Raw genomic sequence first — 56099 nt, forward strand, 5'->3', positions numbered from 1 at the left:
GGCACTTCCTGCGCCACCACGAACTCGCCGACCTTGTTGTCGAGCGTCGTGATCTGCGGCGTCGAGAGCAGGTTCGACTTGGACGAGGTGCCGAGCGCCTGGACCAGGATCGAGAAGTCGTTGCCGATGCCGATATTGGCGGTGAGCCCCGGCCCGAGCGCCGCCGCCATCGGCACGCCGAGCGCGTCGAGGATCGCGCCCAGGGACGGCCCCGCGGTGCCGAACGAGGTCGCCGCGCCTTCGACCTGAGTCAGCGCCGCGCCACTGGTGCCGAGCTGGATGGCGAGCTGTTCGGCCTCTTCGCCGGTGATCTCCGCGATCGCGGCTTCGATCAGCACCTGTGGGCGGCGCACGTCGAGGTCGGCGATCAGCGCCTCGATCGCGGCGACCGCGCTCGGCGTGCCGCGCACCACGACCGCGTTGATGTCGGGCGAGGGCTGGACTGTCACGTCGGGGGTGGAGAATCCCTGCGGCGTCCCTTGCTGGGCGCCGCCCAGTTGTGCCGATTGCTGTTGCGAAGCCGCAGCCGCCGCTGCGGCGGTCTGCGCCGGATTGCTGCCGCCCTGCGCGATCAGCCCGCCGAGCATACCGGTCGGGCTGCGCGGGTTACGCTGTCCCGACAGGCTGCGCGCCACGGGATTGTTGGTCGTCGCCTCCTGTCCGAGCACGCCGCGCAGCACCTCGGTCACCGCCTCGGCATCGGCATAGTTCAGCCGGAACACGCGCGTCATCGGCGCGGCGCCGCCCGGCGCATCTAGCGAGGCGATCATGCGCCGCGCATCGGCCACCGCGCCCGGCGTGCCGCGCACGATGATCGTGTTGCTGCGCGCGTCGCCGGCGACCTTCGCGCCGCCCGCCGCATCGCCCAGCACCGCCTGAAGCGCCTGCGCGACTTCGGCGGCATTGCCGTTGCGCAGCGTGACCGTGGCGAAGGTCAGCCCGCCGCCACCGCCGTCGAGCGAGCGCAGCAGGCCCTCGATCCGGCGGACATTGTCGGCATAATCGGTGACGACCACGGCATTGGGCTGGGCCAGCGGCTCGACGCTGCCGAAGCTCGCCACCAGCGGCCGCGCGATGCGCGCGGCTTCGGCGGAGGGCACGTTGGCGAGGCGGATCATCCGCGTGACCAGTTCCTGCCCCGACGCGCTGCGCGACGAGACGCCGCCGTCGCGCACCGCGCTGCCCTGCGGCACGATCCGCCACGCCCGGCCCGAGCGCACCGCCGCAAAGCCATTGGCGCGCAGCACCGACTGGAACAGCTCCCACACCCCGTCGGGCGAGAGCGGCTGGGCGGAAGTGACGGTCACCGTGCCCTTGACCGCCGGATCGAGGATCAGCGTGCGGCCGGTCAGGCGCGAGATCTGGTCGGCGACATCGGCGATCTCGACCCCGCGCATGTTGACGACGATGTCCGCCGCCTCGCTTTGTTGGGCGAGCACGGGTTGCGCGGTCATCGCGACCATCGCCAGAGCAAGAACGGAACTGCGGATCTTGGGCACGGGATCGATACCTAGCGGGTCGGGACGGTCAGCGTCACGGGCTTTCCGTCGCGGGTGATCTGGACTTGGGCGGAGCCGCTCGCCTGGGCGGCGGCAAGCGCGGTGGCGGCGCTGGCCTGGCTGGTGACCGGCGTGCCGTTGATCGAGGTGATGACGTCGCCCGGCCGCAGCCCCGGCGGCGCGTTGGCGCCGACCTGGAGGCCGCCGCCCGGCGCGGGCGCGAGGCTGGCGAAGGCCGACGTGGCGGCTGGCGGCGGCGGCGCGGGCGGCGAGCCGGGCTGGAGCGGTGCGGAAGGCGGCGCCTTGGTGAGCGCCGCGGCCTGCTGTTCGGCGGTCAGCGTCGGATCGGGAAAGGCGAGGAACTCGATCCGCCCGTTGACCCGCAGCAGCACGCGGTCGCGCAGGATGCCCTCGATCACCCCGCCACCCGGCGCCTCGCCGATGCGGAACGGTTTGGAGGGTTCGCTACCGACCTCGATATAGGCGACCGAGAGCGATGCGGGCGAGGCGGCGAACACGCCCTTGAGCCGCAGCGGCAGCGCGGTCGCCTGCGATGCGTCGGTCGCCGCGCCCTTGCCGAATGGCGCGAAGGCGAGGGCAGGGGTGATGTCCGCCACCTGCGCCACCGGACGCGCGCCCGACGGCACCGTGACCGCACCGGTGCCGGCATGGCCCGCGATCCGCCAGGTCAAGCCGGCGAGCGCGACCGCGACCGAAATCACCACCGCGGCGGTCGCGATGTCGAGCGCGGTGCGTGACTGGCGCGGCGACAGATCGAGGATACGGATCATGTCCCGCTGCCCTCCACGAAGCCGTCGAGCGATGCAAGCGGAGTCCGTTCCGCGCCCTTGGCGAACACCTGAATGCGGACCTTGTCGATCGCGGCGTCCTGCGTCCGCGTGCGGGCGACGGCTACCCGCCATGGCTGGCCGAGCAATTCGGTGTCGGGTGCGTTGGCGGCGGGGTCGGCGAGCTGGATTTCGGCGAGCCGGTTCTCCGCCACCCACATCGCGGCGGCGCGGCGTTCCATTGCGCGAGTCGAATCGATGTGCGTCTCGACCGCACGGATCAGGCCCACGGTGGCGATGGCGAGCACCGCCAGCGCGACCAGCGCCTCGATGAGGGAAAAGCCAGAGTCTTTGCTGGTGGTCCCGGCCTTGCCGGGACGCGGCACCTGCCCGCTCCCCCACCCGGCCACCCATAGGATACTGGCGTTGGGTGGCCGGGTGGGGGAGCGGGCAGGTGCCGCCACGGAGCGCAGCGACATCAAAGCGCCGCGGCCTTGCTCGCCGTCGCGGTGATGCCGTCGTAACGCACCACCCAGCGTTGCGCGCCATTTTCGATCGTGGCGTTGAGCGGCTTGCCGCCGCCATCGACCCCGAGCATCACCGGCGGCGCGGCGTCGATCGTCACGACGATCCCACCCGGCAGCTCATGCGGCGCCAGCGCATCGCCCAGCGGCACCAGCGCGCCGTCACGCCCGACCGCAGCGAAGCCGTAGCTGTGCTTTTCAGTGGTGAAGGCAATGATCCGGTCGCCCAGCATCGCATCGTCCGCCGCCGCCTGAAGCCGCAGCGCCAGCCGCCGCGCTTCGGTCTCGACCGATGGCGCACGCGTCGCGGTGCCGATGCCCAGCGCCACGCCGCCCGCCGCGACACCGATGATGACGAGCACGATCAGCATCTCGATGAGCGTCATGCCGCGCTCGGACTCAGCGATGGTGGTCCCCCGCAAGTCGCTCAGCCGCCCTTGGCGTCGAGATCGGCGTCGAGTCCTTCGCCGCCCGGTTGCCCGTCCTTGCCCAGCGACTTGAGCTCGAACGCGGCGCCGGTCGCCGAATAGACGTAAGGATTGCCCCACGCATCGACCGGATTCTCGGAGACATAGCCGCCATCGGGCCATGCGGCAGGCAGCGGCGGCGTCGCCGGCTTTTCGGCCAGCGCCTTCAGCCCCTGTTCGGTCGTCGGATATTGCCCATTGTCGAGCCGGTACATTTTCAATGCGCTCGACAGGCTGGCGAGGTTGGTTTTGGTGGTGGTGACGCGCGCCTGATCGGGGCGGCCGATCACGTTCATCGTGACCAGCCCCGCGACGATCGCGATGATCACCAGCACCACGATCATCTCGAGCAGGGTGAGGCCCGCTTCGCTCGCCGGCACCGCGCGGCGCTTGCCCTTCAGCGGCGTGAATGCCACGGTGTCATCGAATTGTTTCAAAACTATGCGCATCGCGGCCACATGCGTCCTTCTCGTGAAAGCAATGTTACACTCCGAGCCTCTGGAACCATGACCGGCCAAGCCATATCCGACACTGCGGAACCCGGTGCCGGCGGCGTATGGACGCTGTCGGGCGGGCGGCCGATCATAGCCGAGCCCGGCGGTCCTGCAACCATGCTGGTCCCGAGCGAATCGGTGCTGTTGCTGGCGGTCGACCTGCCGCTGGCAAGCCGCGCCAAACGGATCGCCGCGCTGCCCTTCGCGATCGAGGACCGTATCGCCGATCCGCTCGACGCGGTGCATATTGCTTTGGGCGCGGAACTCGCGCCGCAACGCTATCTCGTTGCCGTCGTGCGCCATGCGCTGATGCGGCAATGGGTCGAGGCGGCGGATGCGGCGGGCCTCGGTCATGCCGCGCTGGTGCCCGACGCGCTGGCATTGCCATTGCCCGAGGCGGGCGAGTGGAGCGCCGAGGCGGCGGGCGGGCGCGTGCTGGTGCGAACCGGTGACGGTACGGGCTTTGCCGTGGCATCCGCGCTGGCAGGCCCGGCATGGGAAGCCGCGGGCCAGCCGCGCATCTGGAATGTCGGCGCGACGCCGATCGGCGAACTGCCGCAGGAACCACGCACGCCAGATGATGCGCTGGCCGAGCGCCTGTTCGTCCCGCCGGTCGATCTTCGGCAGGGCGCCTATGCCCGGCGCACGGCGATCGGCAACCACTGGCTGCGCCGGCTCGGCTGGATCGCCGCGGCGGGCATCGCCGCGCACACGGTGATCGCCGCCGCCGATACGGTGATGCTGCGCGTGATCGCCGAGCGCCGCGCCGAGGATACGCGCGCGGTGGTGGCGCAGGCCGCGCCCGGCACCAATGTTTCGGGCGACCTGCGCGCCAGTGTCGCCGATCTGCTCCCCCCGCCGGGACCCGCAGGCAGCGCGTTCGTCCCGCTGATCACGCGGACCTCGCGCGCGCTCGCCCCGCTGTCGAGCGCGGTCACCGCGCGGACGATGCGGTTCGAGGGCAATGCGCTGACGCTCGAACTCGATCCCGGCGACCCCGGCCTGGCCGAGCGCGTGCGCGGTGCGCTGCGCGCCGGCGGCGTGCCAGCGGAGGTGACGGCGGCGCCCGACGGCGCGATTCGCGTGACGGTGCGCGCATGACCGTGATCCGCATCATCCGCATGCCCGCGCTCGAGGCCGCTTTGCTCAAGTCCGAGCTGTGGTGGGCCGGGCTGACGATCCGCGAGCGCTGGCTGGTCGGCACGCTCGGCGGGCTGCTCGCCGCGCTGATCCTCATCTTCGGCATCATCAAGCCGCTTCAGACCGCGCGCGCCGAGGCGCTGGCCGACATTCGCACTTATGAGACGCTGACCGCCCGCGTCCGCGCGGCGGGCGTGCTGGTCGCGCCGGGCGCTCGCCCGCAGCTCCGCGCCGAACCGCCCGCACAGGCCGCCGAAGCGGCTGCGCGCGAGGCGGGCCTGACCGCGACGGTGGCGCCCGGCGGGGCAGGGCTGACCGCGCAGGTCGCCGAAGCGCCCTATGAAGCGGTCGTCGGCTGGATCGCCAACGTCGAGCGCACCACGCCGCTCCGCGCCCGCCGCGTCGAACTGCTCAAGGGCGGCGCGCCGGGCCGCGTCAACGCCACGGTGGAGTTCGGCCAGTGAGCGAGGCGCTGATTCTCACCGACGCTCAGCCGGCGGCCTTGCCCTATAGCTATGCGCGCCGCGCCGGCGTCGTGCTGCGCCCCGGCGCCGCCGGCCTCGAATGCATCCACCGCGCCGCCGCGCCGCTCGACGCGCTGCTCGAAGTCCAGCGCATCGCGCCGGGCGTGCGCTTCGTCAGCGCCGACGATGCCGTGTTCGATCAGGCGCTCGCCGCGACCTATTCGGGCAGCGGCGCCGCGGCGGCCGAGTTCGATCTCGGCGAGATGGACCTCGCCGCGCTCGCCGACAGCGCCGCGGCGGTCGACGACCTGCTCGACGCGCGCGACGATTCGCCGGTCATCCGCCTGATCAACGCGCTGCTGCTCGAAGCGGTCAAGGAAGGCGCGTCGGACGTCCATGTCGAGACGCAGGAGAAGCGCGTCGTCGTCCGCTTCCGCATCGACGGCGTGCTGCGCGACAAGCTCGAACCGCGCCGCGAACTCGCGCCGTTGCTGGTCAGCCGTATCAAGGTGATGGCGAAGCTCGACATCGCCGAGAAGCGCGTGCCGCAGGACGGCCGCGTCACATTGCGCATCGGCGGGCACGATGTCGATGCGCGCGTCTCGACGCTGCCGACCCAGCATGGCGAGCGCGTGGTCATGCGCCTGCTCGAAAAGGGTTCGCTCAAGCTCGACCTCGAGCAACTCGGCATGAGCGAGCGCGACCGCAATGTCTTCGCGCGTCTGCTCGAACGCCCGCACGGCATGCTGCTCGTCACCGGACCGACCGGCTCGGGCAAGACCACCAGCCTTTATGCCGCGCTCCAGCGGCTAAACGACCGCAAACGCAACATCATGACGGTCGAAGATCCGATCGAATATGAACTTGCCGGGATCGGCCAGACCCAGGTCAATTCGCGCACCGGCATGACTTTCGCGCGCGGCCTGCGCGCGATCCTGCGGCAGGACCCCGACGTGATCATGGTCGGCGAGATCCGCGATCAGGAGACCGCCGAGGTCGCGGTGCGATCGGCGATGACCGGGCATTTCGTGCTCTCGACGCTGCACACCAACAGCGCGGTCGGATCGGTGACGCGCCTGATCGACATGGGGGTCGAGCGCTATCTGCTCGCGCCGATGCTGGTCGGTCTGGCGGCACAGCGGCTGGTGCGGCGGTTGTGCAAGCATTGCCGGCGCGAGGATGTGGCGAGCGAAGGCGATTCGCTGATGCTTGGCGGCGCGGTCAAAGCCGGCGAGACGCTGTGGCGCGCCGCCGGCTGCGACGAATGCGGCGGCGACGGCTATCGCGGGCGCGCGGGCGTGTATGAAGTCGTCGCGATCGACGACCGCTTCCAGGCGATGATCCATGACGGCGCATCCGAAGCCGAGATCGAGGCGCACGCGCGCAGGGACAATCCCAGCCTGCTCGACGATGGCATCGCCAAGCTGCGCGCCGGTATCACCACCGTCGAGGAAGTCGCGCGGGTGACGAGGGAAGAGGCCTAGTGACCACCTACGCCTATCGCGCCGCCGACCGGGCCGGCGCGCAGCGGAAGGGCAGGGTTGAAGCGACGAGTCCCGCCGCCGCCCGCGCGATGCTGCGCGAGCAGGGCCTGCTTCCGCTCAGCGTCGATGCCGCCGGCGAGCGCAAGTCGATCGGCAGCATCCAGCTCCCCAAGCTCGGCCGCGCGGGTATGTCGTCGCGCGAACTCGCCACCGCCACACGCCAGATCGCCACACTTGTCGGCTCCGACATCCCGGTCGAGGAAGCGCTGCGCCTCGCCGCCAGCCAGTCCGAGGCGCAGCGCGTCTCCTCGATCCTGCTCGACGTGCGCGCCGCGATCCTCGACGGGCGCAGCTTCGCCAGCGCGCTCGGCCAGCATCCCAGGACCTTCCCTGAATTCTACCGCGCCTCGGTCGCGGCGGGCGAAGCCTCGGGCAAGCTCACCGAGGTGCTCAATCACCTCGCGCACTTCGTCGAGCATCGTCAGGCGAACGCGCAGAAGCTGCAACTGGCTTTGCTCTATCCCGGCCTGCTCGCGACGGTGTCGCTCGGCGTGATCGTGCTGCTGCTGGTCTATGTCATTCCCGACATCGTGAAGGTGTTCGTGTCGCGCGGCACCGACCTGCCGCTGCTCACGCGCATGCTGATCGCGGTGTCGAGCTTCCTGCAGGATTGGGGCCTCTACATCCTGCTCGCCGCGTTGGTCGGCTTCCTCATCTTCAACCGCTGGGCTGCGAACCCTGCCAACCGCCTCAAGGTCGATCGCGGCTTCACCGAACGCTGGCCGTTCCGCCGCTTCAGCCGCCAGCATAATGCCGCGCGCTTCGCCGGCAGCCTCGCCACGCTCGTCTCCAGCGCTGTGCCGCTGGTCGAAGCGCTCCACGCCGCCGCCGCGGTGACGCCCAACCGCTGGGTCCGCGACCGCGCGCTCCATGTTGCCGCGCGGGTGCGCGAAGGCATCAGCCTGCGCGGCGCGATGAGCGAGGCGGGCGTGTTCCCGCTGATGCTCACCGCGATCGTCGCCTCGGGCGAAGCGAGCGGCCAGCTCGGTCCCGCGCTGAGCCGCGCCGCCGACGAACTCGACCGCGAACTCGATGCGATCACCACCGCTCTGGTCGCGCTGGTCGAGCCGCTGGTGCTGCTGCTGATGGGTGGCCTCGTGCTGATGATGGTGCTGGCGATCCTGCTGCCGATCATCAATCTCAATGATCTTGTGACGCTCTAGAGCTGTCCCGCGATCGCCACGCCCGCGGGCAGGCCGATGAACGGCAGCAAGCGCGCGCCGTCGGCGGTCAGCCGCAGCGATAGCGCGCCATCGTCGCTCAATGTCGCATCGACCAGCGTCTGCCGCCGCTGTGCGGCCGGGGTGATGCGGATGCGCGTCTCCGTGCCGATCTTCTCTGCCGTCAGCAGCAAGGCGGGCACCGGCACCGCCGCGCCGCCGCTTTTGGGCGTGCACACCCCCGGATCGGTGGTCAGCTTGCCATCGATCATCTGGCCCGACCCGCCGATCGCGATGCGCTCGAACTCGGTCTGCATGACGAGGTCGCAGGTGAAGGGGAGGTTGGGCTGCAGCGCGTCGAGCAACGAGGCATGCGCGCTCCCGCTGACCTGATCGAGCACGGTCCGCCCGAATCGCACCAGCCCGCGTCCGCCCATGTCGGTATCCGGCCCGGTCGCCTTCCAGTCGGCGGCGAAGGCGAGGCTGGTGAGCGAGCGCAGCGGCGCCCAGTTCCACTCGACCTTGCTCCCGCCGGCAATCCCGACCTTGCCATTCCACACCGTTCCCGCGATGCCGGTGCGCCACGGGCGGTTGCTGAACGCCACGCCCGCCGGCATCGTCGCGACCATCGCCAGCGCATAAGCCGCTATGCCCAGCAGCACGAAGACGGTAAGACGCCGCCGTGCCGACCACGACGCCCGTATTTCCTCGCCGGACGCTGCTGCGATCAGGCCTTCTGTTGCCGCTGGCATGTGGTGGCATTCCCTCCGTATTGGCGGCCGACAAGCCCAAACGCGACAAACGGCCGGTGGCGCTCTTGCTGCCCCTGAGCGGCTCGCGCGCCGCGCTGGGCCTTAGCATGCGGCAGGCGGCGTTGCTCGCGGATTCTGGCCCGGAAATCACCGCTTACGACACCGGCGGTACTGCCGCGGGTGCCGCGCTGGCGGCGCAGAATGCGCTGAAAGCGAAGGCGGCGATGATCCTCGGACCGGTGACCGCCGAGGAAGCCAGCGCGGTTACGGCGCAGGCCGCTGGCCGCGTGCCGGTGATCGCGTTCAGCAACAACGCCGTGGTGCGTGCGCCCGGCACCTTCATCTTCGGCATCACCCCCAGTCAGGTGACCAGCGCGATCCTGCGCTACGCCCGCTCGCGCGGCGTGCGCAACGTCGTGGTGATCGACGACACCAGTCCGTGGAGCGCCGCCGCGGCGCTGGCGGCGGGCCGCATTCAGGGCGAGATCGGCATCGACGTGCGCGTGGTCACGGTCACCCCCGGCCAGCCGCTCCCGTCAGCAGGCGACGCGCCCGACGCGGTGCTGTTGCCCGGCAGTGGTGAGGCGGTGCTCGCCGCCGCGCGCAATCTCAAGGCGACCGGCATCCAGCTGCTCGGCACGGTGCAGGCGCTCGACCATCGCCCGGCTGCGCTCGAAGCGCTCGACGACGCGTGGATCGCCAGCCCCGATCCGGCGGCGTTCGGCAAGTTTGCCGGCGAGTTTCGTGCGCGTCACGGCGGCGATCCCGGTGCGCTGGCCGCGCTCGCCTATGACGCCGGCGCGATCGTCAAGGTGCTGCGCGAGAAGGGCGCGCTGGGGCTGGCGGGCTTGCTCGCCGAAACCAGCTACACCTGCATCACCGGCAACGCGCGCTTCCGCACCGATGGTAGCGTCGCGCGTGAACTCGCGATCCTCGTCGCCAGCCCCGAGGGCTACAAGCCGGTGGCGGTGAGCCAGGGGGCATGAATCCGCCCGAGGGTGAGCAGGGGTTTACGCTCCTCGAACTCATCATCTCGCTGGGACTGTTCGCCCTGATCGCGGTCGCCGGCCTCGGCCTGCTCGATAGCGTCCTCAATGTGCAGGGCCGCACCGAGGCGCGCTTGAGCCGTCTCGCCGATCTGCAGCGCGCGATGTTCGTTATCCAGAGCGACCTCGATCAGGTCACGCGCGGCGAGATTTCGGGCGGCGGCAACACCGTCGCGTTCACGCGCGTCGCTGGCGGGGTCGGCGGGCCGGCGGTGGCGGTCAGCTATGGCGAGGCGGGCGGCACGCTCGTCCGCTCGGCGCCGCAGCCGCAACTGCTGCTGCAGGGCGTTACCGGCACACGCTGGCGGTTTCGCGACGGCGACGCCTGGATCGACCGCTGGCCGCCCGACGACGAACGCAAGGGCGAGTGGCCGCGCGCGGTCTCGGTCGAACTGCAAGTCGCGGGGCAGGGGCCGCAAGGCACACTCCGCCGCATCGTCGTGCTGCCGGTGCAGCCCAGGGAAACGCCATGAAGCCGCGCGACGACGAGCAGGGCATGATCCTGGTCAATGTCCTGATGTTCGTCGCCATCGCCAGCGGCCTGGTGCTGCTGATGATCAGCCGCGAAGAGCTGGCGCTCGACCGGTCGCTGCGCGGGCGCGAGGCGGCGCGGGCGGCGGCGATCGTGCGTGGCGGCGAGCTGGCGGCGATCACCGCGCTTCGCCGCGACGCGATCGAGGCGCCCGATGTCGATCACGCTGCCGAGCCCTGGGCCGGGATTGGTGCAAAGGGCGCGGCGATCGACGGCGGCAGCTTCGACCTCGCGGTCAGCGACGCCGAGGGTCGCTTCAACGTCAATTCGCTGCGCAGCGGCGCGGTCGATCCGGTGGTGCTGTTCCAGAAGCTCGCCGCCATCGCCGGTCTCACCGAACAGCAGACGACCGACGCCATCGCCTATGTCCGCGCGATGGGACCGGTCAGCGACACGCGCCCGATCCGCTTGCTCCCCGGCGCCGATCGAAATGCCGTCGCGCGGCTCGAACGCATGGTCACCGCGCTCCCCGGCACCACCGCGGTCAACCTCAATGCCGCCGATCAGGAGTTGCTGACGCTGCTGTTCGATGATCGGGTGATCGCCGAGCGGCTGGTTGCGCTGCGCAAACGCAACGGCCAGATCACCCTGCGCGATCTGTCCGATCAGAAGGTCACGCAACCGCCCGGCACCTCGTTCCGCTCCAACACCTTCTGGGTCCGCGTGCGCGCGACGATTGGCGGCACGGTGCAGGATGGCGCGACGCTGATCCAGCGCCGCCGTATCGACGAGCGCACGGTCGAGGTCGTTCCCGTGGCGCGCTGGCGCAATGCCGCTGTTCCGCCCGAGGCACCCGCGATACAGTAACACGCGATACCTTCGAGGAGATTCGCATGTTCGACCGCTTGTTCCTCCGCCACCCGCGCGAGGTGGGGGAGAGCTATGGCGAGCATTTCGCAACCGCCGCGGGCTTTGGCGCGTACATGGTCGTCGGCGGCCTCGCCTGCATCGTCCATGCGGTCGTGCCGTCGCTGTTCGTGCGCACCGCCAGCGACACGGTCAAATCGCTCTACGGCCGGATGAAAGCGCGCCAGCCTGCCTTCGCCGAACGTCCGCCCGCCTTCACCGAACCGGAGTGGCAGCTCGAATACGAGATTTGATCGCATGGCAGGCATCGAGCATGTCGCGATCGTCGGCGCGGGCTTTTCGGGCACGCTCCAGGCTATCAACCTGCTGCGCCACGACGGCCCGCGCGCGACGCTGATCGAACGTGGCGGTCGCGCCGGCGAGGGGCTTGCTTATGGCGCAGCGCACCCGAGCCATGTGCTCAACGTCCGCGCCGGCAATATGAGCGCCTTTCCCGACGATCCGGGTCATTTCGCGCGCTGGCTCGAAGGACGCGGCGTGACCAATGCCGCGTCGTCCTTCGCCTCGCGCGTTACATATGGCGAATATCTGCGCGAGATGCTCGACGCCGCCATTGCGTCGAGCGGCGGGCGGCTGACGGTGAGCTATGGCGAGGTCGTCGATGCGGTCGAGCAGGGCGAGGGCGTCGCGCTCGCCTTTGCCGATGGCGGGGTGCTGGAGGCGGACGCTGCCGTGCTTGCGGTCGGCAACTTGCCACCGCACGACCCGCCGGGCCTCAATCCCGATGCGCTGCCCGGCGATCTCTACAAGGGCGACCCCTGGGCGTCGGACGTCGCCGACGGCTTGAACGCCGACGATACGGTGCTGGTGGTCGGAACCGGGCTGACGATGGTCGATGTCGCGCTGATGCTCGAGGCCAGAGGATTTGCCGGGCGGATCATCGCGCTGTCGCGGCGCGGCCTGCTGCCCCGCCGGCATGAGCCGGCGGCGGACTGGGCGAGGATCGAGGAACGTCCGGCGACAACCGCTTCGGCGCTGGTCCGCAAGGTGCGCGTCCGCGCCCAGACGATCGGCTGGCGCAACGCGGTCGACGAACTGCGTCCCTTCACTCAACCGATGTGGGCCAATGCCAGCGAGGCGGAGCGTGCGCGCTTTTTGCGCCACCTGCGGCCGTGGTGGGACGTCCACCGCCACCGCCTCGCGCCCGAGGTCGCCGACCGGCTGGCGGCGATGCAGTCGCGCGGGCAACTCGACGTGATCGCCGGCAAGACGCTGGCGTTCGTTCCAGGCGAGCGCGGCGTTGACGTAAGCTGGCGTCCGCGCGGCGAGCGCTCGGCACAGGCGATGACCGTGCGGCGAATCGTCAACTGCACCGGCCCGCTCGGCGACCTTGCCCGCACCACCGATCCGCTGCTCGCCGCGCTGCGCGGCCGCGGCGCGATCCGCCCAGACGCCGCGCATCTCGGCATCGACGTCAACGGCGTCGGTCAGGTGATCGGTTCAGCAGGGCAGCCAAGCGACCGGCTCTACGCCATCGGCCCGATGACGCGCGGCGCGTTCTGGGAGATCGTCGCGGTCCCCGACATCCGCCGCCAGACCTGGGACGTGGCGCGGCGGCTGTCCAACGCGCAATGGGTCGGCGGCGAGGGGCTCTAGCGGGACAAACCCGAACGGATGTTGCTACCGGTCCTTGAGCAACGCCCCGACCGAGGCGTCGAAATGCCCGGTCATCGCATCCAATGCCGCCTGCGGATCGCGCGCGCTGATCGCGTCGGCGAGCGCACGATGGTTGACGATGATCGAGTGGCGCTGTTCCTCGGTCGTCCGCGTCTTCCACGCCTCGGGCACGGCGACCTGCATCAGCGGCTCGAACGAGCGGACGATCGCGACGAACAGCGGGTTGCCGCTCGCCTCCGCGATCAGCGTGTGCAGCGCGATGTCGTGGTCGGTCGGCGAGTGGTCGTCGACCTCGTCGGCCATCCTGTCGACCAGCGCGTGGATCGCGGCGGCCTGCGCATCGGTGCGGTTTTCCGCGGCGAGCGCGATCGTGCGCAATTCGATCGTGCGGCGCACGTCCCACACATCCGCGACGCTGATCTGCGCGGTCGAAACACCGTGATCGAGCGAGGCGGCGAACACCGACCCGTCGATCGCGGCGACGCGCGGCTTGCGGCCGTTGCCGACGTCGATCATGCGCAACGCCGCGAGCGCACCGAACGCCTCGCGCATCACTGCACGGCTGACGCCCAATTCGCCTGCGAAATGGCCTTCGCCGGGCAACGTGTCGCCGACCCGCAGCCGCGAATCGCGGATATGCGCGGTGACTGCGTCCATCGCCTGCTGGACGAGCGAGGGGCCCCCGCCGTTTATCACTCCGTTAACGCTCATGCTGCGCGACGAATCGCCCGGAAATCGCTCGGTGACAAGCCGAATCGGCGGCCGAACGCACGCGTGAAACTCGCATTGTTGAGGTAGCCGCTGGCATAGCCGATGCTCGACACCGGCAGGTCGGTGGTCAGCAACTTGGCCTGCGCCTCGGCCAGCCGCCGCTCGGCCAGCGCCTCGCTGATCGTGCAGCCATAAAGGTCGCGAAAACCGCGCGTCAGCTTGGCGCGGTTGATGCCGCAGGCGCGCGCGATCCAGTCGAGCGTCAGCTTTTCGCTCCACTGCCGGTCGACCATGCCGCGCGCCGCGACGATGGCGCGCGTATCGCGCTCGCTCAGCACGCCGTCACCGGCAAACGGCACCAGCGAACCGGCGTTGAGCGCCTCGACGGTCTCGCACAGCAATTCCAGGCTCTTGGCAAAGCGGTAGGTGATCAGCGCATCGCCGCTCCGCCCGGCATCGGCGACACGCATCAGGATCGCGGCCAGCTCGTGCGAAACGTGGAAGGTGTCGCCGTCCATGCCCTCGGCGGTCCAGCCATAGAGCCGTTCGACCGCGCGGCGCGCCACCACCAGCAGCGACGTGTCGTCGGCGCCAGCCATCTCCAGCAGCATCGGCACCGCGGGGCGGGCGAACACGCGCAGCGTCGCGCCCTCGGCGCCCAGCGCATAGGCGAACAATACCGGATCGGGCGGCAGCACATCGGCGCTCACGGCGACCGGGCCGATCAGCACGGTCATCTCGGGCGAGCCGATAATGATGGCAGGGTTCTGCATGACCTCTCCTCCTCTTTCGAAGGAGCATGACCTTTCAGATAGCTTGAGTCAATAGCTATCAGATAGGTTCGGCGATGGCGGACTCCGGTGCGGTGCGCATCGCCTGCCAGAACGCGGCGACCGACGCCCCGCTGACGACCACCCCGACCATCGCCAGCGCCTCCGCCAGATGCCGCTCGCCGCCCATCCAGTCGCTCACCGCCGCGACCAATGTCGGCGCGATGCCGAAGCCGATCAGCCCGGCAACCGCGATGAACGCACCGATGCAGAGGCCACGAAGCTCGTTGGGCAGCAGCACTGTCAGCGCGACCGAAACGACGAGGCCCGTCACCGTCCCACCCAACATCAGCGCGCCCAGCGCGACGGCGAAGCCGGTCACATCGGGAATGATCGGGAACAAAGCCGCCGGAACGCCTGCCACCGCCGCGATCACTGCGCCGATCAGGATGCCGCCGCGACGCCCGCTCTTCTGTCCCCAATCGGCCGCGATCCCGCCCAGCACCGCGCCGGCGAGGCCGGTGAGCAGGATCAGTGCGCCCATCCACCCCGCGAACTCGCTCGGCGTCAGGCCATGGTTGCGGGTCAGCACCGGCGCCGCCCACACCATCGCGGCGTTATCCGCCATCACCACGCTGACCTGCCCGGCGAACAGCGGGATCAGGAAGCGGCGGCGCGACCACAGTTCGGCGGTGACGACGCGGAAGGGTGGTCTGGCCTGCGCCGAAGCAATCTCGTGCCGCGGCGGCTCGCGCAACAGCAGCAGCGGAAGCGACAGCGCGAGGCTCAGCAACGCCAGCACCGCATGCGTGCTGCGCCACGGGCTCAGCCCGAACACGGTCGTGCCGTGGCCGATGAACCAGCCGATCAGCCAGCCGCTCACCGCGAACCCGCCGGCGATCCCGATCGTCTTGCCCAGCGATGTCATCAGCGCCGCCCGCCCGCGATGCTCGGGAACGACCAGATCCGCGCCGAGCGACAAAGCGGCGGTGAGCGACCCGGTCGCGCCGATCGCGGTCAGCATCCGCGCCATGAACAGGATGTTGGCATCGGGCGCGGCGGCGGTCAGCGCCGTTCCCGCGGTCCACACCAGCGCCAGCAGGATCATCAGCCGCACGCGGTTGGCGCGGTCGACGAGGATGCCGATCGGCACCGACAGCAGCACCATCGGGATCGCCGCCGACACGCCCTGCACCAGGCTCAGCGCATAGTCGCTCAGCCCCAGCTCGGCCTTGGCGGCCTCCTGCACCGTGCCGAACGATCCCATCGCGGTAAAGCCCACCGCCATCGCCAGCGACAAGGCGAGCAGGGCAGGCACCGAGTGGGAGAAGGCTGGCACTTGTGATAGCCCCTCCCCTTCAGGGGAGAGGTTGGGGTGGGGGCTATCCACGCGCATCACGGTCTCGATGAGACGGCTACGCCCCACCCCCAACCCCTCCCCTGAAGGGGAGGGGCTTGATGATGCCCTTTCGGCTTCATCACAGCTGGAAGATCTTGCCGGGGTTGAACAGATTCTCCGGATCGAGCGCGCGCTTGATCGCGCGCATCAGATCGACCGCGTCGCCCAGTTCCTCGACCAGCCAGTCCTGCTTGCCGATGCCGATGCCATGCTCGCCGGTGCAGGTGCCGTCCATCGCCAACGCGCGCTCGACCAGCCGCGCGTTGATCGCCTCGACCTCGACCATTTCCTCGGGCGCGTTGGGGTCGATCGAGAAGACGACGTGGAAATTGCCGTCGCCGACATGCCCCAGGATCGTCGCCGGGATCGCCGACTTGGCGAGGTCGGCATGCGTCTCCTCGATACATTCGGCCAGCCGGCTGATCGGCACGCACACGTCGGTCGCCCAGCCGATCGCGCCGCTGCGCAGATTGACCGCGGCATAATAGGCCTCGTGCCGCGCCTTCCACAGCTTCGAGCGTTCTTCGGGCAGATTAGACCAGGCGAACTCCCCGCTGCCATTTTCCGCCGACAGCATCTTCACCATCTCGACCTGCTCGCCGACCTGCAGCGGGCTGCCGTGGAACTCGAAGAACAGGGTGGTCAGCTCGGGATAGTCGAGCTTCGACCATTTGTTGCACGCGCGCATCTGCATCGCGTCGAGGATTTCGACGCGGGCCAGCGGAATGCCGAGCTGGATCGACTGGACGACGGTATCGACCGCGCCCTTGAGGCTGTCGAAGCCGCACACCGCCGCGCTGATCTGCTCGGGGATCGGATGCAGCCGCAGCGTCACTTCGACCACGATGCCGAGCGTGCCTTCGGATCCGACGAACAGCCGGGTGAGGTCATAGCCCGCCGCCGACTTGCGCGCGCGGCGGCTGGTGCGGATCACGCGGCCATCGGGCGTCACCACCTTCAGCCCCAGCACCGCCTCGCGCATCGTGCCATAGCGCACCGCGTTGGTGCCGCTCGCACGAGTCGAGGTCATGCCGCCGATCGTGGCATTGGCGCCGGGATCGATCGGGAAGAACAGCCCCTGATCGCGAAGATGTTCATTGAGCTGCTCGCGCCGCACGCCGGGCTCGACCACGCAGTCGAAATCCTCGCTGTTCACCGCGAGGATGCGGTTCATTTCGCTGAGATCGAGGCTGACCCCGCCATGGATCGGCGTGGCATTGCCCTCGATCGAGGTACCCGCGCCGTATGGCGTCACCGGCACCTTCGCTTCGCGGCACAGGTTCACCGCGTCGATCACATCCTCGACCGAGCGCGCGAACACCACCGCGTCGGGCAGCATCGTCTCGAAATGCGTCTCGCTCGCGCCATGTTGGGCGCGGATCGCCTCGCCGGTCTGGAGTTGCGCGCCGAACCGGTCCTCGAGCCGGGCGCGGAAGCCCGGCTCGAGGTTGGACGGTTTGAAGGCTGCGGGATCGGAGTGCATGTCGCGTCCCCCCTGCGTCCGGATCAGAACCGGATCGCGGCTTCGGCGCCGATCACGCGCGGCTGGATGACCGCCGCCGAATATAGCGCGCCTGCCGTGTTGGACGGCGTGCCGCTCAGCGGGCCGGCGACCACGATCGCGCGCTTGTCGGTCAGGTTCTTGACGAAGGCCGAGACCGACCAGCTGCCGCTTTCGATCCCGGCGCGCAGGTCGAACGTCGCGTAGCTCTCGAGCTTCTTGGGGAAGCGGTTGGTGTAATCGCTCTTGCGATCGCCGACGTAATTGGCGGTCGCGCCCAGGTTCAGCTTCGCCGATCCGCCCAGTTCTGCCGTGTAGTTGGCGCTCAGCGAGCCCGTCCAGCGCGGCACATAGGGCAGGCGGTCGCCGTTGAGGCCGCCCGCGGCCGGCGCGTTCGCGGTCAGCTTGGCGTCGGTATAGGCGATGTTGCCGGTCAGGTTGAACCCGCTGGCGGGCGCGGCGCGCAGCGTCAGCTCGGCGCCCTGGCTGCGTGCGCTGCCGCCGTTGACCAGATAGTTGAACCCGCCGCCGCTGGTCTGGATCTGGACGTTGTTCCAGTCGGTGTAGAACAGCGCGCCCTCGGCCGAGAAGATGCGGTCCGGCGTCGACGCCTTGATGCCGACCTCATATTGAGTCAGCTTGTCGGGCTGGAAGGTCAGCGGGATGTTGCCGGTCGGCGGCGCGGGGTTCGGGCCGCCGGGACGATAGCCGGTCGCTGCGCGGCCATAGATCATCAGATTGTCGGAGACGCGGAAGCGCGGGGACACCATCCACGTGGTGATCGTCGCTTCTTCCTTGCCCTTGGCGGCGAGCGTCGCGGTGGTGGCGCCGGCGACGATCGCGCCGGTCGAGAGCGAAATCAGCAGGCCGCGATAATCCTGCACATAATTCTGGTTGTCATGCGCCACGCGGATGCCGCCAAGCACGTCGAAGCGGTCGCCCAGATGGATGCGCGCATTGCCGAAGAACGAATATTCCTCATAGGTCGAGTCGATCGACGCCACCGCGAACGGCGGCAGCGTGGTGATCGGAGCGCCGGTGGCGGTCGAGAAATAGTCGATATTGGGGATGCGGTTGGTGCTCGATTCGTGAGTCCAGTAGACGCCGCCCTGCAGGTCGAGGAACCCGCCCAGATCGGTGGCGCTGGCGCGAACTTCCTGCGACCACCGCTCGGTGTGCTTGATCGTGTTGACGCGCATGCCGAGGTTCGGCGGCACGGCGATCCCGGCGAAGACGGCGAGCACCGGCGCGTTGCCGGTGAGAATGGCGGCGAAACTGCGTGTCGCGTCGCCGATCTCGCGGAAATAGATGCGCTGATAGGTGGTCGACGAAACCAGATCGATCTTGCCCAGATCGGCGTTGAACGTGGCATTGTAGAGCCGCAGCCGGACATAGCCGCGCTCCGGCACGAAGCGGTTGTTGGTCAGGTCGCCGTTGATCGGGCGCAGCGTGACGGCATCGACATCGACGCCGTTCGCCGCGTCGCTCGTGGTGTCCTGGGCGATCGCCGAAATCTGCATCCGCACATCGGGGCCGAGTTGACCGGTCAGCGCGACGCGGCCGCCGCGGACATAGGCGGTGTTGGCATCCTTCTCACCGATCCGCGGATTGACGTTGTCGACATAGCCCGGATCGCGGCGATAGAATCCGGCGACGCGCAGTGCGAGGCCGCCGGGCGACAGCGGAATGTTGACCATGCCGCGCGCCGAATAGCCGACCTCGCCCTTGGCGACCGCGGTGATGCCGGCTGACATGCGTCCCTGGAATTCATCGAGGCTCGGCGTGGCGGTGGTGAATTTGAGCAGACCGCCCACGGCGCCCGCGCCATAGAGCGTGCCCTGCGGCCCCTTGAGCACTTCGATCTGGCCGAGATCGGCCGGGTCGAGATCGGGCGTGATCGCGTTGCCGCCGGTATAGGCGTTGACCGATCCGACCGGCGCTTCATCGACATAATAGCCGGTGGTCGAACCAGGCTGCGCGGCGCCGGTGGTGATGCCGCGCAATGTGACCTGCGCGTTGCCGGTGCGGCCGCTGGTCAGCGACAGGCCGGGGATGCGCGAGGCATAGTCGGAGAAGCGGACGACGCCTTCCTTCGACAGGTCGGTCGCCTGAACCACCGACACCGATGCCGGAACGTCCTGCAGGCGCTCGCTGCGCTTGGTCGCTGTGACGATGATCTCATTCTCGCCAACGACTGCTTCGGTCGTGGCGGGGGCGTCCTGCGCCTGCGCGACATGCGGCAGGCTCAGCGCCAGCGCGGTGGTCAGGGTCAGGCGGTGGATCGTGCGCATCATATCGTCTCCCATGCCGGCCGGGACTCATGCCCGCTCGGTTCGATCTTTCACCTATCCGATAGCTTGACCTATCTGAAAGGTCCAGCGGCTATGCCGATCCGCACGCGCGCTTCGCCGGATCGCTCACCAGCAGGTATAGCCGCCATCGGCGAGGACGATGCTGCCGGTCATCAGGCTCGCCGCGTCGGAGGCGAGGAACAGCACGACCGCGGCGACTTCCTCGGGTTCGCCCAGCCGGCCTTGCGGCGTGCCGTCGATCCAGCGGCGATACATCTCGCCTTGCTTGTCGGCAAAGGCGTTGAGCGGCGTCGCGATATAGGTCGGCGCCACCGCATTCACCCGCACGCCGCGGTCGGCCCATTCGGCGGCGAGACTTTTCGTTAGCTGGTGCACCGCGGCCTTAGAGGCATTGTAATAGCTTTGCGGCTGCGGGCGGTTGACGATGAAGCCCGACATCGACCCGACATTGACGATGCTGCCCGAGCCCTGCGCCAGCATATGCCGCCCGAACGCGCGCGCGCACCAGAAGCTGCCGTTGAGGTTCACGTCGAGCACGTTGAGCCAATGCTCGTCGGCGACATCTTCGGCGGGCGTCTCGCTGCGCGCGATGCCGGCATTGTTGACGAGAATGTCGATTCGCCCGGCGCTCGCCGCCAGCGCATCGGCAGCGCCGGTGACAGCGGCGGAATCTGTCACATCGAGCGGTATGCCCGCCACCTCATAGCCCTTCTCGCCCAGCGCCCGCCGCGCCGCCTCGATCGCGCGTGCATCGCGGTCGCCGATCGTCACCCGCGCCCCAGCCTCGGCCAGCGCCTCGGCGACGCAATAGCCGATGCCCTGAGCCCCGCCGGTGATGAAGGCGGCCCGGCCGTCGAGCCGGAAACGGTCGAGATACATGATGAAGCTCCGAAATTCAGGGAAGAAAGCGCGCCGCCGGCATCACCGGCTCGCTGACCGTGTGCCCGGCCTCGAGCTGATAGACCTGCCGCGTCGTACCGAATTCGGGCCAGGGCAGCGCGCCGCTGCTGGCATAATCGACCCACAGCCGGTGGACATGGTCGGCCAGCGCCTGTGGCGGCGCCTCGCCGGTCAGCCCGCGCGCACCGCTCGTCAAAGCCAGCGTGTCGAACACGAACGGCAGCTCCATGCCGTGCGCCGCGCCCAATTGCCCGCCGCATGCCGGCGAGCGCCAGTCCAGCTCATACAGATGCGTCCGCCCGCGATGCGCCGCGGCGAATTGCCGCGCGGGCCAGCGGAACACGAAGTCGCTCAGCGCATCGGTCATCGCATGCCCGGCCTTCACGCCCGGCTTGCCCAGCCCATAAGCCGCCAGCGCCTCGCGCGCCCGCGGCATCGACCGCCCGACCAGCAATTTGACCAGCCAGCCGGGGATCTTCTCGCGCACCCCGGTCGGCACATGATAGAGGTTCATCTCCTGCGCATTGGTGCCGATCAGCACCTCCACATCCCCACCGACCCCGCCGGCCAGCGCGGCGAGCGGATGTTGCGGCAGTACATCGTCGCCATAGACCGGGATGAAGCGGCTGATCCCATAGACCGGCTCGAACCCGTTTTCGTCGCGCAAATCGATCTTCCACGGCAGCGCGAGCTTCTCGATCGCGTCCACCCCGCGCATCGGCTCGACCGAGCGAAACCCGTCTGCGTCGGGCGTGACCCGCAACAGCTTGGCCAGCTTGCGCACCAGCCGCTGCGCGACCGGAATCTCGCGCACCATCGACCCGTGCCCGCTCTGAATGATCGCGCGGCGAAACAGCCCCTGCGCCGGCGGCGAGGCGACGAGGTTCGCGGTCGCCATCGCCCCCGCAGATTCGCCGAACACCGTGACGTTGTCCGGATCGCCCCCGAACGCCGCGATATTGGCCTGCACCCATTTCAGCGCCGCGATCATGTCGCGCAGGCCGAGATTGGTCGGCACGCCCGGGATCGGCAGAAATCCCTCTATCCCCAGCCGATAGTTGATCGACACCATCACCACGCCGTCGCGGGCAAAGGACGTGCCGTCCTGCACCGGCACGTCCTTGCTGCCGAGCACGAAGCCGCCGCCATGGATGAACACCATCACCGGGCGGCCCACCGCATCCTGCGGCGCCCATATGTTCAACGTCAGATGATCATCACCGCGCGTGCCGCCGTCACCGACCAGCGGCACGATGTCGAGCGCGGGCAGGGTGGGGGTGCGCTGCGGCGCGCTCGGCCCCGGAACGGTCGCATCGCGCACGCCCGGCCACGGCTGCACCGGCTGCGGCACGGCAAAGCGGTTCGTTCCCACCGGCGGCGCGGCATAGGGAATGCCCAGAAAGCGGCGGACACCACCGGAAACGGCGCCGCGAATCTCGCCATCAGGCAGGCAAAGGGTCGTATCGGTCATCGCGTCGCCCTAACGCGCCAGCCGCCTTCGCGTCTCCCGCGCTCGCTATGCCGGATTGCAGTCCCGCCGTGCCGCGCGGTTCACAGCTCGCGCAACGCCCGCGACGGCCGCACCGACATCAGCGGGATCGACCCCGCCAGCCCGATCCCCAGCGTGATCAGCGCCCCGCCGCCCAATGTCGCCAGCACCACGAACCAGTCCGGCGCCCAGCCGAACTCGAACACCTGCACGATCACATACCAGGCCGCGCCCATGCCGAGCAGCAGCGACACCGATGCCAGCACCGCGGCCAGCAATCCATATTCCAGCGCCTGAGTCCCGAGCACCTGCACCCGCGTCGCGCCCAGCGTCTTGAGGATCACGCTGTCATAGCTGCGCGCCTGTCGCGACGCCACGATCGCGCCGATCAGCACCGCGATCCCGGCGAGGATCGCGATCGAGGCCGCCGCGACGATCGCGCTCGACATCTGCTCGAGGATGCCGCCGATCTGCCCGATCACCTCGCTCACCGCGATCACCGACGCGCCCGGGAACGCCGCGAGCAGCGCCCGCGTCACCGCGCCATCCTTGCTCGGCGGCATCGTCACCGTCGCGGTCAGGCTGTGCGGCGCGCTTTTGAGCGTATTGGGCGAGAAGACGAGGACATAGTTGAACCCCATCGTGTCCCAATTGACTTTGCGCAGCGACGCGATCTTCGCCTCGATCTCGCGCCCCAGCACGCTGACGGTCATGCTGTCGCCGACACCGATATTCAGGATTCGCGCCGCCTCGGCATCGAGCGACAGCAAGGGTGGGCCATCATAGCCGGCCGGCCACCATTTTCCGGCCACCAGCTCGCTGCCCTGCGGCACGGCCGCGCTATAAGTCACCCCACGCTCGCCGCGCAGGAACCACGCGCCCTCGGGCCGCTCCTTCATGTCGGCGACTCGCTTGCCGTCATAGGCGACGATCGTCCCGCGCAGCGCCGGTACGATATTGAGCTGCGCGCCCTTCGCCTCGCGCGTCATCAGCGCCTTGAACCGCGCCTCCTCGGTCGATGGCACATCGAGCACGAACAGGTTGGGCGCCTTTTTGGGCACGGTCCGCTCGATCTCGGCATTCAGGCTCGTCTGGATTCCCGCCAGCGTCACGAACAGCGTCAACGCCAGCCCCAGCGCGACCACCAGCGCCGACGTCTGCGCGCCCGGCCGATAGAGGTTCGCCAGCGCCAGCCGCAGTAATGGCCGCTTCGGCCGCGGCACCCGCCGCGCGATCCGGCTCACCCCCCAGCCGAGCGCGAGCAGCAGCAACAGCACCGCCACCACCGCGCCCAGCACCGCCGCCGAGAACACCGGCTCGCGCGCGGTCAGCAGCGCCACTGCGACCAAAGCCGCGCCCGCCGCGGCGACGATCCGCGTGCTGCGCCAGTCCACGCGCCGCCGCGGATCGACCAGCGCGCGAAAGATCGCCGCCGCCGGCTGAGTCCGCGCCCGCGCCAGCGGCGGCAGGGTGAAGATCAGCGCGATCAGCAGGCCATAGGCCGCGCTCGTCGCCAGCGGCAGCGGATGCACCGCGAACCCCGGCTGCACCGGCAGAATATCCCCTGCCAGCGCGACAAGTCCCGGCGGCAGCAATGCGCCCACGACCAGCCCCACGACGATCGCCACCGCCGCCACCGCCGCGACCTGCAACAGATAAATTCGCTCGATATCGCCGGAAGTCGCGCCCAGCACCTTGAGCGTGGCGATCCCGCCGCGCTTCTGTGCGAGATAGGACGACACCCCGTTGCTCACCCCGATCCCGGCGATCACCAGCGCCGCCAGCCCGATCAGCGACAGAAACTGCCCCATCCGCTCGAAGAAACGGTTCGCGCCCGGCGCGGCGCGCTCATGATCCTTCAGGTCCCAGCCGTCGCTGCGATGCCGCTTCTCCAGATCGTCGCGCACCGTCCTGGCGTCGGCCCCGGCGGGCAGCCGCACGCGGTATTTGCTCTCGAACAGGCTGCCCGGCTGGATCAGCCCGGTGCGCCGCATGCCGTCCATCGAGACGATCGCTACGGGCCCGAGCGTAAAGCCTTCGCTCACCCGGTCGGGCTCGTCGGCGATCACGCCCGCGATGGTGAAGTCCGCCGTGCCATAGCGCAGCCGGTCCCCGGCCTTGACCAGCAGCCGCTCGGCCAGCGCATTGCCGATCAGGATGCGGTCCGCGGGCAGGGGGGCATAATTTCCGCCCTGCAACGCCAGCGTGCCGTACAGCGGATAGGCGCCATCGACGCCCTTCAATTCGGTCAGCACCGCTGCCGGTCCATCCGCCTTGCCATCGGTCCGCTGCGCCATCGCGCGCATGCGGATCGTCTCGCTCACCGTCCCCAGCCGCCGCAGCTCGGTTTTTTCCGCGGCGCTCGCCTCGCGTTGAGTCATGCCGACCTCGACATCGCCGCCGAGCAGCACGCGCCCGCGTGCCGCCAGCTCGCTCGTGATCGACGAGGTCAGGCTGCCGATCGCCGCCAGCGTGCCGACGCCGAGGAACAGGCACACGAACAGCAATCGCAGTCCGCGAAACCCGGCATGCAGGTCACGCCGCGCGATCCGCCAGCTTGGCGCCCAACCCAGCGTCACGCGCTACGCTCGCTCACGATCCGTCCGTCCGACATCTCGACCACGCGCTGGCAGCGCTCGGCCAGTGCCGGATCATGCGTGATGATCAGCAAGGTCGCGCCCGCCGCGCGGTGCCGCTCGAACAGCAAATCGGTGACCGAACCCCCGGTCGCCGCATCGAGATTCCCGGTCGGCTCGTCGGCGAACAAGATGTCGGGCCGCGGGGCCACCGCGCGCGCAATCGCCACGCGCTGCTGTTCGCCACCCGACAGCTGCGCCGGATAATGGTGCAGCCGGTGCCCCAGCCCCACCGCGACCAGCTCCGCCTCGGCCCGCGCAAAGGCATCCTCGGCGCCCGCCAGCTCGAGCGGCACCGCGACATTCTCCAGCGCGGTTATTGTCGGCAGCAGGTGGAACGCCTGCAACACGATCCCCACGCGCCCGCGCCGCGCCCTGGCCAGCTCGTCTTCGCTGAGCTTGCCATAATCCACGCCGCCGACCCGCACGCTGCCGCCGCTCGCCTGCTCCAGCCCCGACAGCACCGCCATCAGCGACGACTTGCCCGACCCCGACGCGCCCAGGATCGCGATGCTCTCGCCCTTGGCGATATCGAGGTCGATGCCCTTCAAAATCTCGACCGGCGCGTCGCGCGTGCCGAGCGACAGGGTGACATCGCGGGCGCGGATCGCGATATGGTCCGCTTGGGCGGGTGCATGCATGAAGGAAGGAAGCTCCTTGAGGACGTTCTGGACATATGGAGTGGCTTTGGCGCTTGTCCACCTCGCGGCGGCATGTTCGCCCGCCACGCCCGATCCGCAGCCCTCCGCGACGCCCACTGCCACCGCCGCAACGCCCGCCGCCGACGGCAAATCGGTCGTCGTGTTCGGCGACAGCCTGTTCGCCGGCTATAACCTCCCGCAGGACAAGGGCTTCGCCCCGGCGCTCCAGCGCGCGCTCGCGGCGCAGGGCGTCAAGGCCGCCGTCTTCAATGCCGGCGTCTCGGGCGACACCAGCGCCGCCGGGCTCCAGCGGCTCGCCTTCACCCTCGACGGCCAGCCGCGCAAGCCCGACCTCGTCATCGTCGGTCTCGGCGCCAACGACATGCTGCGCGGCCTGAACCCGGCCGACACCCGCCGGAATCTCGACTCGATCCTCGCCGAGCTCAAGAAGCGCGAGATCCCCGCGATGCTCACCGGCATGGTCGCCTCGCCCAACATGGGCGCCGACTACGCCCGGCAATTCAACGCCATCTATCCCGATCTCGCGAGGCAATATGACGTCCCGCTCTATCCCTTCTTCCTCGATGGCGTGATCACCGACCGTGCGCTGCTGCTGCCCGACGGCATCCATCCCAATGAGAAGGGCGTCGAGAGAATCACCGCCGCGGTCGTCCGCGTGGTCGCCGCGCGCCTCGCAAAGTGACGGGTGCGGAGACGAAACGTTCCCGCGTCGCGCCAGAGCGGAACTTCGGCCGATAGAAATTGTTGCGCCGCATGGGCCTCGCCTGAGATATTGTTGCGCGACTACGCCCGGTCGCTTTCGTTCAGTGAAGGAATATACGCATGGCGCTGACCCTCGCTCACGATCCTCGCCTGTTTTCGATCGTCACCATTGCCGAAGCCGGTATGCGCCCGCCGGCATGGGAATCGCGGCTGCGCTGGCCGGAGACGGGCGATGCGCACATCGCGCTCGAGATGAATCGCCCGCGCCGCCAGAGCGTGTGGGCGACTCAGCTCGACGATGCCGTGATGCAGGCCGACCGCGCGGTGCTGTTCGTGGCCGAAGGCGTGGGCTGCTTCGCCGCGTCATGGTGGGCGCGGCTGTCGCCGTCGCATTATGTTTCGAAGGTCGCCGGGGCGCTGCTGCTCGACCCGGTCCAGCCGCCGCACGAGGCCGACAAGCGCCAGATGTTCGCCTCGCCCGCGGTCGCGCTGCCGTTCCCCTCGCTGGTGCTGACCGGCGATGATCGCGACGCGCTGCACGATCCCGCGCTCGATGCGCATATCGACGCCTGGGGTAGCCGCCTGCTTGCCGGCGGGCGTCAGCGCAGCATCGATCAGGCGGGCGACCCGCGCGCCTGGCACAGCGCCCAGCGCCTCGTCCGCCGCATCAGCCGCGCGGTCATCGCCAATGACATCCGCCGCGCCCGCGCGCTGCGCGGTGAGGGCGGCTGACCCGCGCACTGCCGCAAAAGTGATCGCGGTCCCCGCAACTTCGGGGTCTGCCCACGCGCCGTCCGGATAGCATCGTAGCGGCACGGAGAGGGGCAGAACCGATGATCGATCGCCGGACATTGCTGGGCGGAGCGCTGCCCGTCGCACTCACCCTCGCCGGATGCGCGCCGCGCGCCGCGCGAACCCGGCCGCCGGGTGACCTCTTCTTCATCGGCTCGAACGGCACGACGCTGCACGCAGCCCGGCTCGACGCAAGGGCGGGTGAACTGCGCATGATCGGCCCCGTCGCCACGCTCAGCAAACCGACCTGGGCCCTTCTGCACCCGCGCTTGTCGATGCTGTACGTCGCCGATCAGGGCGCGGCCGGGCAGGTGGTGGCGTTCCGCATCGATCTCGCGAGCGGCGGCCTGACCAGAGCGGGCGCGGCACCTGCAGGAGGCGGGACGACGCATCTCGCGATCGATCCGCGCGGACGCGCCCTGCTCGCGGCCAATTATGCCGAAGGGTCGGTGGCGAGCATCGCAATCGGCCCGGACGGATTTCCCGGCGCGCGGATTTCAACCATCGCCGCCAGCGGCTCCGGCCCGCATCGCCGTCAGGCGAGTCCGCACGCGCACGGCGTCATGCTCGACCCCTCGGGCCGCTTCGCGCTGGTCGCCGATCTCGGTACCGACCGGCTGTTCGTCTATCGCTTCGATCCGCGCACCGGGGCGCTGGCCGATGACGACGTCGCCCGCCACCTCATCCTGCCGTCCGGCAGCGGCCCGCGGCACTTCGCTTTCCACCCCAATGGCCGCATCATCTACCTGCTCGGTGAACTCACCGCCGACATTTTCGCAATTCGCTGGGATGCGCGCGTAGGCAGGGCGACGTTGTTCCAGACGCTCCCCGCCAACGCGCCGGGCTTCACTGGCGCCAGCACCGTGTCCGAAGTCATGATCAGCCGCGACGGACGCTTCGCCTATGTCGCCAACCGCGGCGATTCGACGATCGTGGTCCACGCGATCGACCCGCGCGACTTCACGCTCCGGCCGATCCAGCGCATTGCGTCGGGCGGCAATTATCCCTGGGACTTCCGCATCCACGCCGGCGGCCGCTGGATGATCGTCGCCAACGAACGCAGCGACCTGCTCACACTGCTCGCAATCGACCCACGCAACGGCATGCTCACCGCCACCGGCAAGTCGCTGGCGGTGCCCAAGCCGGCGAACATCACCTTCGCCAACGCGGGCTGACCCGCGCCGCGCGCACGCGGCACCAGGCCGCGCGCACACTCTTCGATCCGCAAACTCGATAATTGATAAACTTTCGATTTTCTTCGAATGAACCGATGAATGCGGAGCGAGGATTGTTCATGGCGAAATCAATCGGCGCCGAGTGCCGGTCACACAACGCGCGCGTCCGAATTCCGCATCTGTTGTCCGCGATTCTCGCGCTTTTGGCATTCAACCCGGCAGCTGGCACGGCCGCCGCAACAGGCGATGTGCAGCGGCCGCGTGTCGTTGTGCTGACCGATATCGAGAACGAGCCGGACGACGCGCAGTCGCTTGTCCGGTTTCTCACTTACGCCAATCAGTGGGACGTCGACGGACTCATCGCAACGACATCCGTTCATCTGCCCGACCGTGTCGCGCCGGACCGAATCCGCCGCATCGTGCAAGCTTATGGCAAGGTCCGCGGCAATCTCCTCAAGCATGAGGCTGGCTTCCCCAGCGAGGCCCAACTGCTCTCGGTTGTCCGTGCGGGCCGCCCGCTCTTTGGCCTGAAGGCGGTGGGCGAGGGTCAGGATTCGCCCGGCTCGCAACTGCTGATCGACACGGTCGACAAGACCGATCCGCGGCCGGTTTGGGTCCTGGTGTGGGGCGGGCCCAACGTGCTGGCGCAGGCGCTGTGGCGAGTGGAGCGCGACCGCTCGCCCGCGGAGCTGGCCCGGTTCGTCGCGAAGCTTCGAGTCTATACGATCTCCGACCAGGACGACAGCGGCCCCTGGATCCGCAGCAAGTTTCCGGGCCTGTTCTACATTGCCAGTCCCGGCGTGCATGCCGGCGCCGCCTATCATGCCTCGACCTGGAGCGGCATCAGCGGCGACCGGTTCCACGGCCGGTTCGTCGGCGCCGACTTCGCCATCGTCGACAATCCCTGGCTCGACCGGAACGTGCGCGCCAAGGGACCGCTGGGCGCCGAATATCCGCATACCGAGTTCATCATGGAGGGCGACACGCCGTCCTTCCTGTATCTGATCGGGAACGGCCTCGGCAGCCCCGAGCATCCCGATTGGGGCAGCTGGGGCGGCCGTTATGAACACTATCAGCCGCGCACCCGAAAATGGTTCCTTCAGTCCGAGACGCGCGCTTTCTGGGCCGATGCGGAAGACGAGGTGCTCGGTGCCGACGGCCAGTGGCACACCAGCAACAAGGCAACCATCTGGCGCTGGCGGCAAGCGTATCAGAATGACTTCGCCGCGCGCATGGACTGGACGATCAAGCCGTACAAGCAGGCCAATCATCCCCCGGTCGTGCGCCTTGGCCACGCCGACCGGTTGACGGCGAGGCGCGGCGAGACCATCCGGCTGAGCGCCGCGGGATCGTCGGACCCCGATGGCGACCGGCTCGACTATCGCTGGTTCCATTATCCTGAGCCGGGCACCTTCACCGTCTCGTCAGGCAAGGTCGGCGTGCCGATCGAAATCGCGACCGGCGCGGCCGGCACGGCGGACGTGACGATCCCGACGGCGCGAGTGCTGCGCAACGGCACGCTGCACCTGATCCTGGCCGTCAGCGACAGCGGCAGTCCGAGCCTGACTCGCTATCGCCGGGTGATCGTCGACGTGACCGGCTAGAAGGGGGAGCGCGCCCTAGCGCCAGAAATGCGTGATAGCCCGGAACGAAGCGATTGCGGCTCCAAAGCCGTGAATGCCATTCCGCCTGTTTGGATTTCTTGGTCGGGGCGACAGGATTCGAACCTGCGACCCCCACACCCCCAGTGTGATGCGCTACCAGGCTGCGCTACGCCCCGACCGAGGGAGCGGCCTCTAGGCCCGCGGCGAGCCCGATGCAAGGGGGTAGGGGCGACCCGTTGCCGATCCGCCGCGACGTCGGGTTTGTTGCCTTTCGGCAACGGGCCGGCAATGGTTGCACGCCCGGGACACGCATGGTAGCGCCCGCGCCTTGAACCCGGGGGCATGCGCCCCCACCATTTCAGGCCACATCACAGGCCCGGGGAACCATGATCATCTCACCAGCATATGCACAGGCCGCAGGCGGCGCAGCTCAGGCAAGCCCGATGGGCGGCATCATGGGCATCCTTCCGCTCGTCCTGATCTTCGTCGCTTTCTACTTCCTTATGATTCGCCCGCAGCAAAAGCGGATGAAGACGCTTCAGGCGTCGATCGCGTCGATCAAGAAGAACGACACCGTCGTCACCGCCGGCGGGCTGGTCGGCAAGGTGGTGTCGGTCGACGACGTCTATGCGCAGGTCGAGATCGCGCCGACCGTGAAGGTCAAGGTGGTCAAGGCGACCATCGTCGAGGTCCAGCCGCTCGGCGGCAAGCCGGCGAACGACTAAGCAATGTTGGACTTTCCGAAGTGGAAGGTGTGGGCGGTCTGGGCATCGATCGCGGTCTGCCTGTTGCTCGCCATTCCCAGCTTCGTGCCCGAAAGCGCGCGCGCGAAATGGCCCGGCTGGATCCCTCAGCCCGTCGTCAACCTCGGCCTCGATCTGGCCGGCGGCAGCTCGATCCTGCTCGAAGCGGACACCGCTGACCTCGCCAAGACGCGGCTGTCGGCGAAGCGCGACGAGATCGAGACCGAGTTCCGCCGTCAGGACCCGCGGATCGACATCGGCGACATCTCGATGCGCGACGGTGTGATCAGCTTCATGGTCCGCGACGTGACCAAGGTCGACGCTGCGCGCGAGCGGTTGCTCCAACTCACCGGCAGCGGCGCCGGCATGACCGGCCAGCGCGAATGGACGATCGAGGTACGCGACGGCACGCGCTTCGTCGTCACCCAGACCAAGGCCGGGCTCGAGCAAGCGGTCAAGCAGGCGATGGCCGACGCGCGCGAGGTGGTCGATCGCCGCATCAACGCGCTCGGTACGCTCGAGCCGACGATCGTGCTGCAGGGCGCCAACCGCATTCTCGTCGAGGTACCGGGGCTCAAGGATCCGGAAGCCTTGAAGGCGCTGCTCGGCAAGACCGCGCGGCTCGAATTCAAGCTGGTCGACATCAACGCCAACCCGGCCGATCTGGCCAAGGGCAATGCGCCGATCGGCAGCGAGATTCTGCCTTATCCCAACGCGCCGGGCGGCATCCCCTATGTGGCTTACCCCACGCAGCAGGGGCACCAGCCGCAGATCGCGCTCAAGCGTCAGACGATCGTCAGCGGCGATCAGCTGATCAACGCCAATCAGGAATATGACCAGCAGCAGCAGGTCGTGGTCGGCTTCACTTTCGACGGGCAGGGCGGCCGCCGCTTCGCCCAGGCGACGCAGCAGAATGTCGGCAAGCCGTTCGCGATCATCGTCGACGGCTCGGTGATCTCCGCGCCCAACATCAACGAGCCGATCCTCGGCGGCCGCGGCCAGATTTCGGGCGGCTTCACGGTCGAGAGCGCCAACGAGCTCGCCATCGCGCTGCGTTCGGGCAAGCTGCCGGTCGCGTTGAAGGTGGTCGAGGAACGGACCGTCTCGGCCGAGCTCGGCGAGGAATCGATCCAGAAGGGCATCATCGCCGGGATCGTCGGCACGCTCGCGCTGATCCTGTTCATGCTGCTCACCTATGTCCGCTTCGGCGTCTATACGACCGCGGCGCTGGTGGTGAACGCGATCATGATCTTCGGCATCATGGCGTTCTTCGGCGCGACGCTGACGCTGCCCGGCATCGCCGGCTTCGTGCTGACGATCGGCGCGGCGGTCGATGCCAACGTGCTGATCAACGAACGCATCCGCGAGGAGCAGCGCATCCGCAACCGCGCCGCCGTCTCGTCGGTCGAGTTCGGCTACAAGGAAGCCAGCCGCGCGATCTTCGACGCGAACATCACCAACGTCATCTCGGCGGCGATCATGTTCGTGTTCGGCTCGGGTCCGATCCGCGGCTTCGCGGTCGTGCTCGCGATCGGCATCGTCACCTCGGTCTTCACCGGCGTCACCTTCACCCGTCTGCTCGTCGCGGACTGGTTGAAGCGCAACCGGCCGAAGTCGATCAATATTTAAGGGCCGGAAATGCGTCCGCTCAAGCTCGTCCCCGACAACACCAACATCCCGTTCCTGAAATGGCGGAACGTGGCGATGGGGCTGTCGCTGCTGCTCATCATCGGCTCGATCGCGCTGTGCGTGGTCAAGGGGTTCAACCTCGGCATCGATTTCATCGGCGGCCAGCAGACCCGCGTCACCTTCACCCGGCAGATCGACGTGCCGCAGCTCGGCGAGCGCATTCAGGCGCTCGGCGTGGGCGAGGCGACGATCCAGCAGATCGGCCAGACCAGCGAATATTCGATCCGCACCCCGCTGCCCGAGGGCGGCGAGGAAGCGGCGAACAAAGCGGCCAGCGCGATCCGCGCGGCGGTGCTCAAGGACTATCCCGGCGCGCAGGTCGGCGGCGCGCAGAGCGTGTCGGGCAAGGTCTCCGAAGAGCTGTTCCGCAACGGCGCGATCAGCCTGACGCTCGCGATGATCGCGATCGCGCTCTACATCTGGTTCCGCTTCGAATGGCAGTTCGGCGTCGGCGCGCTGTTCGCGCTGTTCCACGACGTCGCGCTGACGCTCGGCTTCTTCGCGCTGACCCAGCTCGAATTCGACCTCAACATCGTCGCGGCGGTGCTGACGATCATCGGCTATTCGCTCAACGACACCATCGTCGTCTATGACCGCATCCGCGAGAATATGCGCAAATACCGCAAGATGGGGATGGAGGAGCTGCTCAACCTGTCGATCAACGAGACGCTGTCGCGCACCGTCGTCACCTCGCTCTCGATCGGCATCGTGCTGACCATCCTGCTGGCGCTCGGCCCCGACGTGATCTTCGGCTTCACCGCGGCGATGCTGCTCGGCATCGTCATCGGCACCTTCTCGTCGGTCTATGTCTCCGCCGCGATCCTGCTGTGGCTGCGCCTCAAGCCCGACAGCTTCCTGCCCAGGGAAGTCGCCGGGCCGAAGGGCGTCGAAGGCGCCGAGCGGGTGTCGTTCAAGGACATGCCCTGATGCGGATGGACCGGTCCCGCGTCGAGGGACCGGTGGTGTCGGGGTTCAGCGGCCGCGGCTTCCGCGTGGACGAGAATGTCTATGAAGGCCTGTTGTTGACACCCAGCCGCGCTGAGGGCTGGTCGCCGCCGCCGCTCGACACGCTGACCCCGGCCGACTTCGCGCCCTTGCTCGCGCTGGATCCACCGCCCGAATTCCTCCTGCTCGGCACCGGCCAGACACTGCGCCGCCCGCCGCCCGCGCTCGAGGCCGCGCTGCCGTTCGGGATCGAAGTCATGGACAGCCGCGCCGCCGCGCGCGCCTGGGGCGTGTTGCGTGCCGAGCTGCGCTGGATCGCCGCCGCGCTCTATCCGCTCGACTAGCGCGCGTTTGCCAGCGTCCAGGCGACGCGCACTTGTCCCAAGAACACCGGCGCATAGCTGCGCAGCTCCGCGCTCGCCGCCCGGTCATATTCGCGATAGCGCGACTGCGCGCCCAGCGCCCCCGCCGCTGCCGCGCGCAACTGCGTCCGCGCCTCGGCCCCGCGCCCCGGCAGCCGCGCCAGCACCGCGCCCAGGCTCCACGCGCCGACGATGCGGTCGCGGTCTTCGGGCAACAGGAACTTCGCCTTGATCGTCAGCGCGCGCCGGTAGAGCGCTTCCGCGCGGCTGCGTTCGCCGGCGGCAAGGTGGTTCGCGGCCAGCCCGTTGAGCAGGTTCGCCGTATCCGGATGCTCGGCTCCGAACCGCCGCTCGGCCAGCGCCAGCGCCTCGTTCAGCAAGGTCCGGCCCTGCGCCAGCAGCCGCTTGCGGTCGGCATCGGCGACCGGCATGTCGTCCGCCACCGGCAGCATAACGCCGCGCGTCGTCCCCGCGGGCCGGCGAAAGGCGAGGGGAATATCGGCGGACACCGCCATGCGATAGAAATTGAGCCCGCGATTGTTGAGCAGCACCGCCAGCGCATCCTCGGCCAGCGGCGCCGTCGCCCGCGCGATCGTGATCGCATCACGGTAGAGCAGGTCCGCGTCGAACGGCTGCCCGCGCGCCGCGCGCACCTGCGCCAGATTGTTGAGCGACCAGGCGATCTCGATATCGCCCGCCGGCGACACCGCGCGCTGGATCGTCAGGCTGCGCCTCGCGATCTGCTCGGCCTCGCCCAGCTCGCCGCGCGCCAGCAGCAGCGCCGACAGCTGCCGCAGGCTGCGCGCCGTCGCCGCATGCTGTTCGCCATGCCGCTTGAGCCGGGCATCAAGCGCCAGCCGGTAGAAGGGCTCGGCATCGGCGAGGCGGATCTGCATCGCCAGATTGTCCGCGAGCTTCTCCGCGATGTCCGCCAGCGCCGCCGCCTTTCCCTTCCGCGCGCGTTCGAACGCCGCGCGCCGCAGCGGCTCGGCGTCGCGGTAACGCCCGGCCTGTTCCAGCTCGTCCGCCCGCTCGACCGGTGCCGCAGCAATCGCCACGGTTACCGGATATGCCCCCATATCCATACCCGATCTTCCAATACATTTGCCCCGCTGCCATTGTCGGTTACGAACGCCACCGAATACAAGAGGAGAGTGCATCATGCTGACCGCCGCCATCGCACTGGCCGCCGCGCAAGCCGCTGCTGCCGACTATGGCAATGGCGCCAACTGGCTATGCCGCCCCGGCCGGCAGGACGCCTGCACTGTCCCGCTCGACGCCACGGTCATCGCGCCCGACGGCACGCGCACGGTCGAGCGGTTCGTCCCGGCGACAGACCCGACATTCGATTGCTTCTACGTCTATCCCACCGTGTCGACCGACGACGCGCTCAACAGCGACCTCGTCATCGACGAAGCCGAACGCCGCGTCGCGCAAATCCAGGCCGCACGCTTCCGCAGCGTCTGCCGCGTCTATGCGCCGATGTACCGGCAGGTGACGCTCAAGGCCTTGCGCGCGGCGATGACCGGCCAGCCCGTCACCGCCGACCTCGCGCTGGCCTATAACGACGTGAAGGCTGCGTTCGGCGACTATATTAAGCGCGACAACAAGGGTCGTGGCGTCGTGCTGATCGGGCACAGCCAGGGCGCGCGCATGGTCATGATGCTGCTGGCGGGCGAATTCGACGGCAAGCCAGCCGCAATGAAGCAGCTCATCTCCGCCATGCCGATCGGCGGCAATGTCGAGCTGACCGCCGGCCAGCGCACCGGCGCGCTCAAATCGATCCCCACCTGCGCCAACGCCACCGACACTGGCTGTCTGGTCGGCTATGTCAGCTTCCGCGCGACCGTGCCCCCGCCCGCCGCCAGCCGCTTCGCCCGCGCCGCGCAGCCGGGCATGCGCGTCGCCTGCGTCAACCCCGCCGCGCCCGGCGGCGGCGAAATGCCGCTCGACGCCTATTTGCCGACGACCACGTTGCTCGGCACGACGCAGGCGATCCAGTGGAGCAAGGACAGCACGCCGGTGACGACGCCCTTCGTCAAGCTCCCCGGCATGATCTCGGGCGAATGCGTCGAGCGCGACGGCGCGAACTATCTCTCGATCACGCTCAATCCCGACCCCGCCGATCCGCGCACCGACGACATCGCCGGCGACGTGATGATCGGGTCGCGCCGCCTCGACGATTGGGGGCTGCATCTGGTCGACATGAATCTGGCGATGGGCGATCTGGTCAAGCTCGCCGACCTCCAGGCATCGGCCTGGGCGATCAACCGCGTGCCGTGACCAGCCCGCGCAGGTGATCGTACAATGCCGCGGTGTTCGCCTCCCAGGTGAACCCGGCGGCCATCGCGCGCACCGTCTCACGCGGCGGCGGCGCGGCGAGCAGTTCCCCGATCGCGGATGCGAACGCGCCCGCATTGCGCGCCGCCACGCGTCCCGCCTCGGGCGCGGTCACCACTTCGCGCGCGCCCCCGGCATCGGAGATCACCAGCGGCGTCCCGCTCGCCAGCGCCTCGACCCAGGCATTGGCCAGCCCCTCGGAGGACGACGCCAGCGCCATCACGTCCGCCGCCGCCAGCAACGGCGGCAGTTCGCCATGCGCCACGCTGCCCAGCAATTTCACCCGGTCGCCCACGCCCAGCCGCGCGATCTGCGCCGCCAGCCGGGGCCGCTCCGGCCCTTCGCCTGCGATGCGCAACTGCACGCCGGGCAGGGTGGCCATCGCGTCGATGACGATGTCGTGCCCCTTGCGCGGGATCAGCGCGCCGACCGATGCCACCAGCGGTCCTTCGACCCCCAGCGCCGCTTTCGCCGCGGCCTGATCGCTCGGTGCGAAGCGCGTCAGGTCCACCCCGGTATGATGCACGCGAATCCGTGCCGCCGGCATGCCCAGCGCGACCATGTCCGCCTTCATCGCCTGCGACACGCACAGCAATCCGTCGGCGGCTTGCCCGGCGGCAATCACCTGCGGCGCGGTTGCCGGTGCGCTGCCCCAATGATGGATATCCGCCCCGCGCGCCTTGACCGAGACCGGCACGCCGAAGCGCCGCCCCAGTGCCACTGCCGCAGGTCCGTCGGGGAAGAAGAAACTCGCATCGATCACGTCGAAGGCGAAGTCGCGTCGGATGCGCGTGAGGAGCGGCGCCAGCCGCCGAGTCAGCCGGTCCGCATGGAACCGCCCGCCAGTGCCCGGCACGTTCAGAAAATGCGGCCGCCAGGTCTCGACGCCCTTCCAGTGCTCATGCGCCGGCAATCCCGCCAGCGCGCGATACCGCGCCGCACGGCTCAGCGGCCAGGGCGGCAGCCCCAGCGGCGCGACCAGCTTCAATTCGACGTCGGGATGTGCGGCGAGCCCCAGCGTCTGCCGTTCGACGAACACGCCGAAATTGGGCCGCGATGCATCGGGAAAAAGCGACGAAAGGGTGAGCACGCGGAGCATCGCTCCACGCGCTACACCCTTGGCGTTAAAAGCGCACTACGCCCGCCAATTAGCGGCAGCGCACCTCGCCCTGATCGACTGACGCGCCGATCGCGGCGCCGCCCGCGGCACCCAATATCGTGCCGAGCGTCTTCGATCCGCCCGGTGCGATGATGCTGCCCAGCACGCCGCCGGCGATCCCGCCGACGATCAGGCCCGCGGTGCCATCGCCACGGCGGCAATAATAGCGGCCGTCGCGGCCGACATAGACGCGGTCGTCACGCCCCAGCCGGCGTTCCTCATAGCTGCCGTCGCGATAGTAACGCGGCGCATCCCAATAGTCGTCGCTGGCATAGCCCGGCCGGTCATAGCCATAGCCGGTACAAGCGCCGGTCAGCGCCAGTGCCGCGGTACTCGCGGCGATCATAAACTTCCTCATCGGGCATCTCCTACGGTGCCCCTCGCTCAACTCAAACGATACGGGGCGCGGAAGTTTCCCCCCGCGCCCCGCTCTTGTTCGTCGCTATCGATTTAGCGGCAGCGGCGACGGCTGCTGCTGCGTTCGATCTCACGGCCAGCCACCGCGCCGGCAGCGGCGCCAAGCAGCGTGCCGACCGTGCGGTCGCCGCCGGTATCGATCGCGCGGCCCACCAGCGCACCGCCGACTGCACCGACGACCAGACCGGTCGTCCCGTCGCTGCGGCGGCAATAGCGGCGGCCGTCACGGCCGCGCCACTCGCGATAGCGATAGCGCTTGCCTGACTGCGCCTGGGCTTCGGTCCCGAAGCTGGGTCCGCCAAGGCTGGGCAGCATCGCCGTTGCAGGAACGGCCAGCGAAGCGGCGCCGAGCGCCATCATCAAGTTACGCATCACGAAAACTCCATTCTCTACCATGAACCCTGCGGCAAGAACGAAGCTCGCTAAGACCGGTTTCATGAACGTAACATTTCGTGCAGTTCATCCGCCATGCAGGAAGACGCTCGCGCAATCATCGACCGCCTGAACCTCGCGCCGCATCCCGAGGGCGGCTGGTATCGCGAGAGCTGGCGCGCCGCGGCGGGGGAGGGCGCTCGCTCGCGCGGCACCGCGATCCACTTTCTGCTCGAACAGGGGCAGAGCTCGCACTGGCACCGCGTCGATGCCGACGAATTGTGGCTGTGGCATGCCGGCGCACCGCTCGACCTGCTGATCGCCGACGAGAGCGACGCCGACCCCGTGACGATCGCGCTTGGCGGCGATGTGCTGGCTGGCTACACGCCCCAGGCATTGGTGCCCGCGACTCGCTGGCAGGCCGCGCGGGCGCGGCGCGGCTGGACCCTGGTCAGCTGCCTCGTCGTCCCCGGCTTCGACTTTGCCGGGTTCGAACTGGCCCCGCCGGACTGGCACCCGGGGCGCTGATCCGTCCACGTTATCCACGTTATCCACAGGCTGGCGCAAGTCGATTGCGGCTTTGCGCGACTCGGATTCAGTGACAGCATCATGACTGTAAGCGGATGACGAGACACCGAGAAATCGGAGTTAAATCAAAAGTTTACAACGGTTCGAAACGCGCAGGTGCCTTCGGGAAACCACACGGATCGGAACGGGGACGCCACCCCGGGAAACGGCCCGTTTCGCTCGCGAGAGCGAGTGGGGCGGATACGAAACGGAACCGGTGTCCAAACGTCTCTTCCACGCTTCGGCGCGGAACAGGCGGGCCGTCAGGGCAGCAGCGCGCTTCGGCGCGAGGCAAAGCCGGACGACCGAAACGCGACGGCAAAGCCTTCGGGCGGAAACGGCGCGAGTTGCTCGGGAAGATCGGCGCTTCGGCGCAGGTGGGATCGGGCGACGAACACGGTGCGGAGATCTTCGGATCGAGGTGTCGTGGATTGCCGGGACGGCTCGCGCTTCGGCGCAGGCCAGGTCGGGCAGTCGAACGCAAAGCGTGTGGCGACATGCGCGGCGCGAGGTGATCGGAAGTGAGCAGACCTTCGGGAAAGTTCGGTTGCGATGACCACCCAGCGAAGCCGGAACCGCAAGGAACTTGGCGGAGCAAAGGACATCGTGGCGGACGGGGCTTCTTCGGAAGCCCGCCCGCCCGGTGACCGGGGAAGCGGACGGTTCGCCGTTTGCCGACCAGGATGTTCAGGTCCGCCACCCTTGCCGGATGCGGGCCGGACATGCCGCCGACAGCAGGCGCGCGCAGCCCCTTGGGGCAGCGCAGCCGGAAACGAGGCGACACGGGGCTGGCGGAAACGCCGGCCCCTTTTCCTGTGCGCGCTGGCGGAAACGCCGGCCCCTTTTCCTTTGCGCACTCGCGGAAACGCATCCTCTTTTCCACCGCGCTATATTCTGTCAAGCATAGCGCCGATGCACCTCGACACGCTCCACCTGACGCTCGCCGCCTGCATGTTCCTCGGCGCGATGCTCTATTCGACCGTCGGCCATGCCGGCGCCTCGGCCTATATCGCGCTGATGGCGCTGTTCGGCGTGCCCGCCGCGACGATGCGGCCGACCGCTTTGGTGCTCAACCTGATCGTCGCCAGCCTCGGCACCTTCCGCTATGCCCGCGCCGGCCTGTTCCGCTGGCGCACGCTGTGGCCGTTCCTGATCGGTGCGCTGCCCTTCGCCTTCCTCGGCGGCGCGATCAAGCTGCCGGGCGAGGTCTATCGCCCGATCATGGGCGCGGTGCTGCTCTTCTCCGCCGCACGGATGCTGTGGCCGCGCGAGCTCAAGGCGCAGACCGACTGGCGCGATCCGCCGATCCCGGCCGGCATCGCGTGGGGCGCCGCAATCGGCCTGCTCGCCGGCCTCACCGGCACTGGCGGCGGCATCTTCCTCTCGCCCTTGCTGCTGTTCATGGCGTGGTCCGCGCCCAAGCCCGCCTCGGGCGTCACCGCGCTGTTCATCCTCGCCAATTCCGCCTCGGGCCTAGCCGGCAATTTCGCTTCGGTCGGCCACCTCCCGCCCGAGCTGCCGATCTACGCCGTCGCCGTGCTGCTCGGCGGCCTCGTCGGCACCACGCTCGGCATCAGGCTGCCGACGACCTGGATCCTGCGCGCACTCGGCCTCGTGCTGCTGGTCGCCAGCGCCAAGCTGTTCGGGGTGTATTGAGGAGAGCGGGGAGGGGCCTCAGCCCCCCACCGCCTTTTTCAGCTTGTCGAAGAACCCGAACGACACCGGGCATTCGTCGCCGGTCTCGAGTCCACGAAACTCCTCGAGCAGCTCGCGCTGCTTGGCCGACAGCTTGGTCGGGATCTCGACCTCGATCCGCACCACCAGATCGCCGAAGCCGCGGCCCTGCAGCACCGGCATGCCGCCGCCGCGCTGGCGCACCTCGCGGCCGCTCTGCGTGCCGGGATTGACGCGGACCGTGTGCAGCTCGCCATCGAGCCCCGGAATCTCGATCTCGCCGCCCAGCGCCGCCGTCGTGAAGCTGATCGGCGCGCGCGCGTACAGCGTCGTGCCCTCGCGCTCGAAGATCGCGTGCTTGCGGATGTGCAGGAAGATGTAGAGGTCGCCCGGCGGTGCCCCGCGCGCACCGGCCTCGCCCTGTCCGGTCAGCCGGATACGCGTGCCTTCGTCGACGCCCGGCGGCACGTTGACCGCCAGCGTCACCGTCTTGTCGACCCGGCCCTCGCCGCGGCAGTTCTTGCACGGATCGCTGATCGTCTGCCCGGCGCCGTTGCAGCTCGGGCAGGGCCGCTCGACCATGAAGAAGCCCTGTTGCGCGCGCACCTTGCCGTGCCCGCGACAGGTGCCGCAGGTCTTGGCCATCGTCCCCGGCGAAGCGCCGGTGCCGCCGCACGGCTCGCACGGGCCGGACACGTCGATGGTGATGTCGGTCTGCTTGCCGTGAAAGGCGTCTTCCAGCCCGATTTCCATGTCATAGCGCAGGTCCGCGCCGCGCTGCTGGCGCTGGCCGCCGCGCCCGCCGCCCATGAACTCGCCGAACATCGATTCGAAGATGTCGGAAAAGGCGTCGAAGCCCGGCCCCTGACCGCCGCCGCCACCGCCGCCATTCTGGAACGCGGCATGGCCGAACCGGTCATAGGCCGCGCGCTTCTGCGGGTCCTTCAGGCAGTCATAGGCCTGGTTGATCGCCTTGAACTTGGCCTCGTGATCCTTGCACCCGCCATTCTTGTCGGGGTGATATTTGATCGCGAGCTTGCGAAACGCGGATTTGATCGTCGCGTCGTCGGCATTGCGCTCGATTTCGAGCAATTCGTAAAAGTCGACTTCGGTGGTCATTCACTCGGCCCCCGCCCTGTGCCCGCCGCCATCCCATGCTCTAAGATGGCGGCGGGTGAGCATGCGCTTACGCCTTGTTGTCATCCACCTCGGAGAATTCGGCATCGACGACATCGTCGCCATCCGCCTTCTCCGCGCCCGCCTCAGCCGCAGGCGAAGCCTCCGACTGCTGCTGCTTCTCGTAGATCGCCTGACCGAGCTTCATCGCGACCTGTGCGAGTGCCTGCGACTTCTCGTTCATCGCATCGGCGTCGCCGCCTTCGACCGCGGCCTTGGCCTCGTCGATCGCGGTCTGGATCTCGCCCTTCAGCGCTTCGTCGACCTTGTCGCCATTCTCGGCGAGCTGGCGCTCCGTCGTGTGGATCAGCGATTCCGCGTTGTTCTTGGCCTCGGCGCCCGCACGGCGCTTCTTGTCCTCCTCGGCAAAGGTCTCGGCGTCGCGCACCATCTGATCGATGTCGGCGTCGCTGAGGCCACCCGAAGCCTGGATGCGGATCTGCTGCTCCTTGCCGGTGCCCTTGTCCTTGGCGCTGACGTTGACGATGCCGTTGGCGTCGATGTCGAACGTCACCTCGATCTGCGGCACGCCGCGCGGGGCGGAGGGGATGCCGACGAGATCGAACTGGCCGAGGATCTTGTTGTCCGCCGCCATTTCGCGTTCGCCCTGAAAGACGCGGATCGTCACCGCCTGCTGATTGTCGTCAGCGGTGGAATAGACCTGCGACTTCTTGGTCGGGATCGTGGTGTTGCGGTCGATCATGCGCGTGAACACGCCGCCGAGCGTCTCGATGCCCAGCGACAGCGGGGTCACGTCGAGCAGCAGCACGTCCTTGACGTCGCCCTGCAGCACGCCGGCCTGAATTGCCGCGCCGATCGCCACCACCTCATCGGGGTTGACGCCGGTGTGCGGCTCCTTGCCGAAGAACTCCTTCACGACCTGACGCACCTTGGGCATGCGGGTCATGCCGCCGACCAGCACCACTTCGTCGATCTGCGCCGGCTTGACGCCGGCATCGGCCATCGCCTTGCGGCACGGCTCGAGCGTGCGCGAAATCAGGTCGTCGACCAGCCGCTCCAGATCGGCGCGGCTCAGCGTCTTGACGAGGTGCTTCGGCCCGTTCTGGTCCGCGGTGATGAAGGGCAGGTTGACCTCGGTCGTCTGCGCCGAGGACAGCTCGATCTTCGCCTTCTCGGCGGCTTCCTTGAGCCGCTGGAGCGCGAGCTTGTCCTTGGTCAGGTCGATGCCTTCGGCCTTCTTGAACTCGTCGGCAAAGAACTGAACGAGCTTGGAGTCGAAGTCCTCGCCGCCGAGGAAGGTGTCGCCATTGGTCGCCTTCACCTCGAACACGCCGTCACCGATCTCGAGGATCGAGATGTCGAACGTGCCGCCGCCAAGGTCATAGACCGCGATCGTCTTGCCGTCGGTCTTTTCCAGACCATAGGCCAGCGCCGCCGCGGTCGGCTCGTTGATGATGCGCAGCACTTCGAGGCCCGCGATCTTGCCCGCGTCCTTGGTCGCCTGGCGCTGCGCGTCGTTGAAGTAAGCCGGCACGGTGATGACGGCCTGCGACACGGTCTCGCCGAGATAGCTCTCGGCGGTTTCCTTCATCTTCTGCAGGATGAAGGCCGAAATCTGCGACGGCGAATAATCCTCGCCACCGGCCTTGACCCACGCATCGCCGTTCGGACCCTTCGAGATGGTATAGGGAACCAGCTCGGTGTCCTTCTTGGTGATGGGATCGTCATAGCGGCGGCCGATCAGGCGCTTCACCGCGAAAATCGTGTTGTCGCCGTTGGTCACCGCCTGACGCTTGGCCGGCTGGCCGACCAGCCGCTCGCCATCCTTGGCGAAGGCGACGATCGAAGGCGTGGTGCGCGCGCCTTCCGCATTCTCGATCACCTTGGGCTTGCCCGCTTCCATGACAGCGACGCAGCTGTTGGTCGTGCCGAGATCGATTCCAATAACCTTACCCATGAGTCCTCTTGTGGCCCCCGTGTGTTAAACCGTTTAAAACCAATGCATTACCACGCCCCGAAAGCAGCAACGCGGCCTGTGCTAGGCGGGATATAGGTGGGCGTTGCCTTGCCGCAAGATCATGGCGCACTTAGGAAATCCGCAAAGTTCCCGAATCGGGAGGGGAGTGACCGAATGCGCAGGGTTTTCGCCGCGATGCTGATCGCCGCCACGATGACGGCATGCCAGCAGGCCGAACCGGTGGCGAGCGACGCCTGGGTGCGGCTGCCCGCCGTCACCGGCCGCCCCGGTGCGGCCTATCTGAAGATCCGCGGCGGCGCGGAGGCGACAACCTTGCTCTCGGTCTCGACCCCGGCAGCGATCCGCACCGAAATCCACGAGATGAAGCAGGAGGGGGGGATGATGACGATGGCCCCGCTCAAGGACGTGGCGATCCCGTCGCGCGCGGACGTCGAACTCAAGCCGGGCGGCAAGCACGTCATGCTCTACGACATCGCCCCGACCCTGCGCGCCGGCGCCACCATCCCGCTCAAGCTGTCCTTCGCCGACGGCAAGACCATCGAGGTCACCGCGCAGGTCAAGGCCGCCGGCGCGGACTAGCCCTTCATTCCTCTCCCGGAGGAGGAGGGGGACCAGCGAAGCTGGTGGAGGGGTAGTCTCCACGGGCGAGATGTTTGGTTGTGCGGCGACCTACCCCTCCACCACCGCTTCGCGGCGATCCCCCTCCCCCTCCGGGGGAGGAATGGTTTAGCCAGTCGCTGCTTCCCGTTCGTGTCGAGCGCAGTCGAGACACCGCGCAAACTGCCCGCACCATATCCCGACGACGCTCGACACGACCGGCGATGTGATGTTCAATCGCGTTCGACGACAGGGGGCAAATACATGGCACAGGTGATCGACCGTTTTCGTTCCTCGACCTGGGGCTGGCTGCGCGGCACGCTCGCCGGCTGGGCCACGCTGCTGCTGTGCCTGGTCGGTGTCGGTCTGATCATCATCCTGATCAAATGGATCGCCAATCTCGCCACCACCTATGTAGTGACCGAGGACCGGCTGATCCTGCACAAGGGCATTTTCGTGAAGTCGATCGACGAGATCGAGCTGTACCGCGTCAAGGACGTGCGGATCGATTTCAGCCTGATCAACCAATGGGCCGATATCGGCCACATCACCATCACCTCGTCGGACGAAACCACCAAGGATGCGCCGCTGGTAATCCGCGACGTCGATCAGGCCCGCACCCGCCGCGAAAAGCTGCGCGAGCTCGTCAACACCGCCCGCCGCCTGCGCGGGGTGCGCGAGATCGACATGGTTCACGAGGATATCTGAGCCTCGCGCCAGCCTACCAAAAATGATTAATTTTATCTAAAACCAATAATTTACCGGCGAATGCTAACAAGCGCGAATGAAGTCGTTCGCCGTCATGATCTGCATTCTCGTCGCCGGGGACCTTGCGTTGTTCTCCGGCGCGTACACGCAGCAGGCGTGGCATTCGACGCGCGGCCAGCTCAAATCGATTCAGGTCCTGGCCGACGACGCCACCGGGTCGCTGGTCCGCAGCTAGCGGGCGCGCCTATTCCCGCTCGCAGTCCATCACCTCGGCCCAGCCGCTCTTGCTCTCATAGCTGAGGCGGAATCCTTCCGCGGTCGGTTCCACGCCCTTGAACTTGGCGCCGACGCTTTCGAGAACGCTGGTGTCGGGCTGCCCGCCGCTCACGCGAACCGTGCCCATGTTGACCAGCATCGATCCGCTGATCTTGTGGCACGAATAGCTGCCGTCGGTGACTGCGCCGCCCGCGCTGGCGGTTTCCGGCGCAGGTGCCGCTTCGCCGGCGGTGCTCGGCGCGGGTCCCGCATCGTCACCCGCCGCGGCCGTCGGCGCCGCCGCAGCGCTGTCATTGGCCGCAGCCGTCTCCGGTTCCGAAGAACATGCGCCCGTCAACAGCATCGCCCCACCTGCGACGATCGCCGCCCATCCGCTCGAAATCTTCATCGCCATCCGCCCCTTTTGCGTTGTCGTCCGGCGATGTTGATCGCTGCGAGCGCCCCGATCAACTGACGATTTTACAAGGTGCTAGAGCGTGACGCTGCGCCATTCGCCGGGCGCCAAACCTTCCAGCGTCCAGTCACCCACCTGCCAGCGCACCAGCCGCAGCGTGGGATAGCCCGTCGCCGCGGTCATCCGCCGCACCTGCCGGTTGCGCCCCTCGCGGATCGTCAGCGAAATCCAGCAATCGGGCACGCTCTTGCGGAACCGCACCGGCGGGTCGCGCGGCCACAGGGCAGGGGACTCGATCCGCTCGGCCTGCGCGGGAAGCGTCATCCCGTCCTTCAGCCGCACCCCGCGCCGCAATTCCTCCAGCGCCGCCTCGTCGGGTTCGCCCTCGACCTGCGCCCAATAGGTCTTGGCGACCTTGTGCCGCGGCTCGGCGATCCGTGCCTGCAACCGGCCGTCATCGGTCAGCAGCAGCAATCCCTCGCTGTCGCGGTCGAGCCGCCCCGCCGGATAGACGCCGGGCACGTCGATATAGTGCGCCAGCGTCGGATGCCCGCTGCCCTCGTCGGTGAATTGCGACAGCACCCCATAGGGTTTGTTGAACAGGATCAGGCGGGACATCGCCCGTCTCTAGACATGTCGCGCCGCTGCATCCACCTAGCATCGATGACCGAACGCCCGCTCACATCCGGCGAGATCGCGCTCGCGCGCAGCGTGTTCGGCGACGCGATCGACTACAGCCGTGCGCGAGTCGCCAACCGCAAATGGGCGTTCTTCCAGCCGCGCTACGTCACCATGGCGCCGCTCGGCTGCATCCATTTTCACCCGAAGGGCGGCAATTACCGTGACGATTTCGCGCATGCCCCGCTCGACCTGCAAGGGCTGTTCATCCACGAACTGGTGCATGTCTGGCAGCATCAGCAGGGCATCTTCCTGCCGCTGCGCCGCCACCCGTTCTGCCGCTATGGCTACAGCCTCAAACCGGGCTGGCGGCTCGCGCGCTACGGCCTCGAGCAACAGGCCGAGATCGTCCGCCACGTCTTCCTGCTCAGCCGCGGCGCGCACCTTCCGGGCGCGCCACCGCTCGAGCAATATCGCGGCATCCTGCCCTTCACTCCGACCGGCGAGCGTATCGCCTGACCCGGGCGGGCAGGGCGATCAGTCGCGCTTCCCACGCCGCTCGCCGCCACCACCGCCGCCACCCTGCGCCTGACGCTCGGCACGCTGCTGCTGGCGCGCGGCCATCTCGGCCTGCCGCGCCTGTTGCTGCGCCGCCGCCTGCTGCTGGCGCGAGGCCGCCTCGGCCTGACGCTGCGCCATTTGCTGCTGACGCGCCGCAGCCTGTTGCTCGCGCGCCGCCCGCTGCTGCTCACGCGCCGCGTTCATCTGCTGTTGCTGTTGCTGCCGCGCGGCCATTTGCTGCTGCCGTTCGGCCGCCTGTTGCTGGCGTGCGGCCTGTTGCTGTTGCCGCTCGGCGCGCTGCTGCTCGCGAGCCGCCGCCATCTGTTGCTGGCGTCCTGCCGCCTGCTGCCGCTCGGCAGCCTGTTGCTGGCGTGCCGCCTGTTGCTGCTGCCGCGCCGCACGCTGCTGTTCGCGCGCTGCCTGCATCTGCGCGCGCTGCTCGGCGCCGGCTCGCGCCTGACGCTGTTCGCCCTGCTGGCGCCGTGCCGCCTGCATCGCCTCGCGCTGCGCGCCGCGTTGCTGGCGTTCGGCCTGTTGCCGTACTTCGCCCTGAAGCTGCTGGCGTTCCGCCATGCGCTGCTGACGCTGCGCCTGCATTTCGGCGCGCTGCGCCTGCCGCACGGCCTGCTGCTGCTGCTGCTCGCGCGCCTGAGGCGGCCCGCGGCGCGCCTCGCGCTCGGCTTGCCGCTGCTCGCGGATCTGCACGCGCTCGGCGCCACCCTGCGGCACGTCGCGCACCTGCATCATCTCGCGCCGGCGCTGCTGCGAGGCGGAGACATCCGCCCGCGCGCGTTCGAACACCGGCTGCTCGCGCTCGGTCTGGCGCTGCGCCACGCGCGCCGCCTGACGTTGCGCACGATCCGCCTGACGCTGTGCTCGCCCGTACAGGTCCGGCGCACTCCCGCGCAGCCCCTCCTGCTGCCAGCTCGCGAAGCGCTGCGCCGCCGCGCGCCGCGCCTGACGCTCCTCGCGCACCTGCGCCCGCGCCACCTGCGCGCCGTCACGCTGGCGCCACTCGCGCCACGCCGGCTGAGTCTCGCGCGCCGCCGCCCATTGCCGTTGAGCCTGCACGATCGCCGGACGGCGCTCCGCCCAGACCGGCGCCGCCACGCCGCGCCGCTCCCGCGCCGCCGCGCGCCTCAAATCCGCCGCCCGCGCATAATAGCGCGAGCCATAATCCACCCGCTGCGACGCCATAGCCCAGGGCAGCAGCGCGCCGCCCGCATCATACACCGCGACGATCCGGTCGCCCGAATAGCCATAGCTGTTCCACGGATCGCGCACGAGGTACGGATAGTCCGCACCCGGCTCGTAATAATAATAGCGGTAATAATCGTCGTCGATCGGCTCGGCATAGGTCACATAGCCGCCCGCCGCCTCCCAGCCCCACGGCTCGACATCGTCATAGTCGAAGCCATAGTCGGGCGGCGCGTCGCCGATCACGTCGAACACCGTGTCGGCGCGGTCGATCCAAGCATAGCCATCGTCGCCCGGATCGGCATAGGACAGCTGGCGCGCAGCTGGCAGCCGCGCCGCGGCCGGCGCATATTCGAGCGGCTGGGTCTCTGCCGTCATCGGCAGCGCCTCGGGCAGCGGCGGCAGCGACGCGTTGCCGAACGCGCTCGCCTGAATCGGGTCGGGCTGGCGCACGTCGCACGCGGTCAGTCCCATCAGCGCGGCCAGCGCGCCGCCCGCGATCAGCCGGGCGCGAATGTCGCGAAGTCGAGCGGGTTTCGTCATCATTAACCTCCATCGCCCCCGGATTTGCGACAGAAGTGCCACGGCGAGCCTGAACTCGCCGTGGCCACTTCGTTCATCGGGGGTTTTGGCGGCGGCGAGACGCTATTGCGGCGACTCCACGACCTGATCCTGCATCACCGGCTCGCGCGGCGGCGGGGGAGGTGGCGGAGGCGCCACATAGACCGGCGGAGGCGGAGGGGGCGGCGGCGCCACATAGACCGGCGGCGGCGCGACATAGCTCGGCGCCATCCGCGGCTCCGGCCGCGCCTGAACCGGCGGTGCGGCGGCCGGCGGCGCCTGAGGCGGCGCGGCGCGCTCGGGCTGAGCCTGCCACCCGCGCCTGCCACCGGCATCGTCATCAGACCGCTGCGGACGGCTCACCGGCGGCGTCGGTGCAGGCGCGGGCGTTGGCTGAACCGCAACCGGCGGTGCGGCGAACTCACGCCGCGGCCGCTCGCGGCCCGCGCTATCGCCGTCGCGACGCCCGCTCCAGCCGCCCTGGCGCTCACCGCCCGGACGCCGCTGCGGCTCGGCCTGCGGCTGCGGATCGGGCGGCACCTGCCCGGCAAAGGGCGGCACACGGCCCGGACGTCCCATGCCCGGCGCACCGGTGTCGGGACGCTCGGCCCGGCCCACGCCCGGCGCAGCCGGCGCCAGCGGCACCGCGCCGCCCGGTCCGAACGGCCGCGACGCCCCCGGCTGCCCGCTCATCGCGGGCGGCATCCCCGGCCGCCAGCCCTGCCGCGGCGGCCGCAAGCCCTTGGCCGGGCGCGACATCCCGCCGCCGCCGAATTGCGGCGCCGGCCCGCGAAAGCCCTCCTGCCGCCAGCGGTGGAAGCGCGCACCCGCCGCCCAGCGCGACTGCCGCTCGAGCCCAAGCCCCGGGCGCCGCGTCAGCGAGTCGGGCCGCATGCGCCATTTGCGCCAGCCGGGATGACGGCTGCGGCCCGCTTCCCAGCGCAGCCGCAGCTGGATCACGCTCGCGACCTGCCACGCCCACCAGCCGGCATCGGCCGAATCCCACCGGTCCTCGTACCGCGCGGCATCGCGGATCGCCCGCCCGCGCGAATAGAGCCGCTCCGCCAGCGCCCAGTAACGGTCGGCCTCCTCCGGCGAGAGCACGCGCCCGTCGCGGTCATAGGCCACCGCCACCCGCCCGTCGCGATAGCCGAACGAGAGTTCGCCGTCATAGACCAGGAACGGCGCGCTCATCCCCGGGTCGAAATAATAATAGCGCACCCCGCTGCCGCCGCGTTCGCCGCCGTCGCGCGCCGTCTCGGCATAGACTTCATGCCCCGTCCGCGTCCGCCAGCCCCACGCGTCGCCCCCGGCATAGCTGAAGGTGAAGTCCGGCGGCGCATCCCCGATCGCGTCGAGCAGCGCATCGGCATCGTCGATGAAGCGATAGTCGGCATCGGGCGTCTGCCACGCCGGCGGCGGCGGCGGCGCGGGCGCCACCCGCACCACCGTCGCCTGCGCCAGCGCCGCCGGCGCGCTCGCCAGACCCAGCGCCAACGCGCTGCCCACCATCAATCCCGAACGAACCCGCAAAGAAAACAACGCCATCGCGCCTCTCCATTCCATGCGGCGAGATGTGCGCCCGAGTCGATGAATGGGGGATTTAGCGGATGGAGGAGCGCGGGCGGCATCGCTTATGCCATTCCGATTCAGCGAAAAGCCGTCAGTTGAGCGCTCGGGCCATTGATCGCGGCGCCCATTGCCCGCAATGTCCGTGATCGATGGCCGGGGACATCCCTTCACAATCCGATCGCGAAAGACTGACCGCTGCCTTATCACGGGTCGCGGCGGGTGAGCGCGCGGCGTTGCGCGAAGTCCATGATCTGACCGCCGCGAAACTATTCGGCGTCTGCCTCCGTATCTCCCACGACAGGGAAGCCGCCGAGGACATCTTGCAGGACGTGTATCTCAAGGTCTGGAACCGCGCTGGACGCTTCGATGCGGCGCGTGCCAGCCCGATCACCTGGCTCTGCGCGATCGCCCGCAACACGGCGATCGACTGGCGCCGCGCCAATGGCGGTCCGACGCTGGTGAGCGACGACCATGCCGCCGAAATCGCCGATGACCGCGCCACAGCACCCGAACGGATCGAGGCGATGCAGGAGCGCGCGCGCATCTTCCATTGCCTCGACTCGCTCGAGCTCAGGCAAGGCGGCGCGATCCGCTCGGCCTTTTTCGACGGCCTGACCTATGTCCAGCTCGCCGAACGGATGAAGGTGCCGCTCGGCACGATGAAGAGCTGGGTCCGGCGCGGATTGCTCCAACTGCGGGAGTGCCTCGGCGATGGCTGAACCACTGACACGCGAACAGGACATGCTCGCCGCCGAACTGGCGCTGGGGCTGCTGGAGGGCGAGGAACGCACCGGCGCGCTGCGGCTGGTGCTGGCCGACCCGGCCTTTGCGGCGGCGGTGGACGCATGGCGCGCGCGGCTCGATCCCTTGTGCGATGATTTCGCCGAAGCCACGCCGCCCGATCTGTGGCCCGCGATCGAGGCCCGGCTCGCGGCGCAGGGCAATGGCGACACGGTCCGCCAGCTGCGTTTCTGGCGCTGGAGCGCGATCGGTTCGGGCGCGGTCGCGGCCTCGCTCGCAGCCGCCATGCTGCTGCTACCCGGCCCCGATCCCGTGACCGTCGTGCGCGAGGTGGTCCGCGCGCCCGATCAGGTCGCGGTTGCGCAACTCGGCGGAGAGGCGGGTGCGCTGCTCGCCGCCAATTACGATCCGGGCGAAGGCACGCTCCGCATCCGCGCGATCGACATGCCGCAAAGCGAACTCGCGCCCGAATTGTGGGTGATCCCCGCCGACGGCGTGCCGCGCTCGCTGGGGCTGGTCGGCGCAAGCGGCACGACGCGGGTTGCCGTGCCGGCACGGCTCCGCGCGCTCATCATCGACGGCGCGACATTGGCAATCACGATGGAGCCGGTCGCAGGGGCGCCGCATGCCGCGCCGAGCAGCGCGCCGGTCGCCGCAGGAAAAATCTCCAAAATCTGAACCTCGCCTGCATCCGCAGCGCGATCCGCTCCGTAGCTCCTGCGAGCGCCTCCTCCGGAGGTGCCAATCGAGAGGAGCTATCATGAAGCCCATATTGTCCCATATCGCTTTCGGCATCGCCGGGATGGCGCTGGCCGCGACCGGTGCGGTCGCCGCGCAGAAGAATCCGATGGTCGGCGGCGCGGCGATGTATTCGACCAAAAACATCGTCGAGAACGCGGTCAATTCGAAGGATCACACCACGCTCGTCGCCGCCGTCAAGGCCGCCGGCCTGGTCGACACGCTGGCGAGCCCGGGGCCGTTCACCGTGTTCGCACCGACCAACGCCGCGTTCGGCAAGCTGCCTGCCGGCACCGTCGATACGCTGGTGAAGCCTGAGAACAAGGCGATGCTCACCGGCATCCTGACCTACCACGTCGTCCCCGGCCGCATCACCGCGCAGGACATCGCCGCCAAGGCGATGAAGAATGGCGGCAAGGCGATGTACAAGACCGCTGCGGGCGGCACGCTGACCTTCTCGAAAAAGGGCAAGGGCTGGCAGGTGTGGGACGCCAAGGGCGGCCACGCCAACATCACCATCGCCAATGTCATGCAGTCGAACGGCGTGATCCACGTGATCGACACCGTGCTGATGCCGTGACCCCCGGAGGCGGCCCGCGCGTACCGTCGCGTGGGGCCGCCTCAACCTCAAGGGGGGGCGTCAATTCAATCAGGGAGAAATGATATGCGCATGTTTCTTGCCACCGGCCTCGCAGCGCTGACCATCGCCGCCGCACCCGCTTTCGCTCAGGACGGCGCGGGCGAATTTGACGGGCCTTATGTCGGCGCGTCGGTCGGCTATGGCTTCCAGAGCGACGACAGCGGCGAAGGCGTGCTGTTCGACCGCGGCTTCAACGGTTCGCTCGACACGATCACCACCGCGGCGGGCGCGAACGCGTTCTCGCCGGGCTTCTGCGGCGGTGCCGCGACCTCGTCGGCCAACACCGCCTGCACGAAGGACAAGGACGGTGTCGAATATCATTTCCGCGCCGGCTGGGATGCGCAATCGGGCAATTGGGTGATCGGCGTCGTCGGCGAGATCGGCAAGAGCGACGTCCGCGACAGCGTCAGCGCGTTCAGCACCACGCCCGCTTCCTACACCTTCACCCGCGAGATCGAATGGGACGCCAGCCTGCGCGCCCGCGCCGGCTATGTCGCGGGCGACCGCACGCTGATCTACGCCACCTTCGGTCCGTCCTATGCGCGGATCGAGAACGGGTTCAGCACCAGCAACACCGCCAACGCCTTCGCCAATAACGGCAAGAGCGACAGCTGGGGCGTCAGCGGGGGCGGGGGCGTCGAGCACAAGATCGGCCGCAATTTCTCGGTCGGGCTCGAATATCTCTACACCCGCTTCAGCGACGACGATTTCCGCGTCCGTGTGACTCAGGGCACCGCGCCTGCGACCAACCCCTTCATTCTCAACGGCGCGGCCGGCACCGAGATGCGGCGCAGCGATCCGCGTTTCGACTGGCATGCGGTGCGCGTGACGGCGGCATTCCGCTTCTGACGGCCGCCGGGCCGTCCTTCCCGGTACCCGGCGCCTGCGCCGGCGAGGCGTCTCCCACGCCTCGCCGGCGTCTTGCTGTCGAGGCGCTTGCCCGCGCAGCCCCCCTCGCAACCCGCGGCGACCGCCCCTATCTCTGCCTCTGGAATCCTTCAAAGAACAAAGCTAGAACTCACCCCCATGCTGACTCATATCCAGAAGCGTAGGTGCTCCGTATGCTGACCCACATAAGCGTCCGCGGCGCGCGCGAGCACAATCTCAAGGGCGTGGACATCGACATCCCGCGCGACACGCTCACGGTCATCACCGGTCTGTCGGGCTCGGGCAAATCGAGCCTCGCCTTCGACACCATCTATGCCGAGGGTCAGCGCCGCTACGTCGAATCGCTCAGCGCCTATGCGCGCCAGTTTCTCGAGATGATGCAGAAGCCCGATGTCGATCACATCGAGGGCCTCAGCCCCGCCATCTCGATCGAGCAGAAGACCACCAGCCGCAACCCGCGCTCGACGGTCGCGACCGTCACCGAGATCTATGATTACATGCGCCTGCTCTGGGCGCGCGTCGGCATCCCCTATTCGCCCGCGACCGGCCTCCCGATCGCCGCGCAGACCGTCAGCCAGATGGTCGACCGCGTGCTCGCGTTGCCCGAGGGCACCCGCCTGCTGCTCCTCGCCCCGGTCGTCCGCGGCCGCAAGGGCGAGTATCGCAAGGAGCTGCTCGAATGGCAGAAGGCCGGCTTCCAGCGCGTCCGCATCGACGGCGAGACCTACCTGATCGAGGAAGCCCCGGCGCTCGACAAGAAGTACAAGCACGACATCGAGGTGGTCGTCGACCGCCTCGTCGTGCGTGACGACATCGCCACGCGCCTCGCCGAGAGCTTCGAGACCGCGCTCAAGCTTGCCGAGGGGCTGGCCTATGTCGATCTGGTGGACACCACCGTCGAAGCGCTCTCATCCAACCGCGTCGCCGAAGCCCCCCAGACCTTCAAGGCCGAAACCGGCGGCCAGATGAAGGGCGCCGGCATCCCCGACAACCGCATCGTCTTCTCCGAAAAATTCGCCTGCCCGGTCAGCGGCTTCACCATCGCCGAGATCGAGCCGCGCCTCTTCTCCTTCAACGCCCCGCAGGGCGCGTGTCCGGCCTGCGACGGCCTCGGCGAAAAGCAGATCTTCGACGAGGACCTCGTCGTCCCCAACCACGACCTCAGCATCAAGAAGGGCGCGGTCGTCCCCTGGGCCAAGTCCAACCCGCCGTCGCCCTATTACATGCAGGTCCTCGGCAGCCTCGCCCGCGAGTTCGGCTTCTCGCTCGACACCCCGTGGAAGGACCTGCCCGGCGAGGTCCAGCTGATCATCCTCCACGGCACCGGCGGCAAGCCGGTCACGCTCACCTTCGTCGACGGCCGCAAGAGCTACGACGTCAAGAAGCCGTTCGAGGGCGTCATCGGCAACCTCAACCGCCGCATGCTCCAGACCGAGAGCGCGTGGATGCGCGAGGAGCTCTCCAAATACCAGGCCGCCCACGCCTGCGAGACCTGCGACGGCGCCCGCCTCAAGCCCGAGGCGCTGGCGGTGAAGGTCGCCGGCCGCGACATCTCCAGCGTCACCCGCCTCAGCGTCACCGACGCTTTGCCCTTCTTCACCAACCTGCCCGCCGACCTCACCCCGCAGAGCCGGGAAATCGCCCGCGCCATCCTCAAGGAGATCGACGAGCGGCTCGGCTTCCTCAACAATGTCGGCCTCGATTACCTCAACCTCAACCGCACCAGCGGCACGCTCAGCGGCGGCGAGTCCCAGCGCATCCGCCTCGCGTCACAGATCGGCTCCGGCCTCTCCGGCGTGCTCTACGTCCTCGACGAGCCGTCGATCGGCCTCCACCAGCGCGACAACGACATGCTGCTCGCCACGCTGCGCCGCCTGCGCGACCTCGGCAACACCGTGCTGGTGGTCGAGCATGACGAGGACGCGATCCGCACCGCCGATTACGTCATCGACATGGGGCCGGGCGCCGGCGTCCATGGCGGCGAGATCGTCGCCCATGGCAGCTTCGACCAGGTCCTCGCCTGCGAGGACAGCATCACCGCCGATTACCTCTCCGGCCGCCGCGAAGTCCCGCTCCCCGCGAAGCGCCGCAAGGGCACCGGCAAGAAGCTCACCGTCCACAACGCCACCGCCAACAACCTCACCGGCGTCACCGCCAGCATCCCGCTCGGCACCTTCACCTGCATCACCGGCGTCTCCGGCTCGGGCAAGTCGAGCTTCACCATCGACACGCTCTACGCCGCCGCCGCGCGCGCGCTCAACGGCGCCCGCATCCTCTCGGGCAAGCACGACCGCATCACCGGGCTCGAGCATCTCGACAAGGTGATCGACATCGACCAGTCGCCGATCGGCCGCACCCCGCGCTCCAACCCGGCCACCTATACCGGCGCCTTCACCAACATCCGCGACTGGTTCGCCGGCCTGCCCGAGGCGCAGGCGCGCGGCTACAAGCCCGGCCGCTTCAGCTTCAACGTCAAGGGCGGCCGCTGCGAGGCGTGCACCGGCGACGGCCTGCTCAAGATCGAGATGCACTTCCTCCCCGACGTCTATGTCACCTGCGACGTCTGCCACGGCCAGCGCTACAACCGCGAAACGCTCGAGGTGAAGTTCAAGGGGATGAGCATCGCCGACATCCTCGACATGACGGTCGAGGACGCGGTCGAATTCTTCAAGGCCGTTCCCCCGATCCGCGACAAGATGGCGATGCTCGCCGAAGTCGGCCTCGGCTACGTCAAGGTCGGGCAACAGGCGACGACCCTCTCCGGCGGCGAGGCGCAGCGCGTCAAGCTCGCCAAGGAACTCGCCCGCCGCGCCACCGGCAACACGCTCTACATCCTCGACGAGCCCACCACCGGCCTCCATTTCGAGGATGTCCGCAAACTGCTCGAAGTGCTCCACGCGCTGGTCGAGCAGGGCAACACCGTGGTGGTGATCGAGCACAATCTCGACGTCATCAAGACCGCCGACTGGATACTGGACCTCGGTCCAGAAGGCGGCGTCAAGGGTGGCGAGGTGGTCGCCGAAGGCACGCCCGAAGCGGTCGCCAAGTCGCCGCGCAGCTATACGGGGAAGTATCTTGCTCCGCTGCTGGAGCGGGGCAGGGTGGGGGAGAGTGTGGCGGCGGAGTGAGTCTTAGGACGGGCTGCCGACATCGCGCTCCAAATCTTGCACTTCATGAGAGATTATCCGTCCGAATTCGGACGAGATACGATCAATGTCCCAAGTGACTAGTTCCTCAGTCCGACGTCCGGTCATGGTAGATATTACTTCGATCATCTGAGTTTGATCGAATGCGTCATAGTTAGGAATGTAACTTGTATTGTTTATGTTGAAACGTATCTCATGATAGCTTTTTACAAACGACTTGATCGCGATTCGTTGAGCATGAGGAAAATCAATACGGGATAATTGATTGGCGAGAAAAACATCAAGATATTTTAGCTGAGATATGCATTCCGTGTAAGAGAAGAACATCATCCAGCCTCGCCGGCGGCCGTCTACAATACAGCCTGTAATCTTTAAATTAACGCGAAATATCGTTCTCCTAATATCTTTCCTGTACCTAAAATCGGTGAGAACACTCTGTAGGTTAGTAAACATCCGCTTGTAAGATGAGTCTCGGATTGAGACCTGATCGACGCCGACTCGATATCCTAAAAAGTCGATCCCACCCGAAACG

General features: G+C 68.4%; 55 protein-coding genes and 1 tRNA gene (1 of these 56 running past the window's edge). 29 read left to right on the forward strand and 27 right to left on the reverse strand.

Going from position 1 to position 56099, the window contains the following annotated elements:
• The 5 genes from M9978_RS00005 to gspG all read right to left on the reverse strand — a co-directional run.
• Positions 1 to 1463 (reverse strand): secretin N-terminal domain-containing protein (locus M9978_RS00005; protein ID WP_254290728.1); only part of this gene is annotated, 1463 nt, incomplete at its 3' end.
• A gap of 47 nt (positions 1464 to 1510) precedes the next feature.
• Positions 1511 to 2290 carry a type II secretion system protein N gene (locus M9978_RS00010; RefSeq protein WP_254290729.1) on the reverse strand — a complete coding sequence of 260 codons (780 nt, stop codon included), beginning with the start codon at positions 2288 to 2290 and terminating at the stop codon, positions 1511 to 1513.
• Positions 2287 to 2766: a type II secretion system minor pseudopilin GspI gene (gspI, locus tag M9978_RS00015; protein ID WP_254290730.1), complete on the reverse strand. Its 480-nt coding sequence runs from the start codon at positions 2764 to 2766 to the stop codon at positions 2287 to 2289. The genes M9978_RS00010 and gspI overlap by 4 nt, the downstream gene beginning before the upstream one ends.
• The gene (locus M9978_RS00020; RefSeq protein WP_367305019.1) at positions 2766 to 3233 is read right to left on the reverse strand and encodes a prepilin-type N-terminal cleavage/methylation domain-containing protein; all 468 of its coding nucleotides are present in this window, start codon (positions 3231 to 3233) and stop codon (positions 2766 to 2768) included. Before M9978_RS00020 ends, gspI begins: the two co-directional genes overlap by 1 nt.
• 5 nt (positions 3234 to 3238) lie before the next feature.
• Positions 3239 to 3727 (reverse strand): type II secretion system major pseudopilin GspG, encoded by a 489-nt coding sequence (gene gspG / locus M9978_RS00025; protein WP_254290732.1) that lies wholly within the window; start codon positions 3725 to 3727, stop codon positions 3239 to 3241.
• 57 nt (positions 3728 to 3784) lie between these two features.
• Between gspG and gspL the strand changes: the two genes are divergently transcribed.
• Genes gspL through M9978_RS00045 form a run of 4 tightly spaced genes read left to right on the forward strand, consistent with a single transcriptional unit; the run spans position 3785 to position 8083 of the window.
• Entirely contained in the window at positions 3785 to 4873 is a 1089-nt protein-coding gene (gene gspL, locus M9978_RS00030; protein WP_254290733.1) for a type II secretion system protein GspL, read from the forward strand.
• Positions 4870 to 5376: a type II secretion system protein M gene (locus M9978_RS00035; protein WP_254290734.1), complete on the forward strand. Its 507-nt coding sequence runs from the start codon at positions 4870 to 4872 to the stop codon at positions 5374 to 5376. Before gspL ends, M9978_RS00035 begins: the two co-directional genes overlap by 4 nt.
• Positions 5373 to 6860, forward strand: a complete 1488-nt coding sequence (gspE, locus tag M9978_RS00040) for a type II secretion system ATPase GspE (RefSeq protein WP_367305020.1) — start codon at positions 5373 to 5375, stop codon at positions 6858 to 6860. The genes M9978_RS00035 and gspE overlap by 4 nt, the downstream gene beginning before the upstream one ends.
• Entirely contained in the window at positions 6860 to 8083 is a 1224-nt protein-coding gene (locus M9978_RS00045) for a type II secretion system F family protein (RefSeq protein ID WP_254290735.1), read from the forward strand. The genes gspE and M9978_RS00045 overlap by 1 nt, the downstream gene beginning before the upstream one ends.
• On the opposite strand, the gene M9978_RS00050 is transcribed toward M9978_RS00045, so the two are convergent.
• The gene (locus M9978_RS00050) at positions 8080 to 8832 is read right to left on the reverse strand and encodes a hypothetical protein (RefSeq protein WP_254290736.1); all 753 of its coding nucleotides are present in this window, start codon (positions 8830 to 8832) and stop codon (positions 8080 to 8082) included. The genes M9978_RS00045 and M9978_RS00050 overlap by 4 nt on opposite strands.
• Positions 8833 to 8888: 56 nt before the next feature.
• Here M9978_RS00050 and M9978_RS00055 point away from each other — a divergent pair, with 56 nt between their 5' ends.
• From M9978_RS00055 to M9978_RS00075, 5 genes are read left to right on the forward strand one after another with little or no spacing between them, the layout of a single operon-like run.
• Entirely contained in the window at positions 8889 to 9818 is a 930-nt protein-coding gene (locus tag M9978_RS00055) for a penicillin-binding protein activator (RefSeq protein WP_254290737.1), read from the forward strand.
• A complete protein-coding gene (locus M9978_RS00060; protein ID WP_254290738.1) occupies positions 9815 to 10351 on the forward strand; it encodes a type II secretion system protein GspJ in 537 nt (178 codons plus the stop codon). The genes M9978_RS00055 and M9978_RS00060 overlap by 4 nt, the downstream gene beginning before the upstream one ends.
• A complete protein-coding gene (locus M9978_RS00065) occupies positions 10348 to 11217 on the forward strand; it encodes a type II secretion system minor pseudopilin (protein ID WP_254290739.1) in 870 nt (289 codons plus the stop codon). The genes M9978_RS00060 and M9978_RS00065 overlap by 4 nt, the downstream gene beginning before the upstream one ends.
• A 26-nt stretch (positions 11218 to 11243) precedes the next feature.
• Positions 11244 to 11510: a DUF6356 family protein gene (locus M9978_RS00070; RefSeq protein ID WP_254290740.1), complete on the forward strand. Its 267-nt coding sequence runs from the start codon at positions 11244 to 11246 to the stop codon at positions 11508 to 11510.
• A gap of 4 nt (positions 11511 to 11514) precedes the next feature.
• Entirely contained in the window at positions 11515 to 12873 is a 1359-nt protein-coding gene (locus tag M9978_RS00075; protein WP_254290741.1) for an FAD/NAD(P)-binding protein, read from the forward strand.
• A gap of 24 nt (positions 12874 to 12897) precedes the next feature.
• Here M9978_RS00075 and M9978_RS00080 read toward each other — a convergent pair whose 3' ends face one another.
• The 9 genes from M9978_RS00080 to M9978_RS00120 all read right to left on the reverse strand — a co-directional run bounded on the left by M9978_RS00080 (position 12898) and on the right by M9978_RS00120 (position 25253).
• Positions 12898 to 13605: a FadR/GntR family transcriptional regulator gene (locus M9978_RS00080; protein WP_254290742.1), complete on the reverse strand. Its 708-nt coding sequence runs from the start codon at positions 13603 to 13605 to the stop codon at positions 12898 to 12900.
• Positions 13602 to 14378: a helix-turn-helix transcriptional regulator gene (locus tag M9978_RS00085; protein ID WP_254290743.1), complete on the reverse strand. Its 777-nt coding sequence runs from the start codon at positions 14376 to 14378 to the stop codon at positions 13602 to 13604. Before M9978_RS00085 ends, M9978_RS00080 begins: the two co-directional genes overlap by 4 nt.
• 58 nt (positions 14379 to 14436) lie before the next feature.
• Positions 14437 to 15714, reverse strand: a complete 1278-nt coding sequence (locus M9978_RS00090; protein WP_254290744.1) for an MFS transporter — start codon at positions 15712 to 15714, stop codon at positions 14437 to 14439.
• Positions 15715 to 15853: 139 nt separating this feature from the next.
• A complete protein-coding gene (locus M9978_RS00095; protein WP_254290745.1) occupies positions 15854 to 17257 on the reverse strand; it encodes an FAD-binding oxidoreductase in 1404 nt (467 codons plus the stop codon).
• Between the two features lie 23 nt (positions 17258 to 17280).
• Positions 17281 to 19566 carry a TonB-dependent receptor gene (locus tag M9978_RS00100; RefSeq protein ID WP_254290746.1) on the reverse strand — a complete coding sequence of 762 codons (2286 nt, stop codon included), beginning with the start codon at positions 19564 to 19566 and terminating at the stop codon, positions 17281 to 17283.
• A 126-nt stretch (positions 19567 to 19692) separates the two neighbouring features.
• A complete protein-coding gene (locus tag M9978_RS00105; RefSeq protein WP_254290747.1) occupies positions 19693 to 20466 on the reverse strand; it encodes an SDR family NAD(P)-dependent oxidoreductase in 774 nt (257 codons plus the stop codon).
• A gap of 16 nt (positions 20467 to 20482) precedes the next feature.
• Positions 20483 to 21958: a carboxylesterase/lipase family protein gene (locus M9978_RS00110; RefSeq protein WP_254290748.1), complete on the reverse strand. Its 1476-nt coding sequence runs from the start codon at positions 21956 to 21958 to the stop codon at positions 20483 to 20485.
• A gap of 80 nt (positions 21959 to 22038) precedes the next feature.
• Positions 22039 to 24555, reverse strand: a complete 2517-nt coding sequence (locus tag M9978_RS00115; protein WP_254290749.1) for an ABC transporter permease — start codon at positions 24553 to 24555, stop codon at positions 22039 to 22041.
• Positions 24552 to 25253 (reverse strand): ABC transporter ATP-binding protein, encoded by a 702-nt coding sequence (locus M9978_RS00120; RefSeq protein WP_254290750.1) that lies wholly within the window; start codon positions 25251 to 25253, stop codon positions 24552 to 24554. The genes M9978_RS00115 and M9978_RS00120 overlap by 4 nt, the downstream gene beginning before the upstream one ends.
• On the opposite strand from M9978_RS00120, the gene M9978_RS00125 reads away from it, so the two are divergent.
• From M9978_RS00125 to M9978_RS00140, 4 genes are all read left to right on the forward strand, one after another.
• Entirely contained in the window at positions 25252 to 25956 is a 705-nt protein-coding gene (locus M9978_RS00125) for an arylesterase (protein ID WP_254290752.1), read from the forward strand. The two genes, M9978_RS00120 and M9978_RS00125, sit on opposite strands and share 2 nt — an antisense overlap.
• A 140-nt stretch (positions 25957 to 26096) precedes the next feature.
• On the forward strand, positions 26097 to 26708 hold the full coding sequence (locus M9978_RS00130; RefSeq protein ID WP_254290754.1) for an alpha/beta hydrolase: 612 nt from the start codon (positions 26097 to 26099) through the stop codon (positions 26706 to 26708).
• Between the two features lie 101 nt (positions 26709 to 26809).
• A complete protein-coding gene (locus M9978_RS00135) occupies positions 26810 to 27943 on the forward strand; it encodes a lactonase family protein (RefSeq protein WP_254290756.1) in 1134 nt (377 codons plus the stop codon).
• 182 nt (positions 27944 to 28125) lie between these two features.
• Positions 28126 to 29547, forward strand: a complete 1422-nt coding sequence (locus M9978_RS00140) for a nucleoside hydrolase-like domain-containing protein (RefSeq protein WP_254290757.1) — start codon at positions 28126 to 28128, stop codon at positions 29545 to 29547.
• Positions 29548 to 29646: 99 nt separating this feature from the next.
• Here M9978_RS00140 and M9978_RS00145 read toward each other — a convergent pair.
• Positions 29647 to 29723, reverse strand: a tRNA-Pro gene (locus M9978_RS00145).
• A 210-nt stretch (positions 29724 to 29933) separates the two neighbouring features.
• Between M9978_RS00145 and yajC the strand changes: the two genes are divergently transcribed.
• From yajC to M9978_RS00165, 4 genes are read left to right on the forward strand one after another with little or no spacing between them, the layout of a single operon-like run.
• Positions 29934 to 30272 carry a preprotein translocase subunit YajC gene (yajC, locus tag M9978_RS00150; protein WP_254290763.1) on the forward strand — a complete coding sequence of 113 codons (339 nt, stop codon included), beginning with the start codon at positions 29934 to 29936 and terminating at the stop codon, positions 30270 to 30272.
• A gap of 3 nt (positions 30273 to 30275) precedes the next feature.
• Positions 30276 to 31919, forward strand: a complete 1644-nt coding sequence (gene secD, locus M9978_RS00155; protein ID WP_254290765.1) for a protein translocase subunit SecD — start codon at positions 30276 to 30278, stop codon at positions 31917 to 31919.
• Positions 31920 to 31928: 9 nt separating this feature from the next.
• The gene (gene secF, locus M9978_RS00160; RefSeq protein ID WP_254290766.1) at positions 31929 to 32906 is read left to right on the forward strand and encodes a protein translocase subunit SecF; all 978 of its coding nucleotides are present in this window, start codon (positions 31929 to 31931) and stop codon (positions 32904 to 32906) included.
• Positions 32906 to 33268 carry an Mth938-like domain-containing protein gene (locus M9978_RS00165; protein WP_254290767.1) on the forward strand — a complete coding sequence of 121 codons (363 nt, stop codon included), beginning with the start codon at positions 32906 to 32908 and terminating at the stop codon, positions 33266 to 33268. The genes secF and M9978_RS00165 overlap by 1 nt, the downstream gene beginning before the upstream one ends.
• Here the strand turns inward: M9978_RS00165 and M9978_RS00170 are convergent.
• Complete coding sequence (locus M9978_RS00170) at positions 33265 to 34371, reverse strand: tetratricopeptide repeat protein (protein ID WP_254290768.1); 1107 nt, start codon at positions 34369 to 34371, stop codon at positions 33265 to 33267. The genes M9978_RS00165 and M9978_RS00170 overlap by 4 nt on opposite strands.
• 76 nt (positions 34372 to 34447) lie before the next feature.
• Here M9978_RS00170 and M9978_RS00175 point away from each other — a divergent pair, with 76 nt between their 5' ends.
• Positions 34448 to 35569 carry a DUF3089 domain-containing protein gene (locus M9978_RS00175; RefSeq protein WP_254290769.1) on the forward strand — a complete coding sequence of 374 codons (1122 nt, stop codon included), beginning with the start codon at positions 34448 to 34450 and terminating at the stop codon, positions 35567 to 35569.
• On the opposite strand, the gene M9978_RS00180 is transcribed toward M9978_RS00175, so the two are convergent.
• The 3 genes from M9978_RS00180 to M9978_RS00190 all read right to left on the reverse strand — a co-directional run bounded on the left by M9978_RS00180 (position 35553) and on the right by M9978_RS00190 (position 37574).
• A complete protein-coding gene (locus tag M9978_RS00180) occupies positions 35553 to 36725 on the reverse strand; it encodes a glycosyltransferase (protein WP_254290771.1) in 1173 nt (390 codons plus the stop codon). The two genes, M9978_RS00175 and M9978_RS00180, sit on opposite strands and share 17 nt — an antisense overlap.
• 49 nt (positions 36726 to 36774) lie before the next feature.
• Positions 36775 to 37143, reverse strand: coding sequence for a glycine zipper 2TM domain-containing protein (locus tag M9978_RS00185; protein ID WP_254290772.1), 369 nt, complete (start codon positions 37141 to 37143; stop codon positions 36775 to 36777).
• A 92-nt stretch (positions 37144 to 37235) separates the two neighbouring features.
• Positions 37236 to 37574 carry a glycine zipper 2TM domain-containing protein gene (locus M9978_RS00190; protein ID WP_254290773.1) on the reverse strand — a complete coding sequence of 113 codons (339 nt, stop codon included), beginning with the start codon at positions 37572 to 37574 and terminating at the stop codon, positions 37236 to 37238.
• Positions 37575 to 37670: 96 nt separating this feature from the next.
• Here M9978_RS00190 and M9978_RS00195 point away from each other — a divergent pair, with 96 nt between their 5' ends.
• Together M9978_RS00195 and M9978_RS00200 are read left to right on the forward strand one after the other, a co-directional pair.
• Positions 37671 to 38102: a cupin domain-containing protein gene (locus tag M9978_RS00195; protein ID WP_254290774.1), complete on the forward strand. Its 432-nt coding sequence runs from the start codon at positions 37671 to 37673 to the stop codon at positions 38100 to 38102.
• A gap of 951 nt (positions 38103 to 39053) precedes the next feature.
• Complete coding sequence (locus M9978_RS00200) at positions 39054 to 39797, forward strand: sulfite exporter TauE/SafE family protein (RefSeq protein ID WP_254290775.1); 744 nt, start codon at positions 39054 to 39056, stop codon at positions 39795 to 39797.
• Positions 39798 to 39815: 18 nt separating this feature from the next.
• Here the strand turns inward: M9978_RS00200 and dnaJ are convergent, their stop codons facing one another.
• Together dnaJ and dnaK are read right to left on the reverse strand one after the other, a co-directional pair.
• Entirely contained in the window at positions 39816 to 40934 is a 1119-nt protein-coding gene (gene dnaJ, locus M9978_RS00205; RefSeq protein WP_254290776.1) for a molecular chaperone DnaJ, read from the reverse strand.
• 67 nt (positions 40935 to 41001) lie between these two features.
• Positions 41002 to 42909: a molecular chaperone DnaK gene (gene dnaK / locus M9978_RS00210; protein ID WP_254290777.1), complete on the reverse strand. Its 1908-nt coding sequence runs from the start codon at positions 42907 to 42909 to the stop codon at positions 41002 to 41004.
• A gap of 174 nt (positions 42910 to 43083) precedes the next feature.
• On the opposite strand from dnaK, the gene M9978_RS00215 reads away from it, so the two are divergent.
• The 3 genes from M9978_RS00215 to M9978_RS00225 all read left to right on the forward strand — a co-directional run bounded on the left by M9978_RS00215 (position 43084) and on the right by M9978_RS00225 (position 44470).
• Positions 43084 to 43509: a copper chaperone PCu(A)C gene (locus M9978_RS00215; RefSeq protein ID WP_254290778.1), complete on the forward strand. Its 426-nt coding sequence runs from the start codon at positions 43084 to 43086 to the stop codon at positions 43507 to 43509.
• A 282-nt stretch (positions 43510 to 43791) separates the two neighbouring features.
• On the forward strand, positions 43792 to 44235 hold the full coding sequence (locus tag M9978_RS00220; RefSeq protein WP_254290779.1) for a PH domain-containing protein: 444 nt from the start codon (positions 43792 to 43794) through the stop codon (positions 44233 to 44235).
• A gap of 76 nt (positions 44236 to 44311) precedes the next feature.
• Entirely contained in the window at positions 44312 to 44470 is a 159-nt protein-coding gene (locus M9978_RS00225) for a hypothetical protein (RefSeq protein WP_254290780.1), read from the forward strand.
• A gap of 9 nt (positions 44471 to 44479) precedes the next feature.
• Here the strand turns inward: M9978_RS00225 and M9978_RS00230 are convergent, their stop codons facing one another.
• On the reverse strand, positions 44480 to 44899 hold the full coding sequence (locus tag M9978_RS00230; protein ID WP_254290781.1) for a hypothetical protein: 420 nt from the start codon (positions 44897 to 44899) through the stop codon (positions 44480 to 44482).
• An 81-nt stretch (positions 44900 to 44980) separates the two neighbouring features.
• Positions 44981 to 45523 carry an rRNA large subunit pseudouridine synthase E gene (locus M9978_RS00235; RefSeq protein WP_254290782.1) on the reverse strand — a complete coding sequence of 181 codons (543 nt, stop codon included), beginning with the start codon at positions 45521 to 45523 and terminating at the stop codon, positions 44981 to 44983.
• 45 nt (positions 45524 to 45568) lie between these two features.
• On the opposite strand from M9978_RS00235, the gene M9978_RS00240 reads away from it, so the two are divergent.
• Positions 45569 to 46042, forward strand: coding sequence for a vgr related protein (locus tag M9978_RS00240; protein ID WP_254290783.1), 474 nt, complete (start codon positions 45569 to 45571; stop codon positions 46040 to 46042).
• 18 nt (positions 46043 to 46060) lie between these two features.
• Here the strand turns inward: M9978_RS00240 and M9978_RS00245 are convergent, their stop codons facing one another.
• Together M9978_RS00245 and M9978_RS00250 are read right to left on the reverse strand one after the other, a co-directional pair.
• Positions 46061 to 47824 (reverse strand): hypothetical protein, encoded by a 1764-nt coding sequence (locus tag M9978_RS00245; protein WP_254290784.1) that lies wholly within the window; start codon positions 47822 to 47824, stop codon positions 46061 to 46063.
• A 102-nt stretch (positions 47825 to 47926) separates the two neighbouring features.
• Positions 47927 to 49390, reverse strand: coding sequence for a hypothetical protein (locus M9978_RS00250; protein WP_254290785.1), 1464 nt, complete (start codon positions 49388 to 49390; stop codon positions 47927 to 47929).
• Between the two features lie 173 nt (positions 49391 to 49563).
• Here M9978_RS00250 and M9978_RS00255 point away from each other — a divergent pair, with 173 nt between their 5' ends.
• The 5 genes from M9978_RS00255 (at position 49564) to uvrA (ending at position 55549) form a co-directional block, all read left to right on the forward strand.
• The gene (locus tag M9978_RS00255; protein WP_254290786.1) at positions 49564 to 50133 is read left to right on the forward strand and encodes a sigma-70 family RNA polymerase sigma factor; all 570 of its coding nucleotides are present in this window, start codon (positions 49564 to 49566) and stop codon (positions 50131 to 50133) included.
• Complete coding sequence (locus M9978_RS00260; RefSeq protein ID WP_254290787.1) at positions 50126 to 50833, forward strand: anti-sigma factor; 708 nt, start codon at positions 50126 to 50128, stop codon at positions 50831 to 50833. Before M9978_RS00255 ends, M9978_RS00260 begins: the two co-directional genes overlap by 8 nt.
• Positions 50834 to 50957: 124 nt before the next feature.
• Positions 50958 to 51473, forward strand: a complete 516-nt coding sequence (locus tag M9978_RS00265) for a fasciclin domain-containing protein (RefSeq protein ID WP_254291291.1) — start codon at positions 50958 to 50960, stop codon at positions 51471 to 51473.
• An 84-nt stretch (positions 51474 to 51557) separates the two neighbouring features.
• Positions 51558 to 52382, forward strand: a complete 825-nt coding sequence (locus M9978_RS00270; protein WP_254290788.1) for an outer membrane protein — start codon at positions 51558 to 51560, stop codon at positions 52380 to 52382.
• Positions 52383 to 52594: 212 nt separating this feature from the next.
• Positions 52595 to 55549: an excinuclease ABC subunit UvrA gene (uvrA, locus tag M9978_RS00275; RefSeq protein WP_254290789.1), complete on the forward strand. Its 2955-nt coding sequence runs from the start codon at positions 52595 to 52597 to the stop codon at positions 55547 to 55549.
• Positions 55550 to 55552: 3 nt separating this feature from the next.
• Here uvrA and M9978_RS00280 read toward each other — a convergent pair whose 3' ends face one another.
• Positions 55553 to 56099, reverse strand: the 3' end of a protein-coding gene (locus tag M9978_RS00280) for a reverse transcriptase domain-containing protein (protein WP_254290790.1). The gene runs 812 nt beyond the window's last position; only the last 547 of its 1359 coding nucleotides appear in the window; its start codon lies off the right edge, out of view; the stop codon is at positions 55553 to 55555.

This window comes from Sphingomonas tagetis (assembly GCF_024211275.1).
In the GTDB taxonomy this organism is placed as follows: domain Bacteria; phylum Pseudomonadota; class Alphaproteobacteria; order Sphingomonadales; family Sphingomonadaceae; genus Sphingomonas; species Sphingomonas tagetis.

Coding starts and splice junctions, on each gene's coding strand:
- dnaK (WP_254290777.1), bottom strand. CDS start 42,909: ATGGGTAAGGTTATTGGAATCGATCTCGGCACGACCAACAGCTGCGTC.
- M9978_RS00075 (WP_254290741.1), top strand. CDS start 11,515: ATGGCAGGCATCGAGCATGTCGCGATCGTCGGCGCGGGCTTTTCGGGC.
- uvrA (WP_254290789.1), top strand. CDS start 52,595: ATGCTGACCCACATAAGCGTCCGCGGCGCGCGCGAGCACAATCTCAAG.
- M9978_RS00065 (WP_254290739.1), top strand. CDS start 10,348: ATGAAGCCGCGCGACGACGAGCAGGGCATGATCCTGGTCAATGTCCTG.
- M9978_RS00235 (WP_254290782.1), bottom strand. CDS start 45,523: ATGTCCCGCCTGATCCTGTTCAACAAACCCTATGGGGTGCTGTCGCAA.
- M9978_RS00190 (WP_254290773.1), bottom strand. CDS start 37,574: ATGCGTAACTTGATGATGGCGCTCGGCGCCGCTTCGCTGGCCGTTCCT.
- M9978_RS00060 (WP_254290738.1), top strand. CDS start 9,815: ATGAATCCGCCCGAGGGTGAGCAGGGGTTTACGCTCCTCGAACTCATC.
- M9978_RS00010 (WP_254290729.1), bottom strand. CDS start 2,290: ATGATCCGTATCCTCGATCTGTCGCCGCGCCAGTCACGCACCGCGCTC.
- M9978_RS00195 (WP_254290774.1), top strand. CDS start 37,671: ATGCAGGAAGACGCTCGCGCAATCATCGACCGCCTGAACCTCGCGCCG.
- M9978_RS00070 (WP_254290740.1), top strand. CDS start 11,244: ATGTTCGACCGCTTGTTCCTCCGCCACCCGCGCGAGGTGGGGGAGAGC.
- M9978_RS00255 (WP_254290786.1), top strand. CDS start 49,564: ATGGCCGGGGACATCCCTTCACAATCCGATCGCGAAAGACTGACCGCT.
- secF (WP_254290766.1), top strand. CDS start 31,929: ATGCGTCCGCTCAAGCTCGTCCCCGACAACACCAACATCCCGTTCCTG.
- M9978_RS00125 (WP_254290752.1), top strand. CDS start 25,252: ATGAAGGAAGGAAGCTCCTTGAGGACGTTCTGGACATATGGAGTGGCT.
- gspG (WP_254290732.1), bottom strand. CDS start 3,727: ATGCGCATAGTTTTGAAACAATTCGATGACACCGTGGCATTCACGCCG.
- M9978_RS00215 (WP_254290778.1), top strand. CDS start 43,084: ATGCGCAGGGTTTTCGCCGCGATGCTGATCGCCGCCACGATGACGGCA.
- M9978_RS00080 (WP_254290742.1), bottom strand. CDS start 13,605: ATGAGCGTTAACGGAGTGATAAACGGCGGGGGCCCCTCGCTCGTCCAG.
- M9978_RS00095 (WP_254290745.1), bottom strand. CDS start 17,257: ATGCACTCCGATCCCGCAGCCTTCAAACCGTCCAACCTCGAGCCGGGC.
- M9978_RS00085 (WP_254290743.1), bottom strand. CDS start 14,378: ATGCAGAACCCTGCCATCATTATCGGCTCGCCCGAGATGACCGTGCTG.
- M9978_RS00260 (WP_254290787.1), top strand. CDS start 50,126: ATGGCTGAACCACTGACACGCGAACAGGACATGCTCGCCGCCGAACTG.
- M9978_RS00230 (WP_254290781.1), bottom strand. CDS start 44,899: ATGAAGATTTCGAGCGGATGGGCGGCGATCGTCGCAGGTGGGGCGATG.
- secD (WP_254290765.1), top strand. CDS start 30,276: ATGTTGGACTTTCCGAAGTGGAAGGTGTGGGCGGTCTGGGCATCGATC.
- M9978_RS00180 (WP_254290771.1), bottom strand. CDS start 36,725: ATGCTCCGCGTGCTCACCCTTTCGTCGCTTTTTCCCGATGCATCGCGG.
- M9978_RS00130 (WP_254290754.1), top strand. CDS start 26,097: ATGGCGCTGACCCTCGCTCACGATCCTCGCCTGTTTTCGATCGTCACC.
- gspL (WP_254290733.1), top strand. CDS start 3,785: ATGACCGGCCAAGCCATATCCGACACTGCGGAACCCGGTGCCGGCGGC.
- M9978_RS00265 (WP_254291291.1), top strand. CDS start 50,958: ATGGCGCTGGCCGCGACCGGTGCGGTCGCCGCGCAGAAGAATCCGATG.
- M9978_RS00100 (WP_254290746.1), bottom strand. CDS start 19,566: ATGCGCACGATCCACCGCCTGACCCTGACCACCGCGCTGGCGCTGAGC.
- M9978_RS00165 (WP_254290767.1), top strand. CDS start 32,906: ATGCGGATGGACCGGTCCCGCGTCGAGGGACCGGTGGTGTCGGGGTTC.
- M9978_RS00170 (WP_254290768.1), bottom strand. CDS start 34,371: ATGGATATGGGGGCATATCCGGTAACCGTGGCGATTGCTGCGGCACCG.
- M9978_RS00245 (WP_254290784.1), bottom strand. CDS start 47,824: ATGACGAAACCCGCTCGACTTCGCGACATTCGCGCCCGGCTGATCGCG.
- M9978_RS00240 (WP_254290783.1), top strand. CDS start 45,569: ATGACCGAACGCCCGCTCACATCCGGCGAGATCGCGCTCGCGCGCAGC.
- M9978_RS00050 (WP_254290736.1), bottom strand. CDS start 8,832: ATGCCAGCGGCAACAGAAGGCCTGATCGCAGCAGCGTCCGGCGAGGAA.
- M9978_RS00110 (WP_254290748.1), bottom strand. CDS start 21,958: ATGACCGATACGACCCTTTGCCTGCCTGATGGCGAGATTCGCGGCGCC.
- M9978_RS00250 (WP_254290785.1), bottom strand. CDS start 49,390: ATGGCGTTGTTTTCTTTGCGGGTTCGTTCGGGATTGATGGTGGGCAGC.
- M9978_RS00185 (WP_254290772.1), bottom strand. CDS start 37,143: ATGAGGAAGTTTATGATCGCCGCGAGTACCGCGGCACTGGCGCTGACC.
- M9978_RS00135 (WP_254290756.1), top strand. CDS start 26,810: ATGATCGATCGCCGGACATTGCTGGGCGGAGCGCTGCCCGTCGCACTC.
- M9978_RS00105 (WP_254290747.1), bottom strand. CDS start 20,466: ATGTATCTCGACCGTTTCCGGCTCGACGGCCGGGCCGCCTTCATCACC.
- M9978_RS00175 (WP_254290769.1), top strand. CDS start 34,448: ATGCTGACCGCCGCCATCGCACTGGCCGCCGCGCAAGCCGCTGCTGCC.
- M9978_RS00200 (WP_254290775.1), top strand. CDS start 39,054: ATGCACCTCGACACGCTCCACCTGACGCTCGCCGCCTGCATGTTCCTC.
- M9978_RS00220 (WP_254290779.1), top strand. CDS start 43,792: ATGGCACAGGTGATCGACCGTTTTCGTTCCTCGACCTGGGGCTGGCTG.
- M9978_RS00120 (WP_254290750.1), bottom strand. CDS start 25,253: ATGCATGCACCCGCCCAAGCGGACCATATCGCGATCCGCGCCCGCGAT.
- M9978_RS00270 (WP_254290788.1), top strand. CDS start 51,558: ATGCGCATGTTTCTTGCCACCGGCCTCGCAGCGCTGACCATCGCCGCC.
- M9978_RS00035 (WP_254290734.1), top strand. CDS start 4,870: ATGACCGTGATCCGCATCATCCGCATGCCCGCGCTCGAGGCCGCTTTG.
- M9978_RS00225 (WP_254290780.1), top strand. CDS start 44,312: ATGAAGTCGTTCGCCGTCATGATCTGCATTCTCGTCGCCGGGGACCTT.
- yajC (WP_254290763.1), top strand. CDS start 29,934: ATGATCATCTCACCAGCATATGCACAGGCCGCAGGCGGCGCAGCTCAG.
- dnaJ (WP_254290776.1), bottom strand. CDS start 40,934: ATGACCACCGAAGTCGACTTTTACGAATTGCTCGAAATCGAGCGCAAT.
- gspI (WP_254290730.1), bottom strand. CDS start 2,766: ATGTCGCTGCGCTCCGTGGCGGCACCTGCCCGCTCCCCCACCCGGCCA.